Origin of the sequence: Promicromonospora umidemergens (assembly GCF_024171995.1) — a bacterium.
In the GTDB taxonomy this organism is placed as follows: domain Bacteria; phylum Actinomycetota; class Actinomycetes; order Actinomycetales; family Cellulomonadaceae; genus Promicromonospora; species Promicromonospora umidemergens.
Genome location: NZ_JAMTCT010000003.1, coordinates 1 through 53,791, shown reverse-complemented (window position 1 = coordinate 53,791; position 53,791 = coordinate 1). Strand labels below are relative to the sequence as shown.

The 53,791-nt window shown below is 72.2% G+C and carries 59 protein-coding genes and 1 pseudogene (1 of these 60 cut by a window edge); 36 read left to right on the top strand and 24 right to left on the bottom strand.

Translation table 11 applies throughout. The features are described 5' to 3' along the window. Positions 1-217: the start of an Lrp/AsnC family transcriptional regulator gene (locus APR04_RS06325; RefSeq protein ID WP_253868592.1), read on the bottom strand. The gene continues 221 nt to the left of window position 1, outside the view; only the first 217 of its 438 coding nucleotides appear in the window; it begins with the start codon at positions 215-217; its stop codon lies off the left edge, out of view. A 102-nt stretch (positions 218-319) separates the two neighbouring features. On the opposite strand from APR04_RS06325, the gene ddaH reads away from it, so the two are divergent. Both ddaH and ocd read left to right on the top strand, forming a co-directional pair. Next, positions 320-1,240: a dimethylargininase gene (ddaH, locus tag APR04_RS06320; RefSeq protein WP_253868590.1), complete on the top strand. Its 921-nt coding sequence runs from the start codon at positions 320-322 to the stop codon at positions 1,238-1,240. Further along, positions 1,237-2,265 (top strand): ornithine cyclodeaminase, encoded by a 1,029-nt coding sequence (gene ocd, locus APR04_RS06315; RefSeq protein WP_253868588.1) that lies wholly within the window; start codon positions 1,237-1,239, stop codon positions 2,263-2,265. Before ddaH ends, ocd begins: the two co-directional genes overlap by 4 nt. A 137-nt stretch (positions 2,266-2,402) precedes the next feature. Here the strand turns inward: ocd and APR04_RS06310 are convergent, their stop codons facing one another. The 4 genes from APR04_RS06310 to APR04_RS06295 form a co-directional block, all read right to left on the bottom strand. Beyond that, positions 2,403-3,689 (bottom strand): family 16 glycosylhydrolase, encoded by a 1,287-nt coding sequence (locus tag APR04_RS06310; protein ID WP_253868586.1) that lies wholly within the window; start codon positions 3,687-3,689, stop codon positions 2,403-2,405. A gap of 285 nt (positions 3,690-3,974) precedes the next feature. Next, positions 3,975-4,394, bottom strand: a complete 420-nt coding sequence (locus APR04_RS06305) for an Hsp20/alpha crystallin family protein (protein WP_253868584.1) — start codon at positions 4,392-4,394, stop codon at positions 3,975-3,977. Between the two features lie 53 nt (positions 4,395-4,447). Continuing rightward, a complete protein-coding gene (locus tag APR04_RS06300; RefSeq protein WP_253868582.1) occupies positions 4,448-5,695 on the bottom strand; it encodes a Fic family protein in 1,248 nt (415 codons plus the stop codon). 159 nt (positions 5,696-5,854) lie between these two features. Beyond that, positions 5,855-6,856 (bottom strand): S66 family peptidase, encoded by a 1,002-nt coding sequence (locus APR04_RS06295; RefSeq protein WP_253868580.1) that lies wholly within the window; start codon positions 6,854-6,856, stop codon positions 5,855-5,857. A gap of 114 nt (positions 6,857-6,970) precedes the next feature. Between APR04_RS06295 and APR04_RS06290 the strand changes: the two genes are divergently transcribed. After that, on the top strand, positions 6,971-7,432 hold the full coding sequence (locus tag APR04_RS06290; RefSeq protein ID WP_253868578.1) for a nucleotidyltransferase family protein: 462 nt from the start codon (positions 6,971-6,973) through the stop codon (positions 7,430-7,432). 61 nt (positions 7,433-7,493) lie between these two features. On the opposite strand, the gene APR04_RS06285 is transcribed toward APR04_RS06290, so the two are convergent. Next, on the bottom strand, positions 7,494-7,868 hold the full coding sequence (locus tag APR04_RS06285; RefSeq protein WP_253868576.1) for a hypothetical protein: 375 nt from the start codon (positions 7,866-7,868) through the stop codon (positions 7,494-7,496). Between the two features lie 146 nt (positions 7,869-8,014). Here APR04_RS06285 and APR04_RS06280 point away from each other — a divergent pair, with 146 nt between their 5' ends. Continuing rightward, positions 8,015-8,530, top strand: a complete 516-nt coding sequence (locus tag APR04_RS06280) for a dsRBD fold-containing protein (RefSeq protein WP_253868574.1) — start codon at positions 8,015-8,017, stop codon at positions 8,528-8,530. 8 nt (positions 8,531-8,538) lie between these two features. On the opposite strand, the gene APR04_RS06275 is transcribed toward APR04_RS06280, so the two are convergent. Next, the gene (locus APR04_RS06275; protein WP_253868572.1) at positions 8,539-9,177 is read right to left on the bottom strand and encodes a hypothetical protein; all 639 of its coding nucleotides are present in this window, start codon (positions 9,175-9,177) and stop codon (positions 8,539-8,541) included. 97 nt (positions 9,178-9,274) lie between these two features. Between APR04_RS06275 and APR04_RS06270 the strand changes: the two genes are divergently transcribed. Continuing rightward, positions 9,275-10,504: a molybdopterin molybdotransferase MoeA gene (locus APR04_RS06270; RefSeq protein ID WP_253868570.1), complete on the top strand. Its 1,230-nt coding sequence runs from the start codon at positions 9,275-9,277 to the stop codon at positions 10,502-10,504. Positions 10,505-10,553: 49 nt separating this feature from the next. Then, positions 10,554-10,973 (top strand): molybdenum cofactor biosynthesis protein MoaE, encoded by a 420-nt coding sequence (locus APR04_RS06265; protein ID WP_253868568.1) that lies wholly within the window; start codon positions 10,554-10,556, stop codon positions 10,971-10,973. Positions 10,974-11,012: 39 nt separating this feature from the next. On the opposite strand, the gene APR04_RS06260 is transcribed toward APR04_RS06265, so the two are convergent. Beyond that, the gene (locus APR04_RS06260; RefSeq protein ID WP_253868566.1) at positions 11,013-11,630 is read right to left on the bottom strand and encodes a hypothetical protein; all 618 of its coding nucleotides are present in this window, start codon (positions 11,628-11,630) and stop codon (positions 11,013-11,015) included. Positions 11,631-11,720: 90 nt separating this feature from the next. On the opposite strand from APR04_RS06260, the gene APR04_RS06255 reads away from it, so the two are divergent. Further along, positions 11,721-12,374 carry a TetR/AcrR family transcriptional regulator gene (locus APR04_RS06255; protein WP_253868564.1) on the top strand — a complete coding sequence of 218 codons (654 nt, stop codon included), beginning with the start codon at positions 11,721-11,723 and terminating at the stop codon, positions 12,372-12,374. A gap of 11 nt (positions 12,375-12,385) precedes the next feature. Here APR04_RS06255 and moaA read toward each other — a convergent pair whose 3' ends face one another. Then, the gene (gene moaA, locus APR04_RS06250; protein ID WP_253868562.1) at positions 12,386-13,525 is read right to left on the bottom strand and encodes a GTP 3',8-cyclase MoaA; all 1,140 of its coding nucleotides are present in this window, start codon (positions 13,523-13,525) and stop codon (positions 12,386-12,388) included. Positions 13,526-13,934: 409 nt separating this feature from the next. Between moaA and APR04_RS06245 the strand changes: the two genes are divergently transcribed. Then, entirely contained in the window at positions 13,935-14,828 is an 894-nt protein-coding gene (locus APR04_RS06245; RefSeq protein ID WP_253868560.1) for a ketopantoate reductase family protein, read from the top strand. Positions 14,829-14,893: 65 nt separating this feature from the next. Here APR04_RS06245 and APR04_RS06240 read toward each other — a convergent pair whose 3' ends face one another. Next, complete coding sequence (locus tag APR04_RS06240) at positions 14,894-15,277, bottom strand: universal stress protein (protein WP_253868558.1); 384 nt, start codon at positions 15,275-15,277, stop codon at positions 14,894-14,896. Between the two features lie 202 nt (positions 15,278-15,479). On the opposite strand from APR04_RS06240, the gene APR04_RS06235 reads away from it, so the two are divergent. The 11 genes from APR04_RS06235 to APR04_RS06190 all read left to right on the top strand — a co-directional run bounded on the left by APR04_RS06235 (position 15,480) and on the right by APR04_RS06190 (position 27,392). Beyond that, the gene (locus APR04_RS06235) at positions 15,480-16,595 is read left to right on the top strand and encodes an SPFH domain-containing protein (RefSeq protein ID WP_253868555.1); all 1,116 of its coding nucleotides are present in this window, start codon (positions 15,480-15,482) and stop codon (positions 16,593-16,595) included. A gap of 2 nt (positions 16,596-16,597) precedes the next feature. Next, positions 16,598-17,791 carry a TFIIB-type zinc ribbon-containing protein gene (locus APR04_RS06230; protein ID WP_253868552.1) on the top strand — a complete coding sequence of 398 codons (1,194 nt, stop codon included), beginning with the start codon at positions 16,598-16,600 and terminating at the stop codon, positions 17,789-17,791. A 76-nt stretch (positions 17,792-17,867) separates the two neighbouring features. Then, positions 17,868-18,284 carry a TFIIB-type zinc ribbon-containing protein gene (locus APR04_RS06225; RefSeq protein WP_253868551.1) on the top strand — a complete coding sequence of 139 codons (417 nt, stop codon included), beginning with the start codon at positions 17,868-17,870 and terminating at the stop codon, positions 18,282-18,284. Between the two features lie 216 nt (positions 18,285-18,500). Continuing rightward, positions 18,501-19,415: a TIGR03620 family F420-dependent LLM class oxidoreductase gene (locus APR04_RS06220; RefSeq protein WP_253868549.1), complete on the top strand. Its 915-nt coding sequence runs from the start codon at positions 18,501-18,503 to the stop codon at positions 19,413-19,415. Between the two features lie 9 nt (positions 19,416-19,424). After that, positions 19,425-19,556: a hypothetical protein gene (locus APR04_RS30385; protein WP_301312194.1), complete on the top strand. Its 132-nt coding sequence runs from the start codon at positions 19,425-19,427 to the stop codon at positions 19,554-19,556. Continuing rightward, entirely contained in the window at positions 19,553-19,645 is a 93-nt protein-coding gene (gene kdpF / locus APR04_RS06215) for a K(+)-transporting ATPase subunit F (protein WP_253868547.1), read from the top strand. The genes APR04_RS30385 and kdpF overlap by 4 nt, the downstream gene beginning before the upstream one ends. Positions 19,646-19,650: 5 nt before the next feature. After that, entirely contained in the window at positions 19,651-21,324 is a 1,674-nt protein-coding gene (gene kdpA / locus APR04_RS06210; protein WP_253868545.1) for a potassium-transporting ATPase subunit KdpA, read from the top strand. Continuing rightward, a complete protein-coding gene (gene kdpB / locus APR04_RS06205; protein ID WP_253868544.1) occupies positions 21,321-23,483 on the top strand; it encodes a potassium-transporting ATPase subunit KdpB in 2,163 nt (720 codons plus the stop codon). The genes kdpA and kdpB overlap by 4 nt, the downstream gene beginning before the upstream one ends. Before the next feature lie 38 nt (positions 23,484-23,521). Further along, positions 23,522-24,151 (top strand): potassium-transporting ATPase subunit KdpC, encoded by a 630-nt coding sequence (kdpC, locus tag APR04_RS06200; protein WP_301312193.1) that lies wholly within the window; start codon positions 23,522-23,524, stop codon positions 24,149-24,151. Beyond that, the gene (locus APR04_RS06195) at positions 24,148-26,673 is read left to right on the top strand and encodes a DUF4118 domain-containing protein (RefSeq protein ID WP_253868543.1); all 2,526 of its coding nucleotides are present in this window, start codon (positions 24,148-24,150) and stop codon (positions 26,671-26,673) included. Before kdpC ends, APR04_RS06195 begins: the two co-directional genes overlap by 4 nt. Continuing rightward, positions 26,670-27,392 carry a response regulator gene (locus APR04_RS06190; protein ID WP_253868542.1) on the top strand — a complete coding sequence of 241 codons (723 nt, stop codon included), beginning with the start codon at positions 26,670-26,672 and terminating at the stop codon, positions 27,390-27,392. The genes APR04_RS06195 and APR04_RS06190 overlap by 4 nt, the downstream gene beginning before the upstream one ends. A 21-nt stretch (positions 27,393-27,413) precedes the next feature. Here the strand turns inward: APR04_RS06190 and APR04_RS06185 are convergent, their stop codons facing one another. Further along, positions 27,414-27,830: a MarR family winged helix-turn-helix transcriptional regulator gene (locus APR04_RS06185; protein ID WP_253868541.1), complete on the bottom strand. Its 417-nt coding sequence runs from the start codon at positions 27,828-27,830 to the stop codon at positions 27,414-27,416. 51 nt (positions 27,831-27,881) lie between these two features. On the opposite strand from APR04_RS06185, the gene APR04_RS06180 reads away from it, so the two are divergent. Beyond that, positions 27,882-28,469, top strand: coding sequence for a TIGR03086 family metal-binding protein (locus APR04_RS06180; protein ID WP_253868540.1), 588 nt, complete (start codon positions 27,882-27,884; stop codon positions 28,467-28,469). A 65-nt stretch (positions 28,470-28,534) separates the two neighbouring features. Here the strand turns inward: APR04_RS06180 and APR04_RS06175 are convergent. Beyond that, positions 28,535-29,275 (bottom strand): annotated as a pseudogene (locus APR04_RS06175) (DMT family transporter); the annotation flags it as partial. A gap of 203 nt (positions 29,276-29,478) precedes the next feature. On the opposite strand from APR04_RS06175, the gene pdxR reads away from it, so the two are divergent. Further along, on the top strand, positions 29,479-30,900 hold the full coding sequence (gene pdxR, locus APR04_RS06170; RefSeq protein ID WP_253868539.1) for a MocR-like pyridoxine biosynthesis transcription factor PdxR: 1,422 nt from the start codon (positions 29,479-29,481) through the stop codon (positions 30,898-30,900). A gap of 52 nt (positions 30,901-30,952) precedes the next feature. On the opposite strand, the gene APR04_RS06165 is transcribed toward pdxR, so the two are convergent. Continuing rightward, the gene (locus APR04_RS06165; RefSeq protein ID WP_253868538.1) at positions 30,953-32,125 is read right to left on the bottom strand and encodes a methyltransferase; all 1,173 of its coding nucleotides are present in this window, start codon (positions 32,123-32,125) and stop codon (positions 30,953-30,955) included. A 158-nt stretch (positions 32,126-32,283) separates the two neighbouring features. On the opposite strand from APR04_RS06165, the gene APR04_RS06160 reads away from it, so the two are divergent. Further along, entirely contained in the window at positions 32,284-33,252 is a 969-nt protein-coding gene (locus APR04_RS06160; RefSeq protein ID WP_253868537.1) for a phosphotransferase family protein, read from the top strand. Between the two features lie 79 nt (positions 33,253-33,331). Here the strand turns inward: APR04_RS06160 and APR04_RS06155 are convergent, their stop codons facing one another. Then, positions 33,332-33,787, bottom strand: coding sequence for a SufE family protein (locus APR04_RS06155; RefSeq protein ID WP_253868536.1), 456 nt, complete (start codon positions 33,785-33,787; stop codon positions 33,332-33,334). A 65-nt stretch (positions 33,788-33,852) separates the two neighbouring features. On the opposite strand from APR04_RS06155, the gene APR04_RS06150 reads away from it, so the two are divergent. Next, a complete protein-coding gene (locus APR04_RS06150) occupies positions 33,853-34,164 on the top strand; it encodes a DUF3175 domain-containing protein (RefSeq protein WP_253868535.1) in 312 nt (103 codons plus the stop codon). Positions 34,165-34,185: 21 nt separating this feature from the next. Here APR04_RS06150 and APR04_RS06145 read toward each other — a convergent pair whose 3' ends face one another. Together APR04_RS06145 and APR04_RS06140 are read right to left on the bottom strand one after the other, a co-directional pair. Further along, positions 34,186-35,079 carry a sulfurtransferase gene (locus tag APR04_RS06145; RefSeq protein WP_253868534.1) on the bottom strand — a complete coding sequence of 298 codons (894 nt, stop codon included), beginning with the start codon at positions 35,077-35,079 and terminating at the stop codon, positions 34,186-34,188. A gap of 75 nt (positions 35,080-35,154) precedes the next feature. After that, on the bottom strand, positions 35,155-36,453 hold the full coding sequence (locus tag APR04_RS06140) for a sigma-54-dependent transcriptional regulator family protein (protein ID WP_253868533.1): 1,299 nt from the start codon (positions 36,451-36,453) through the stop codon (positions 35,155-35,157). Positions 36,454-36,704: 251 nt separating this feature from the next. Here APR04_RS06140 and APR04_RS06135 point away from each other — a divergent pair, with 251 nt between their 5' ends. Beyond that, entirely contained in the window at positions 36,705-37,355 is a 651-nt protein-coding gene (locus APR04_RS06135; RefSeq protein WP_253868532.1) for a hypothetical protein, read from the top strand. A 170-nt stretch (positions 37,356-37,525) separates the two neighbouring features. Here the strand turns inward: APR04_RS06135 and APR04_RS06130 are convergent, their stop codons facing one another. Next, complete coding sequence (locus tag APR04_RS06130) at positions 37,526-39,175, bottom strand: vWA domain-containing protein (RefSeq protein WP_253868531.1); 1,650 nt, start codon at positions 39,173-39,175, stop codon at positions 37,526-37,528. A gap of 234 nt (positions 39,176-39,409) precedes the next feature. On the opposite strand from APR04_RS06130, the gene exaC reads away from it, so the two are divergent. Beyond that, on the top strand, positions 39,410-40,933 hold the full coding sequence (gene exaC / locus APR04_RS06125) for an acetaldehyde dehydrogenase ExaC (protein WP_253868530.1): 1,524 nt from the start codon (positions 39,410-39,412) through the stop codon (positions 40,931-40,933). Between the two features lie 84 nt (positions 40,934-41,017). Further along, positions 41,018-41,437 carry a DUF779 domain-containing protein gene (locus APR04_RS06120; protein WP_253868529.1) on the top strand — a complete coding sequence of 140 codons (420 nt, stop codon included), beginning with the start codon at positions 41,018-41,020 and terminating at the stop codon, positions 41,435-41,437. A 67-nt stretch (positions 41,438-41,504) separates the two neighbouring features. On the opposite strand, the gene APR04_RS06115 is transcribed toward APR04_RS06120, so the two are convergent. Then, positions 41,505-41,918 (bottom strand): hypothetical protein, encoded by a 414-nt coding sequence (locus tag APR04_RS06115; protein WP_253868528.1) that lies wholly within the window; start codon positions 41,916-41,918, stop codon positions 41,505-41,507. A gap of 124 nt (positions 41,919-42,042) precedes the next feature. On the opposite strand from APR04_RS06115, the gene APR04_RS06110 reads away from it, so the two are divergent. After that, entirely contained in the window at positions 42,043-42,843 is an 801-nt protein-coding gene (locus APR04_RS06110) for a MerR family transcriptional regulator (protein WP_253868527.1), read from the top strand. Here the strand turns inward: APR04_RS06110 and APR04_RS06105 are convergent. Next, positions 42,807-43,424, bottom strand: a complete 618-nt coding sequence (locus tag APR04_RS06105; protein ID WP_253868526.1) for a DinB family protein — start codon at positions 43,422-43,424, stop codon at positions 42,807-42,809. The genes APR04_RS06110 and APR04_RS06105 overlap by 37 nt on opposite strands. Positions 43,425-43,478: 54 nt before the next feature. Here APR04_RS06105 and APR04_RS06100 point away from each other — a divergent pair, with 54 nt between their 5' ends. Next, positions 43,479-44,363 carry a PfkB family carbohydrate kinase gene (locus APR04_RS06100; RefSeq protein ID WP_301312192.1) on the top strand — a complete coding sequence of 295 codons (885 nt, stop codon included), beginning with the start codon at positions 43,479-43,481 and terminating at the stop codon, positions 44,361-44,363. Next, on the top strand, positions 44,354-44,992 hold the full coding sequence (locus APR04_RS06095) for a nucleoside/nucleotide kinase family protein (RefSeq protein ID WP_253868524.1): 639 nt from the start codon (positions 44,354-44,356) through the stop codon (positions 44,990-44,992). The genes APR04_RS06100 and APR04_RS06095 overlap by 10 nt, the downstream gene beginning before the upstream one ends. A gap of 37 nt (positions 44,993-45,029) precedes the next feature. On the opposite strand, the gene APR04_RS06090 is transcribed toward APR04_RS06095, so the two are convergent. Continuing rightward, positions 45,030-45,734 (bottom strand): Rv3235 family protein, encoded by a 705-nt coding sequence (locus tag APR04_RS06090; RefSeq protein WP_253868523.1) that lies wholly within the window; start codon positions 45,732-45,734, stop codon positions 45,030-45,032. Between the two features lie 72 nt (positions 45,735-45,806). After that, positions 45,807-46,574 carry a hypothetical protein gene (locus APR04_RS06085; protein WP_253868522.1) on the bottom strand — a complete coding sequence of 256 codons (768 nt, stop codon included), beginning with the start codon at positions 46,572-46,574 and terminating at the stop codon, positions 45,807-45,809. Positions 46,575-46,866: 292 nt separating this feature from the next. Here APR04_RS06085 and APR04_RS06080 point away from each other — a divergent pair, with 292 nt between their 5' ends. Then, the gene (locus tag APR04_RS06080; protein ID WP_253868521.1) at positions 46,867-47,421 is read left to right on the top strand and encodes a hypothetical protein; all 555 of its coding nucleotides are present in this window, start codon (positions 46,867-46,869) and stop codon (positions 47,419-47,421) included. Between the two features lie 85 nt (positions 47,422-47,506). Here APR04_RS06080 and APR04_RS06075 read toward each other — a convergent pair whose 3' ends face one another. Next, positions 47,507-47,725, bottom strand: coding sequence for a helix-turn-helix transcriptional regulator (locus APR04_RS06075; RefSeq protein ID WP_253868520.1), 219 nt, complete (start codon positions 47,723-47,725; stop codon positions 47,507-47,509). Between the two features lie 194 nt (positions 47,726-47,919). On the opposite strand from APR04_RS06075, the gene APR04_RS06070 reads away from it, so the two are divergent. The 3 genes from APR04_RS06070 to hisN all read left to right on the top strand — a co-directional run bounded on the left by APR04_RS06070 (position 47,920) and on the right by hisN (position 50,784). Further along, positions 47,920-48,618, top strand: a complete 699-nt coding sequence (locus APR04_RS06070; RefSeq protein ID WP_253868519.1) for a CpaB family protein — start codon at positions 47,920-47,922, stop codon at positions 48,616-48,618. Then, positions 48,615-49,898, top strand: coding sequence for a CpaE/TadZ family protein (locus APR04_RS06065; protein ID WP_253868518.1), 1,284 nt, complete (start codon positions 48,615-48,617; stop codon positions 49,896-49,898). Before APR04_RS06070 ends, APR04_RS06065 begins: the two co-directional genes overlap by 4 nt. Positions 49,899-49,998: 100 nt before the next feature. After that, entirely contained in the window at positions 49,999-50,784 is a 786-nt protein-coding gene (gene hisN / locus APR04_RS06060; RefSeq protein ID WP_253869257.1) for a histidinol-phosphatase, read from the top strand. Positions 50,785-50,815: 31 nt separating this feature from the next. On the opposite strand, the gene APR04_RS06055 is transcribed toward hisN, so the two are convergent. After that, positions 50,816-51,379, bottom strand: a complete 564-nt coding sequence (locus APR04_RS06055; RefSeq protein ID WP_253868517.1) for a DUF6912 family protein — start codon at positions 51,377-51,379, stop codon at positions 50,816-50,818. A gap of 151 nt (positions 51,380-51,530) precedes the next feature. On the opposite strand from APR04_RS06055, the gene APR04_RS06050 reads away from it, so the two are divergent. Both APR04_RS06050 and APR04_RS06045 read left to right on the top strand, forming a co-directional pair. After that, complete coding sequence (locus APR04_RS06050; protein ID WP_253868516.1) at positions 51,531-52,166, top strand: DUF6928 family protein; 636 nt, start codon at positions 51,531-51,533, stop codon at positions 52,164-52,166. 64 nt (positions 52,167-52,230) lie between these two features. Then, on the top strand, positions 52,231-52,659 hold the full coding sequence (locus APR04_RS06045) for a VOC family protein (protein ID WP_253868515.1): 429 nt from the start codon (positions 52,231-52,233) through the stop codon (positions 52,657-52,659). A 27-nt stretch (positions 52,660-52,686) separates the two neighbouring features. Here the strand turns inward: APR04_RS06045 and APR04_RS06040 are convergent, their stop codons facing one another. Then, positions 52,687-53,268: an endonuclease V gene (locus tag APR04_RS06040; RefSeq protein ID WP_253868514.1), complete on the bottom strand. Its 582-nt coding sequence runs from the start codon at positions 53,266-53,268 to the stop codon at positions 52,687-52,689. A gap of 327 nt (positions 53,269-53,595) precedes the next feature. Here APR04_RS06040 and APR04_RS06035 point away from each other — a divergent pair. Further along, a partial coding sequence (locus APR04_RS06035) for a hypothetical protein (RefSeq protein WP_253868513.1) occupies positions 53,596-53,791 on the top strand: 196 nt, incomplete at its 3' end.

Here is a 53,791-nt window from a genome sequence, read left to right as displayed (position 1 = left end):
CGGAGCAGAAGATCTCGACGTAACCCTCCAGGGTCCAGCCCATCGCCTGCGGGTCCACGCGTACGGTGAAGCCGGCGATCTCCCCGCGGGCGATCATGAGGTCGACCCGCCGCTTCACGGCGGGGGCGGAGAGCCCGACGACGCTGCCGACCTCCTGGTAGGTGGCGCGCCCGTCGCGCAGCAGCTCTCCGACGATCGCGCGGTTCACGGCATCCATGAACGAATCGTTCAGTACATCCCGCGATTGCGCAAGAAACCGTGGCTGGATGCGCAACGGATGCGTGCCTGTTGTGAATCGGTCCGGCCGTAGCCTCACGATATGACGCAGACCACCGCCATGCCGCACACCACCGCGCAGCGGACCGCCACACCGAGGCACTACCTCATGTGCCCGCCCACGTACTTCGACGTCGTCTATGCCATCAACCCCTGGATGGACCCGTCCTCGCCGGTCGACACCGCCAAGGCCCTCGCGCAGTGGGAGGTGCTCCGCGCCACCTACGAGGCACGCGGACACCGGGTCGACGTCATCGAGCCAGAGCCCGGCCTGCCCGACATGGTGTACGCGGCCAACGGCGGGATCGTCGTCGGCGGACGGGCGCTCGCCGCCCGGTTCACCTACCCTGAGCGTGCCGCCGAGGGCCCCGCGTACGACCGCTGGTTCGACACCGACGCCGCCGCGCCGTATCGCCGGCTCGGCGAAGCCGTCGAGACCATGGAGGGTGAGGGCGACCTGCTCCTCATCGGCAAGGTGCTGCTCGCGGGCACCGGCTTCCGTACCACGCCCGCCGGCCACGCGGAGGTCGCCGAGCGACTGGAGCTCGCCGAGCAGGGCATCGAGCTGGTCCCGCTCGAGCTCGTCGACCCGCGCTACTACCACCTCGACACCGCCCTCTCGGTGCTCGACGACGGCGCCGTGTCCGGCGAGACCGTCGTCGCCTACCACCCCGAGGCGTTCAGCCCGGCCGCCCAGGAGACCCTGCGCGGCCTGTTCCCCGACGCGATCCTGGTCGGCGCCGACGACGCCGCCGTCCTCGGCCTGAACGTCGTCTCCGACGGGCTGCACGTGTTCCTCAGCGAGCGCGCCCGCGACTACGCCGACGCGCTCAAGGAGCGCGGGTTCGTCCCCGTCGGTATCGACCTGTCCGAGATCTTCAAGGGCGGCGGCTCGGTCAAGTGCTGCACGCTCGAGCTGCGCCCCGGCGCCGCTGCCGCAACCACCGAGGAGACCCAGCGATGACCACAGTTCCGTACCTCGACGTCGCCGCCACCGCCCGCTGGGTGGCCCGGCGCGGCCCCGAGGCCGCCATCGCCGCGCTCACCGACGCCCTGGAGCGCGACTTCGCCCGCTGGCCCGAGCTCGACAAGCGGCCGCGCATCGCCTCGCACTCGGCCGACGGCGTCATCGAGCTCATGCCCACCTCCGACGAAGAGACCTACGGGTTCAAGCTCGTCAACGGGCACCCGCTCAACCCGTCCCTGGGGTTCCAGACGGTGACGGCGATCGGCATGCTCGCCTCCGTGCGCAACGGCTACCCGACGTTCCTCGCCGAGATGACGCTGCTCACCGCCCTGCGCACCGCCGCGACGTCGGCGCTGGCAGCCCGGTATCTCGCGCCGGCCGGGTCCCGCACGCTGGCCCTGATCGGGTGCGGCTCGCAGGCCGAGTTCCAGGCGCTCGGCATGCGCGCCGAGCTGGGCATCGAGACGCTGCGGGTCTTCGACGTCGACCGCGACGCGATGGAGAAGCTGGCGCGGCACGCGAAGGCGCTCGGTTTCGACGTCGTCCTGGCCGACGACGCCGCTGACGCGGCCCGCGGCGCCGACGTGATCACCACCTGCACCGCCGACAAGCAGAACGCGACGGTGCTGCACGACGCCGACGTGTCCGGCGGGGTGCTCATCAACGCGATCGGCGGCGACTGCCCGGGCAAGACCGAGCTGGACCCGGCGATCGTCGCCCGCGCGAGCGTGTTCGTGGAGCTCCCGGAGCAGACCCGCATCGAGGGCGAGATCCAGCGCCAGGCGGCCGACTTCCCCGTCACCGAGCTGTGGGCGGTCATCACCGGCGCCGAGCACGGGCGACGGGACCAGGACGAGCTGGTCGTGTGGGACTCCGTCGGGTTCGCCGTGGAGGACTGGACGGCCCTCAAGTTCGTGCTGGAGGACGTGACGACGAACGCGCCGGAGCTGCTCCAGCACCTCGACCTGATCGCAGAGCCGACGGACCCGAAGGACCTGTACTCCCTGGTCGCCGAGGCCTGACCGCCCCGCACCGACGAGGGGTCGGAGGAGTCGGCGCGCGAACGACCCCTACATCGTGCACGCGACCGTCGGCGTGTCGCGTGCACGATGTAGGGGTCGTCTCGTGGGCCGCCGGTGGCGCCCGTCGCCACCGCCCGCTATGGCAGGGTCCAGCGCTGGACGGTGCTCCCGTCGCAGCCGGCGATCTCGGTGCGGGCGCCGTCGGTCTGCGTTCGGCCGACGGGTTGCAGGCAGCGCCCGGACTGCGGGTTGCGCAGTGCCTGGGTGCCGCTCGTGTGGGCCCACTGCTGGGCGCCGGTCCCGTTGCACTCCCAGAGCTGCACGGCGGTGCCCGCCGCGGTACCGCCGCCGGCCACGTCGAGGCACTTGCCGAGTGCACGGACGGTGCCGTCCGAGCCGACCGTCCACTGCTGGGCCTGGCCGCCGTTGCAGTGCGCGAGCTGGATGGGCGTGCCGTTGGCCGTCCCCGCTCCGGCGACGTCGAGACAGATCCCGTTGCTTGCGGTGACCGTCCCGGTGGAGCCGCCGCCACCGCCACCCGTCGAGTCGTAGACGCGGACGTAGTCGACGACCATCTGCTGCGGGAACTGTGTGGATCCGTCGGGGTAGCCGGGCCAGTTGCCGCCGACTGCGACGTTCAGGATGAAGAAGAACGGCTGGTTGAAGACCCACGGGTTGCTGCCGGTGTTCGCAGTGGTGAAGGTCTGGTACGCGTTGCCGTCCACGAGCCAGGTGATGGAGTTGGGGCTCCAGTCGATGGCGAAGGTGTGGAAGTCGTCGGCGAAGGACCAGTTCTGCGGGTGCTGGTACGACCCGGTGATGGGGTTGCCACCCGAGTAGCCCGGGCCGTGCAGCGTGCCGTGCACCCGGTTGGGCTCGCGGCCGATGTTCTCCATGATGTCGATCTCGCCCGAGTTCGGCCACTGCGTGCCAGGGAACTGGCCGCCGAGCATCCAGAACGCGGGCCAGATGCCCTGCCCCCTGGGGATCTTGATGCGGGCCTCGAGGTGGCCGTACTGGGGCTGGAACTTGCCCTTGGTGGTCATCCGCGCCGAGGTGTAGCCGCCGTTGCCGTCCTGGCGGGCCGTGATGACGAGGTTGCCGTTGCCGTCCAGCGCCGAGCTCTGCCGCGAGCTCGTGTAGTTCTGCAGCTCGTTGTTGCCCCAGCCGCCTGCGCCGGTCTCGTGGTTCCAGTTGGCGGCGTTCGGGGCGGCGCCCGCCGGCCCGTCGAACTCGTCCGACCAGGTCAGGGCGGCGGCAGCGGCGGAGGTGCCGGACGAGGCCGAGCCCCCGTCGGATGCCGGCCCGGCGTCGGGCGCCTTCGCCGTCGCCGCCGAGGCGACGAGCGAGACCGACAGGACCAGGGTCAGGGCCGCGGTCGCCGTCAGGACAGTGCGGGTCGTGCGGTGTCTCGTGCTGCGCATCGAACGCTCCTTCGCGAACGTGTTCCCCGCCGCACGGAGCCGCGCGACAGGCATGACTGCGGCAGTCGCGCGTGCACTCCGGTGTGCGACGGCGGTGCGTGAGAGCCGACGAGTACTCACGAGAAAGTATCGGGGCGCCGTAGCGGCTGCACAACGGCCTGATCAGCACATACGGGTTTTCCCCGACGGCGTCCCACAGCGGCGGCGACGGCGTCGTGACCGTCGCACGCGGACGGCGCCCGGCCGCAGGAGCGGTCGGACGCCGTCGTGGTGCCGCTGAGGTGATCAGGCGGCGGTGGTGACCTCGATGCGCTGCGGCGTCGTGCCGGCGAAGACGCCGGGGACGGTGACCGTCAGCACGCCGGCGTCGTACGACGCGGTGACGGCGTCGCCGTCCACGGTCTTCGGCAGCGTGACGGTGCGCCGGAAGGAGCCGAAGCGGACCTCCGAGATGCGGCGGCCCTCGGACTCCTCCGAACGCTGGTCCTTGCGCTCGCCGCGCACGACGAGCTTGCGGCCCTCGACCTCGACCGTGATGTCGGTGGCCGGGTCGACACCCGGCACGTCGAGGCGGGCGACGAGGTCCTCGCCCTCGCGGTAGACGTCGGCAGCGGGCACGGGGCCCTCGGCGACGGCTGACTGCGGGCTCCACGGGTCGCGGAGCCAGGTCTGGGCGAACGGTGAACGGGTCAGAACGGTGGTCATGATGTTCTCCTCCGGATGGGGTTGATGATCAGTTCAACCTGAGTCGACCCGACTCAATTTCCGGGTTCGCCGACGGCGGACGGCGACGGCTGCATCCGGGCTGCGCGGGCGCGGGCTCCTATGCGAAGGCCAAGGTCTCCGAGCTCGTCGAGCAGAGCGACCGTGCCCCAGACCTGGTTTCGCGTGCGATCCGTGAGCGGCCGGATGATCTCGGCGTCGTGCAGCCGGCTGATCGCGGCATACACCGTGGAGATGGCACCACTGGTCATGTCCTCCGCGTCTTCTGTCGAGAAGACAGGATAGGCGGACAGCGCGCTCAGGAGCTCTGCGGCGGCACTTCCCCGCCGAGGCCGGTCTGCTGCCGTAGCCCACTCTTCCGGCAGTGCGGAGATCCGGGCCGCCGTGGTGCGCGACTCCTCCGCGGCGATCGCAGCCGCGACCGTGAAGGCCTCGACCACCGGCCCTGCGTCGCCGTCACGATAGGCATTCAGGGTGTCGAAGTACTCCTCGCGGTGCACGACCAGGGCGGATGCCAGCGGGACGACGACGCGGGAGGTGACGCCGCGACGGCGCAGAACCGTGTTGACGAGCGCACGCCCGATGCGTCCGTTGCCGTCGGTGTAGGGATGGATGGACTCGAACTGTGCGTGGACGACGGCGGCCTGGACCAGTGCGCTGAGGTCGTCGCGGTTGGCGAACCGGACGAGATCGTCCATGTATTCGTCGACGGTCTCAGGCGGCGGGGGTACGAAGAGCGCCCCGCGCGGCGAGTAGTCGGAACCGCCGATCCAGTTCTGCATGTCGCGGAACCGGCCCGCGTAGTCCTTCTCGTACGGGTCGCCCGCCATGAGCGCGGCGTGTGCCCGGTGAATGTTGGCGAGTGTCAGGTCTGCGCCCCCCACGACGGAGGCGATCAGGTGCTCGAGCGCGTGGGTCGAGGCCACCATGGACGTTGCCGACTCGTTCGCCCGGATGCCGTGCATGGCTCGCGCAAAGTCGTCGATCGAGGCCTCGACGTGCTCGATCTTGGACGAGGCGACCGACTCGTTGCGCAGCAGCAGGGCGGAGAGCGCATCGAGATGTACACCGTGTGCGTGGTCGAGGTTCGAGACCTCGCGAAGGGCTGCTTCGAGACGACTGGTGAGATGGGCGCCGGCGACCAGGTCAAGGTCTGCGATGTGTGGTGGCAGTCGCACCGTCACCTCGCCGAGCCGACGGTCGTCGGCGGTGCCGCCACGCACCGACTGCTCCCAAGGCACCACCGCAGAGCGGTGCGGTGCGAGGGCGATCGACTCGGTCATCGGGCTCCACAACTCAGATTTGGGGGGAGTTATTCTGACTTACCTATCGTAACTCAGAATAACTCCCGCGAAGTCTGACATACGACGGCCTCGGCGCCGTACCCCCACAGCGCAGACGCTCAGATCATCTCCGGTGGTCCGAGCGCCTGGCGCGTGGTGTCAGTGCCGGGTGATGGTCAGGCTTGTCGCGTCCTCGGCGACGACGGCCTCCGCCGTCCCGCCGACCGGGAGCGTGAGCAGCGGGCTCGTGTGCCCGAAGTCCACGCCGGCCAGCACGGGCTTGCCCCGTAGCGCCGGCTGCCGCTCGACGATCTCGTCGAGGGCCGCGCGGGTCACCGCGGAGCTGCTCTGGAACCGGCCGATCACGAGGCCGGTGATGCCGTCGGCGCCGGGCTGCTGGAGCAGCGCGGTGAGGTTGCGCGCGACGTGCGCGGCGTCCGACTCGAAGTCGTCCTCGAGGAAGAGGAGGGCGCCGTCGAGAGACGGCATGTACGCGGTGCCCTGCAGCAGGCCGAGCGTGGAGAGGTTGCCGCCGACGACCCGGCCCGATGCCTGCCCCGGGCGCAGCGGCCACCAGCCCTCGTTCGGGACGGGCGTGCGGGTGTCCTGGTCCATGAACCAGGGGTCGTCCGTCCACGCCTGCGCGGGTTCGACGGCGATCGGGGCGTCCTCCATGACCGCAGCCCTGAACCAGTCCCCGGTCGGCTCGAAGTGGTCGCGCATGCCCCAGCTCGACCAGTGCGGGCCCGAGTAGGTGACCAGGCCGGTGCGGGCGAGGATCGCGTTCTGCAGCGCCGTGATGTCCGAGTACCCGCAGAAGACCTTCGGGTTGGCCGCGATGAGGTCGAAGTCCAGGTGGGGGAGCAGCTCGTTGCTGTTGAACCCGCCGATCACAGTGAGGATCCCGGCGACCGAGGGGTCGGCGAACGCGGCGTGCAGGTCCGCCACGCGGTGCTCGATCGAGGCGCTGCGGAACTGGTCGTCCTCGTCGACGTGCGCGCCGAACGTGAGGGTGAGTCCCATGGCGGCGAACCGTTCGTCGATCCACCGCGTGTTGTCGTGCTCCATGATCATCGCCCGCGACCTGGCGGGTGCGACCACCCGGACGGTGTCGCCGGCTCGGAGCCTGGGCGGGAGGACGGTCTCTGCGTGCTCTGACATGCCCTGAGCCTAGGGTCGCGGCGCCGCCGGAGGCGCCCGATTTCTTGGCTCCGTGTCGGCCGGACGGCCCAGTGCGCCGGTTCCTCGTGCGGGCGGTGGCGGCAATGGATCAGCATGGTGAACCGCCCAGGGCGGACTCGGGAGCTGGTCATCGCGGCGAACCAAGCCCGCGAGCTGGGGTGGAGTCAGCGCAGGATCGGATCGGCGCTGAGCCGCAGCCAGCCAGAGGTTGCTCGTCTCCTGAAGCTTGAGGTGGAGGGCACTGGCGATGAACACGGGCAAGACGTCGTTCCGTTGCTGTCTCTGCTCCTTGGGGACCTACGGGACGAGATCGTCAAGATCGCCGCACGCCATGGTGTGCGGAACGTTCGCGTCTTCGGGTCGGTGGCACGTGGCGAGGACACACCAGAGTCGGACGTCGACCTACTGGTAGACCTCGATCCAGGCGTCGGCATGTTCGCGATCGGTGCGTTAGAGGTCGAGCTTGAGGAGATGCTGGGGCGTGAGGTCGACGTGGTGATCGCGCGTGCTCTGCGCGAGAGCGTCGCGGCGACGGTCGAGGCGATTCCACTGTGATCGACAAGGATCAGCGCAACGTGGAATCGGCGTTGCACGCAGCCTGGGCGATCTCCACTTCTTACGCCGGGTCGCCTTCGGGACCGGGCTGGTGCAGCCGCACCGATACCGAGGCGTTCAGCCCGTCCTGCCGCGCGATCGCATGACCCGTGCGGTCGATCCCGTCCAGCTCGACGGAGATCGGACCGCCCTCGCCGGTGAAGTTGCGCCACCAGTTCTTCTGGTCGGCGAGACGGACGCCGATCTCGACCGTGTCACCCGTCCGCCGGTAGCCCACGGGGATGCTGAACGTCCGGCCCGAACGTCGTCCCGTATAGGTCACGACGGTCAGGTGCCGCCGCACCAAGCGGCCCCACCGTGGGGACGATCGCATGGCCAGGACGCGAGCGTTGAAGCCGTCGACCGCCCTGCCGATCCGCTGCTTGTTCGTCCTCATCGCATCTCCTCTTTCGTGGCCCCCGGTGTGCCCACCGTAGTGGCGAACGAGGCGAGGACCGTGCCGGCCGCCGTTCTGGTGCGGGTGCCGCGGACCGGCATCCGGGGCGATGATGGAAGGGTCCGCAACGACGCGAGGAGGACCCCATGAAGGCAGCAGTGGGCGACCGGATAGTCACGGCCTCTGGTGTGGTCGGCGGCGCCGTCCGTGACGGCGTGATCACCGAGTGCCCCCACGACGACGGCTCGCCGCCCTACCGGGTGCGGTGGTCCGACACCGGCGAGGAGACGCTCGTCTACCCCGGTGCCGACACGGTGGTCGACCCGGCGGCCCGGGCGGCGCTCGGTGTGCCTGGCACGTCGGGGGAGCAGGCGGGGCCGAAGGAGCCGCGGCAGGGGCGCGCGCTCACCTGGGACGTCCGGATCACGGTGGTCGAGTCAGGGGGCAGCACGACGGCGGAGGCCACGGTGATGAACGGTCCGTCGGACGCGCTGCGCGGCGTCGGGCACGCCAGGAAGGCGCCGGAGGACCCCGAGGTACCACTGATCGGCGACGAGCTCGCCGCCGGCCGGGCGCTGCGACGGCTGGCCGACCGCCTGCTCGCCGTGGCCGAGCAGGACGTCTCGGCGGCGGTCGGGCACAAGGCGCACGTGCACCGGTAGCGCCGCGGCTATGCCAGGATGCCGGAGGCGTCCAGCGCGTGCCGCACCGTGGCATCGAGCCACGGCTCGATGCCCTCCCAGGTGGTGCGCCACGAGATGCCGCTGATCTGGCTGCCGTCGGGGAACGTCTCGATGTAGTCCGCCTGGAGCACGCCGAAGCTGTCGCACCAGAAGGCGTTCGCGGGGCTGCCGTCGAGCAGCTGGTCGATGCGCATCGCCGACGTCGAGACGCCGTCCGGCAACCTGAGCGGCTGGGTGTCGGTGCGCACCAGCAGGGCATGCTGCGTGCGCGCCGGGTCGGCGTCGTCGAGCTGGGTGTACTCGACCCACGCGCCCACCGTCGCGAGCTCCAGCACCAGGAGGTATCGCGCGAACGACGGCACGCCGTCCCCGACCCCTGGCGGCAGCTCGGCACGCTCGAACGCGACGTCCACGCCGCCGGGCTCGCGCTGCAGGGAGTAGCGCACCCAGCGGCGCACGTCGCCATCGAACTCGACCCGCTGCCGGGCCCGCAGGACGATGCCGGGCGTGGGGCGCATGGCGAGCACGGAGTCGAGCACCCGCAGCCCGTCGCGGGTCTGGGACTCCCGGCGCACGAGAGCGCCGTCGGGCGTGGTCCCGTTGTTGCTCAGCGCGTGGATGTGCATGCTCGATTCTTGCGCCCGGCCCGGCCCGGGCGCCATAGCGCCGGGCGCGCTCGACCCCGGTGTGCTTTGCCCCCGGTGGGCCGGGTAGGTTGCGGACATGAGCGAGCGCGTTGACGTGGAACAGCATCGGGCCGACGTCGCGGAGCTCCTCGCGGAGCTCGCAGACCGGCCAACGGAAGAGGTATCCATCCACCGGGAGGTGCTCGGGCGGGTCCTGGCGCGTGACGTCGTCGCGCCGGTGCCGCTGCCCCGCTTCCGCAACTCGCAGATGGACGGGTTCGCGGTGCGTGCGGCCGACGTCGCCTCGGCCGGCCCCGACACTCCCGTCACCCTGCCCGTCGCGGGCGACGTGGCCGCGGCGCCGGGCGAGCCGGCCCCGCTGGAGCCCGGCACCGCGGTCCGCATCATGACCGGCGCGCCGGTACCCGAGGGCGCCGACGCGGTGGTTCCCGTCGAGGACACCGACCACGTGACCTTCAACGGGGTGGACGACTCCCTGACGAAGGTCGAGGTGGTGCGCAGCCGCGACGCCGGGGAGTTCGTCCGGGAGCCCGGATCCGACGTCGCCGAGGGCGCCGTCGTGCTGCGTGCGGGGACCGTGCTGGCGCCGCACCACGTGGCGGCCGCCGCCGCGTGCGGTATCGCCCGGCTGACGGTCCGCGTGCCGGTGTCCGTGGCCATCGTGTCCACGGGGAGCGAGCTCGTCGCGCCGGACGGCGAGCCCGGACCCGGCCAGATCTGGGACGCGAACGGCCCGGCCCTCGCGGCCGCGGTCCGTGCGGCGGGCGGGCGGGTCGGTCTGCGCCTGACGGTCCCCGACGAGCCGAAGATTCTGCGCATGGGCCTGGAACGGGCTGCGGCGCTGTGCGACGTCGTCCTGACGACCGGCGGAGTCAGCCAGGGGGCGTACGAGGTGGTCAAGGAGGCGCTGCCGGAGGTCACCTTCCGCTCGGTGGCCATGCAGCCCGGCGGGCCGCAGGGTCTCGGAAGGGTCGGGGGCAAGCCCGTGCTGACCTTCCCGGGCAACCCGGTCAGCGCACAGGTCTCGTTCATCGTGTTCCTCCGCGACATCCTGCGGCAGGCGGGCAGCCTGCCGCCCGTCGAGCCGGTCGCGGCGGTGCTCGACGCCGCCGTCGGCTCGCCGGACGGGAAGCGGCAGCTGCTGCGTGGGCGGTGGGTCGCCGGTGCCGGTGCGCGGGTCGCTGTGGTCGGCGGGCCGGGGTCGCACCTCGTGGCGTCGATGGCCGCGGCGGACGTGCTGATCGACGTCCCGGCCGCCGCGACCACACTCAATGAGGGCACCGAGGTGACCACGTGGCCGCTGTGACGCCGGCTCGGCCGACGCAGGCTCGGCCCACGTGCGCGAGGGAGTGCTGATGAACGAGGCCGTCCGGGTGACGCAGGACGTGCTCGACGACGCCGTCGGGCGCGCCGTCGAGGCCGCGGTGGCCGCGCCCGAGTGCGGCGCGGTGGTCACGTTCCGCGGCGTGGTGCGCGACGACGACGGCGGCCGCGCCGTCACGAGCCTCGACTACGAGGCGCACCCTGATGCGACAGGTGTTCTACAAAAAGTGTGCCAGGCGGTGGCTGCGGAGACGGGCCTGCGCGTGGCCGCCACCCATCGGTACGGGCACCTCGAGGTCGGGGACGTCGCGCTCGTGGCGTCGGCGTCGGCCGGGCACCGCAAGGAGGCGTTCGAGGCGTGCTCCCTGCTGGTGGAGCGCATCAAGGCCGAGGTGCCGATCTGGAAGAAGCAGCAGTTCACCGACGGCGAGTCGGAGTGGGTCGGCCTGTAGCGATCCGACGCAGGCGCGTGGCTGTACTCACGGTGTGGTTCAACCGCGTCCGCGAGGCGAAACCGATCGGGCCGGAGCGAACGCCCCCAGAGCGAAGGCGAGCAGCGCCAGACCGCTGAGCACGCCGCTGACGATCGTGATCGGTTCGACGTGTCCGAGCGCCCGGAGCACGAACCCCGCGATCCCGAACGTCGTGACGATCGCGCCGAGGACGTGGAACCGTGCGAGGCGGAAGATGCGTGCCAGGGCGAAGAAGTGCGTGCCCACCACGAACGCGACCCAGGCGACACCGAGCTCCGGAAAGCCGAGGCCGGTGATGATCCGGATGCCGCCGAACAGTGCGACTGCCTCTATGCCGACGACCAGCCAGTACGCCCGGCCGAACGGTGAGCCACCGGGCTGCCCGCCCGGCTGAGCGGTGTGCGTGGGCAGGGCGCTCGCCGCCTGCGCCTGCCGGCGGTAGCTGCGCATGCTGAGCAGCACTATGGCGAGCAGGGCGGTGCCGGCGACGACCAGCAGAGGTACTCGCACGGGCGGGGCGAGCGTCGTCGAGTTGATCGACACGAACACCATGCCGAACGCTCCGGCGATCTGGGCGCCGATCTCGCGGCCGGGAGCAGGCGTGGTCCGGGGCGTCGGGGTGATCGGCGTAGCCATGTGTATGCCTTCCATCGTGGTCTCCAGCAATTGACTGTAGTCAACTCTATCCAATAGAGTTCCGTCAACACCGAACCTGGGAGGCGCGTCTTGTCCGATCGGCCGTCCTCGACCCGCCGCTACCGATCGTCCCTGCGAGAGGCCCAGGCGGCCCGGACCCGCGCCGACATCACGGCGGCGGCACGCGAGCTCTTCGAGTCGGTGGGGTTCGCCGACACCACCATCGCCGCGATCGCGGCTCGGGCAGGTTTCTCACCCCAGACGGTCTACGCAGCCTTCGGTTCGAAGGCGAAGGTGGCGCGCGCCGTCGTCGAGCAGATGGAGGAGACCGCCGATGCCGCGCGGTGGAGGGAGAGGATCGCCGTCGAGCGCGACCCGCGGAGGATCCTCCAGGCGTTCGCGGAGTGGACCAGCGCGTTCTTCACCGCGAGCGGGCCGCAGCTGTCCCTCGCCCGTGACCTGACCGCCGAGATGGAAGAGATGGTCGCGGAGGGCAATGCACGCCGTCGTGCGGCACTGACCGCACTGATCGATCGGTTCGCCGGCGACGGGGCCGTCCGCCGAGACCTGACGCCGGGCATGGCAGTCGACCGGGCATGGCTCCTCACCGGCCTGGAGACCTACCTCAACGCGACCGCTGGATGCGGATGGTCTCCGGCCGAGTACGCCGCGTGGCTGGGCGAGACGCTGGCGCAGCAGGTCCTCGAACCTGTCGGCTCCGCCGGCTCACCGAGCGAGCCGTGAGTCCTGGCGGCTCAGCCGCCGATGGCGCCCATGCTGCGCTCGGTGTCGGCGAAGGCGTCGGCCGCCAGCTCGACGGCGTCGCTGCCGTGCGCGCGGGGCTTCGCCCACATGGCGGCCCGCCAGGCGTCGCCGACCTCGTCGTCCGTGGCGCCGTTGCGCAGCAGCGCCTTCAGGTCCGTCTCCTCGTTGCCGAACAGGCACGACCGGACGGTGCCTTCTGCCGTCAGCCGGGTGCGGTCGCAGGCGCCGCAGAAGGAGCGGGTCACCGACGCGATGATGCCGACTGTGGCAGGCCCGTCGTCCACCAGCCATTCCTCGGCCGGGGCTGACGGATCCTCACGGCCTGCCGGGGTCAGCGCGAACCGTTCCCCGAGCCGGCTCAGCAGGTCGGCAGCGCTCACGACGTCGTCGCGCGTCCACTGCCCGTCCGCGTCGAGCGGCATCTCCTCGATGAAGCGCAGGTTGCAGCCGTGCTCGACGGCCCACGCGAGCAGGTCGGCGGCGCCCGTCAGGGTCTCGGGCAGGAGGACCGCGTTGATCTTGACCGGCGCCAGGCCCGCGGCGATGGCCGCCCGGATCCCGGTGAGCACGTCGTCCAGGCGGTCGCGCCGGGTCAAGGTCGCGAATGCCTCCCGGTCCACCGTGTCGAGCGAGACGTTGACCCGGTCCAGCCCTGCCGCGACCAGCGCGCCGGCGCGCTTGTCGAGTCCGAGGGCGTTCGAGGTCATGGCGATACGGACGTGCTCGGGTGCTCCCTGGCTGCCCGTTGTGGCCTCGACGGACGACATGGCGTCGTCGGCCGCCGTCCGTGCGGCACCGATGATCTGCTCCAGGTCGCGCCGCATGAGCGGCTCACCACCGGTGAAGCGGATGTCGCGGATGCCGAGGTCCCGCACGCCGATGCCGACGAGCCGACCGATCTCCTCCGGCGTCATCAGCTCGTCACGCGGCACCAGGGGCAGCCCCTCCGCCGGCATGCAGTAGGTGCAGCGCAGGGAGCACGCCGTCGTGATGGAGACGCGCAGGTCGCGCGCGACCCGCCCGTACCGGTCGACGAGGAGCGGGGTCTCGGGACGCGGTTTGCCGGCCGGCGTGGCGGCGCGCCGCGGCAGGCCTCGGACCGACGGGATCCCGAGCGTGACAGCTGGCATGTTCCGAGACTAGACCAGCATCGCCCGCGACCGGGATGAGCGTGAGACCCGCGCGGGTGCCGAACCGCAGGTTGCGGGTGGACGGAGGCTGTCGGACGGCGTCGAACCGCAACTTACGGGTGCACCCGCTCGTCGGACGGCGTCGAGCCGCAACCTGAACGTGGTGCCGGGTGCCCAACCGCAACGTTCGCGCCGCTCAGTGCGGTGATGGACCAACGTCTTGCGGCTCGGCGTCCAGGGTCCTGGTCAGCTTGCGGTTCGGCGCCGGTGGCCGGCGATGTGGACGACCAACCTGCGGTTCGGCGCAGCCCAGCGCCATCGCGCCAGCCCACATCCCGGACGTCGGCCGGCTCCGAGCAGCACCGTCGGCCGCCGCTCTGGACCGGGGCGCCTGCCTACGATGAGCCCCATGACTGACAACCTCATCGCGATCATCGGCCCTGGCGCGATCGGCGGCCTCACCGCCGCCCTGCTCCAGCGCGCGGGGCACGACGTCGTCGTGGTCGCCCGGGAGAAGACCGCCCGGCAGATCACGGAGCACGGCCTGGACGTGGCGACCGACGAGTTCGGGACGTGGCACGCCCCGCTGGTCGCGACGACGGAGGTCCCGCACGGTGCGCGCGTGATCGTGGCGGTCAAGGCCGAGGGCGTCGCGGACGCCGCCGCGCTGCTCACCGGCACCGCGCCAACGGAGGTGCTGTCCCTGCTCAACGGCCTGGACCACCTGGAAGTGCTGCGCTCGGCGCTGCCCGGCGTGCGTGTCGTGGGCGCCACCGTCGCGGGCGAGACCCTGCGTACGGGCGCCGGCGGCTTCGGGCCCGCGCTGGTCCGGCACCGCGGAGCGCTGCTGCGTGCGGTCGTGCCCGACGACGCCGTCGCGCTCGGCGTCGTCGCTGCCCTGCGGGACACACCCATCGAGGTGGTCACCGGCGGGACCGACACAGAGGTGCTGTGGAAGAAGCTGCGCTTCCTCGCACCGCTCGCGCTGCTGACGTCGGCCTGGGCAACCGGCATCGGGGACGCGCTGACCCGTGACCCGCGCCAGACCTCCGGGCTGCTGGCCGAGATCGCCGCGACCGCCACCGCGGAGGGCGTGCCGACCACCGGCGAGGACCTCCAGGGCATCCTGGGCGGTTTCCCTGCGCCCATGCGGTCGTCGCTGCAGGCGGACATCGAGGCAGGACGGGCCGGTGAGCTCGACGCCATCGGCGGTGCGGTGCGCCGCCGGGCGGCGTCCCACGGGATCGCCACACCGCTCCTGGACGATGTGATCGCCCAGGTCCGTGCACGGATCGACCGATGACCGACCGGCCTCACACGACCGACGGTGCGTGACCCGGGGGCCAGGCGTAGCTGACCCCGGCGAGGTCAGGCGTAGCCGGCCTTGACCACCAGGACCGGTGCGGGGGAGTCGAGCAGCACCCGCTGCGTCGTCGACCCGACGAGGAACTTGCCGACCGTCGAGTGCTTGCGCGAGCCGATGACCACGAGGTCCGCCGCGACGGCCTCGGCCTGGTCGACGATCGCGTCGGCGACGTCGACCTGCTCGGAGCGGAAGGTGATCGGCGCGACCGTGACGGTGGCGGGGACGCTGTCGAGGAGGTGCGCCAGCGCGGCGGGGACGTTGGCGCCCACCTGCGGCGTGAGGACGAGTACCGCCAGCTCCTGCCGACGTCGCACCGCTTCGGTGACGGCGGCACGCATCGCGGCCTCACCCTGGGGCGACTCGTTGTACGCCACGAGGACGGTCATCGGTCCTTGCACCTCCGGACGGGTTCGCCGGGTGTGACCCCTGCTGGTGAAACTCTCTCACATGTCAGAGGCTCAGGCAGTCGTCCGCTGCCACGTGATGCGCAGCCTCTTTCGTTCCGCAGGGGTGCGCAGGATTGTAGGGTCCCAGTGCTTGCAGCGTCCGGGCGAGCAGCCGGGTAGGTAGAGAACGAAGGAGCACGTCATGGGCCTGCTGGACAAGATAAAGGGCGAGCTGGTCGACATCGTCGAATGGCTCGACGACACACGGGACACCATCGTGTGGCGGTTCCCTCGCTACGAGAACGAGATCAAGATGGGCGCACAGCTCGTCGTGCGCGAGTCGCAGACCGCCGTCTTCGTCAACGAGGGTCTGATCGCCGACGTGTTCGAGCCGGGCACCTACACGCTCGAGACCCAGAACCTGCCGGTCCTGTCGACGCTGAAGGGCTGGAAGTACGGCTTCCACTCGCCCTTCAAGGCCGAGGTGTACTTCGTCAGCACCCGGCAGTTCACCGACCTGAAGTGGGGCACCAAGAACCCCGTCATGATGCGGGACCCGGAGCTGGGCATGGTGCGCCTGCGCGCCTTCGGCGCGTTCGCCGCCCGCGTCACCGACCCGCAGAAGCTGTTGCGTGAGCTCGTCGGCACCGACCCGCAGTTCCGTACCGACGAGGTGCACGAGTACCTGCGCCAGAACGTCGTGAGTCACCTCGCGAGCGCGCTCGCGTCCGCGGGGATCCCCGTGATCGACCTCGCCGCCCACCACGCCGCGCTGGGCACCCAGCTCGCGACCAAGCTCACCGACGAGCTCGCAGAGCTGGGCATCTCGGTGCCGAACTTCGTCATCGAGAACATCTCCCTGCCGCCAGAGGTCGAGGAGGCGCTCGACAAGCGCACGTCCATGGGCATCGTCTCCTCAGGGACCGTCGGCAGCATGGCCGCCTTCCAGCAGTTCCAGGCGGGCGCCGCGATGGAGGCGGCGGCCGACGGCGGCGGGAGCGCCGGTGCCGTGATCGGCATGGGCCTCGGGCAGTCGGTCGGCAACGCGATCGTGCCGCCCACCCAGACGGCGCCCGCCCCGACCCAGACCGCTCCGGCGTCGGGTCCGCCGCCGCTGCCCGGCTGGTACCTCGGCAACGGTGGCGCGCAGACCGGCCCGTTCGACGACGCCGCGCTGGCCGCCCAGGCCGCCGCCGGCACGCTGACGGCCGGGACGCTGATCTGGCGCGCCGGGATGTCGGCCTGGGAGCCTGCGTCGTCGGTGCCCGACGTCGCGAGGCATCTCGGCGCCACCCCGCCCCCGCTCCCGCAGGCCTGAGGATGGCGGAGCTCACAGAGGGCGGTACGACCGCCCACCACGCCTACCCGTGCGAGCAGTGCGGGGCCAGTGTCGAGTTCGCGGCCGGCACCGGGACGCTGACCTGCCCGTACTGCGGGCACGCGCAGCAGGTCACCGCCGTCGGCGAGGTGCGCGAGCACGACTTCGCGAGCCTCGCCGCCACGCCACGGCCGGCCGCCCCGACCACGCACGAGTACCGGTGCGGCACGTGCGGCGCGATGACCACGAGCGACCACCTGTCGCAGAAGTGCGGGTTCTGCGGATCGCCGATGGTCGCAGAGGTCGAGGCGCTCGGCCTGGTCGAACCGGAGGCGGTCCTCCCGTTCGGGGTCGACAGGCCGTCGATGCAGAGCGCCCTGCAGAAGTGGGTGCGCTCGCGGTGGTTCGCGCCGTCGGCCCTGAAGAAGGTGGTGTCCGCGGAGCAGGCGCACGGCGTCTACCTGCCGCACTGGACGTTCGACGCGCAGACCCGGTCCGCCTACACGGGGCAGCGCGGCGAGCACTACTGGGTGACCGAGACGTACACCACCACCGACTCCGAGGGCCGCAGCCAGACGCAGACCCGGCAGGTGCAGAAGACCCGCTGGTACCCCGCGTCCGGCACGGTGGCTCGGGCCTTCGACGACGTGCTCGTCGCCGGGACCGGTCGGGTCATGCCGGAGCACCTGGCGAAGCTCAGCCCCTGGCCGCTGGAGCAGGCGGCGCAGTACCAGCCCGACTACCTGGCGGGCTACGAGACGCTGCGGTACGACGTCGAGCCGGAGGCGGGCCTGGACGTGGCCAAGCAGAAGATGGCGCCCGTCATCGAGAACGACTGCGAGCGGGACATCGGCGGCGACGTCCAGCGGGTGCACCACGTGGACACCGGCTACTCGGAGATCACCTACAAGCTGCTGCTGCTGCCGGTGTGGATCGCGACGTACCTGTACGGCGGCAAGCCGTTCCAGGTGCTGGTCAACGCCCGGACGGCCGAGGTGGTGGGCGAGCGCCCGTGGTCGGCCTGGAAGATCGCGATGGCGGTCCTCGCGGGTCTGGTCCTGATCGCCGCGGTCGCGTGGTTGGTGGTGTCGTCCCAGGACGGCGGTGCGACCGCCACCGTCTACTCGGGGCTCGCGCTGTTGGGTGATCCAGCCGCCCGTGAGAGCGTGGGGCCCTACATGGAACCCGGCGTCTGATCCTGACGTCGCGGAACCGCACGCTCGGCCCGTCCGTTGATGATCTGCAGACGACGACCGCAAGGAGACCCTTACGATGCTGTGCCCCATCGACCAGACCACGCTCGTCATGTCCGAGCGCAAGGGGATCGAGATCGACTACTGCCCCACGTGTCGTGGCGTGTGGCTCGACCGCGGTGAGCTCGACAAGGTCATCGACCGCTCGGTGGAGAACGAGATCGCCGCCGAGAACCGGCCGAGCGCGCCCGTCGCGCCCGCCACCCCCGCACCTCAGGCGCCGCCCGTGCCGAACCCCGTGCAGGCGGGCCCGTACGGCTCGCCGCAGCCGGCCTACGACCCGCGGTACGACGACCGTCGGCGTGACGACGACCGCCGCTACGACAGGGACCGCCGGTACGACGGTGACCGCCGCTATGACGGCGACCGCCAGTACGACCCGCGCTACAAGAAGAAGCGCAAGGACTCCTTCCTGGAGAACCTCTTCGACTTCTGAGCCATCCGGGCCGGATCGGGTCGGGTCGGACGACCCCAGCACCATGCACGCGACACGCCGAAGGTGGCGTGCACGGTGTTGGGGTCGTCTGCTGTCCGGACCCGGCCAGCTGCCCCGTCCCGTCCTGGAAGGTTGACCTCAAGTTTGGTTGAGGTTCTAGCGTTCAGCGCGACACGACGTGCGGACCAGGTCCGCGATCTGCGACGGGAGCTGCTGATGGGTGAGTTCGAGCTGGGGCCGATGGGGATGGTTCTCGACGTGGCGGACGACCGTGCGCACCTCGAGCGGGCCGCCGAGGCCGAACGGCTCGGCTTCTCCGCGCTGTGGGTGCCCGGTGGACAGCTCGAGACGCTCGAGCCGCTGGTCGAGCTGCTGCGGGCGACCCAGAAGGCAACGGTCGCCCCAGGGATCATGTCGCTCGACGTGCACGGTGCCGCGGACGTCGTACGCCTCTTCGACCTGCTGGCCGACCGCGAGGCCGAACGGCTGGTCGCGGGTTTCGGCGGGCCGCAGCAGGCGGCGCGGCCGCTCGCCGCGATGCGGCAGTTCCTGGACGAGCTCGACGCCGCGCCCGCCGCGCCCGTCCCCGCCGCACGCCGGCTGATCGCGGCGCTCGGCCCCCGCAAGCTGGAGCTCGCCCGGGAGCGCGCGGCGGGTGCGATCACCATGCTGGTCACGCCCGGCTACACCGAGTGGGCGCGGTCGGTCCTCGGTCCGGACGCGACGCTCGTGGTGCAGCAGCTGGTGGTGCTGGACAGCGACGTCGACAGTGCCCGGCGGACCGTGCGGGGCCCGCTCAGCTTCCTGCTGGGCCCCGGCGTCGGCGGGTACGCGGCGAACATGCGCCGGATGGGATTCGGCGACGACGACATCACCGGTCTGAGCGATGACCTCGTGGACGCCGTGGCAACCATCGGGGACGCCGAGGCGATAGTCGCCGCGGCGCAGGCGCACCTGGCCGCGGGCGCCGACCACGTGGCGCTGTCCGTGCTGTCCGACGGCCGGCAGCCGGGGCAGATCGAGGTGGCCCGAGCCGTAGCAACCGCCATGCGTCAGCGGCCTGTCAGGGTCCCGGCGCCCGGCGTCAACGTTCCGTCAAGGGAAGGGTTCGCCGGGCGTCGTCGGGCATAGACCAGTGGCATGACCGATCTGGCCTACATCCTCCTGACCGTGGTGTTCTTCACCGCGGTGGCCCTGGTGGCGCGTCGCGCCGCCACGCACGAGCCCGCCCCGCGCGACTCGTCCGCCGACCCCCTGGGGAGGCGGAAGTGAACCCGTTCGACGTCGTGGGCCTGGTGCTCACGCTGGCCGGCCTCGGGTACCTCTTCGTGGCGCTGCTGCGCGCCGACCGGACGCGGTGATCGCCATGAGCACCGCAGCCCCCGTGCTCGTGGCACTGGCGCAGATCCTTGTGCTGGTCGCCGCGCTCGCCGCCGTGCACGTGCCGCTGGGCGCGTACCTGGCGCGCACCTACAGCAGCCCGAACCACCTGCGGGCCGAGCGCCTCTGGTACCGCGCCGTGCGCGTGGACCCGGACGCCGAGCAGCGCTGGACCACCTACCTGATGTCGCTGCTGGGCTTCTCGCTCGTCTCCGTGCTCTTCCTCTACGGGCTGGGGCGGCTCCAGGCCTACCTGCCGTGGGACCTCGGCTTCACCGGGCTCGACCCGGGCGGCGCCTGGAACACCGCCGTCAGCTTCACCACGAACACGAACTGGCAGTGGTACTCGGGAGAGGCCGCAGCGGGACACCTCCTGCAGATGACCGGTCTCACGGTGCAGAACTTCGTCTCGGCGGCCGTCGGCATGGCCGTCGCCATCGCGCTGGTGCGTGGCTTCGCCCGCTCGGGTACCGACGCCCGCGTCGGCAACTTCTGGTCCGACCTGACCCGCGGCGTGGTCCGCGTCCTCCTGCCGCTCTCCGTCGTCGCCGCGATCGTCCTGATGGCGGGCGGCGTCATCCAGAACCTTGACCCGCACACGGCGATCCGCACGGTGGAGGGCGCCACCCAGCACGTGCTGGGCGGCCCGGTCGCCTCCCAGGAGGCCATCAAGAACCTCGGCACCAACGGCGGCGGGTTCTTCAACGCGAACTCGGCGCACCCCTTCGAGAACCCGACGCCGTTCACGAACCTCGTCGAGATCTTCCTGCTGCTCGTCATCCCGTTCACCCTGCCGCGGGCGTTCGGCATCATGGTCGGTGACCGCCGCCAAGGTTGGGCGATCCTCGGCGTCATGGGCGGCCTCTGGGCGGCGTCGCTGGCGCTGACCACCTGGGCCGAGCTCGCGGGCCCCGGCGCAGCGCCCCAGGCGGCAGGTGCCGCCATGGAGGGCAAGGAGTCCCGGTTCGGGCTCGCCGCGAGCGCCCTGTTCGCGGTGTCGACGACGGCGACGTCGACGGGGTCGGTGAACTCGATGCACGACTCGTTCACGGCGCCGGGCGGCGGCATGCTGCTGTTCAACATGCTGCTGGGCGAGGTGGCGCCGGGCGGGGTGGGCGCGGGTCTGTACGGGATGCTCCTGCTGGCGGTGGTCGCGGTGTTCGTCGCGGGCCTGATGGTGGGCCGTACCCCGGAGTACCTGGGCAAGAAGATCGGCCGTCGGGAGATGACGATCGTCGCGCTGTACGTGCTGACGGTGCCCGCGCTGGTGCTGGTCGGTACGGCGGTGGCGGTCGTCGTCGAGCCGGGGCTGGCGGGGATCCAGGAGACCGGTCCCCACGGCCTGTCCGAGGTGCTGTACGCGTTCGCGTCTGCGGCGAACAACAACGGGTCGGCGTTCGCGGGCCTGGCCACGGGCACCCCGTTCTACGAGGTGGCGCAGGGTCTGGCGATGCTGGCCGGGCGCTTCGTCCCGATAGCCCTGGTGCTGGCCCTGGCCGGCCGGCTCGCGAGCCAGACGGCGGTCCCGGCGACGTCGGGCACGCTGCCGACGCACCGTCCGCTGTTCGCGGGCCTGCTGGCCGCGGTGGCGCTAGTCGTCGTGGGGCTCACCTTCATTCCTGTCCTGTCCCTCGGTCCCGTTGTGGAGTCCCTGTCATGACCATCGACACCCGGAGCGTTCCTGAGGCTCCCGCTGAAGTGCCCGCCGAGACCCGGCACCGCTCGAAGCGTTCGGTCCCGCGTGCCCTGACCTGGGCGCAGCTGCGTGCGGCGCTCCCTGGTGCGCTGCGGAAGCTCGACCCGCGCGTGCTGTACACGTCGCCGGTGATGTTCGTGGTCGAGGTGGGCGCGTTCGTCACGACGGTCCTCGCGGTCGTCGAGCCTGGCGTGTTCGCCGGGTGGATCGCCGTGTGGCTGTGGGCGACGGTGTTCTTCGCGACGCTCGCGGAGTCGGTGGCGGAGTCGCGCGGCAAGGCGCAGGCCTCCACCCTGCGGGCCACCCAGCGGCAGACGACGGCGCGCAAGGTCGCCGCGCCCCAGGACACGCTGGTCTCGGGCTCGCGCCTGGACCTGCTGCCGACGGTCGAGGTGCCGTCCTCGACGCTCCAGGTGGGCGACGTCGTGGTGGTCGCTGCGGGGGAGACCCTGCCGGGCGACGGCGACGTCGTCGAGGGCGTCGCGTCGGTGGACGAGTCGGCGGTGACCGGCGAGTCGGCCCCCGTCATCAGGGAGTCCGGCGGCGACCGGTCGGCGGTCACGGGCGGCACCGTCGTGCTGTCCGACCAGATCGTCGTGCGCATCACGGCGCCGGCGGGCTCGACGTTCGTGGACCGGATGATCGCGCTGGTGGAGGGCAGCGAGCGGCAGAAGACGCCGAACGAGGTGGCGCTGAACATCCTGCTCACGTCGCTCACCATCGTGTTCCTCCTTGCGGTCGCGACGCTGCAGCCGTTCGCGGTGTACTCGGGCTCGCGGCAGTCGCTGCTGGTGCTGGTGGCGCTGCTGGTCTGCCTGATCCCGACGACGATCGGCGCGCTGCTCAGCGCGATCGGCATCGCGGGTATGGACCGGCTGGTGCAGCGCAACGTGCTGGCGATGTCGGGCCGGGCGGTCGAGGCGGCCGGCGACGTCGACGTGCTGCTGCTCGACAAGACCGGCACCATCACGTACGGCAACCGGCGCGCCACGGAGGTGCTGCCGGTGGGCGGGGTGACGTCCCGCGAGCTGGCCGAGGCGGCACGGCTGGCCTCGCTGGCGGACGAGACGCCGGAGGGTCGCAGCATCGTCGACCTGGTCGACTCCCTGTACTCGACGACGGGTGCGGGCGGGACGGGGCACGACCTGCCGCCGGACGCCGAGCTGGTGCCGTTCACGGCCCAGACCCGGATGTCGGGCGTCGACCTGCCGGGTGCCGTCCGCATCCGGAAGGGGGCAGGCAGCGCCGTGCAGCTCTGGGTGCACAGCACCGGCGCTCGGCCCACCCCCGCGGAGGCCGAGGAGCTGGCGGCCCACGTCGACGCCGTGTCCCGGACGGGCGGCACGCCCCTCGTCGTCGCCGAGCAGGCCGGCGAGGCGCCGGCGCGCGTGCTCGGCGTCGTCCGGCTCAAGGACGTCGTCAAGGAGGGGATGCGCGAGCGGTTCGACCAGCTGCGCGCCATGGGCATCCGGTCCGTCATGGTCACCGGCGACAACGCCGTGACCGCGCGGGCCATCGCCGCGGAGGCCGGGGTGGACGACGTCCTGGCCGAGGCCACGCCCGAGGACAAGCTCGACCTGATCCGGCGCGAGCAGGAGGGCGGCAAGCTGGTCGCCATGGCCGGGGACGGCACGAACGACGCCCCTGCGCTCGCGCAGTCCGACGTCGGCGTCGCGATGAACACCGGCACGTCCGCCGCCAAGGAGGCGGGCAACATGGTGGACCTCGACTCCGACCCCACCAAGCTCATCGAGATCGTGGAGATCGGCAAGCAGCTGCTCATCACGCGCGGCGCCCTGACGACGTTCTCCGTGGCGAACGACGTCGCGAAGTACTTCGCGATCCTGCCCGCCATGTTCCTTACGGTGTTCCCGCAGCTCGAGGTGCTGAACATCATGCGGCTGTCGAGCCCCGGCTCGGCGATCCTGTCGGCCGTCATCTTCAACGCGCTGATCATCCTCGTGCTGATCCCGCTGTCGCTGCGCGGTGTGCGGTACCGGCCGGCGTCGGCGTCGGCCCTGCTGCGGCGCAACCTGCTGATCTACGGCCTCGGCGGCCTCGTCGCCCCGTTCGTGGGCATCAAGCTCATCGACCTCGTCGTCTCGCTGCTCCCGGGCCTGTAGCCCGGCCCTGCGGCCCCGGAACACACAAAGGAACTGACATGGCAACGACCACAGCGGCGAGCGACCTCGCCACGCTGACCCGCCACTCGCTGGCCGGGCTGCGCATGCTGCTCGCCTTCACCCTGCTGACCGGGCTGGCCTACCCGCTCGCGATGACCGCCGTCGGGCAGGTGGCCTTCGGCTGGCAGGCCGACGGCTCGCTCGTGACGTCCGACGGCGTCCGCACCACCTCGCGCGACGACGCGGCCGGCTCCGCGCTGCTCGCCCAGGGCTTCGCGGGCGAGCAGTACTTCCACCCCCGGCCGTCGGCCGGCGAGTACGACACCCTCGCGTCCGGCGGGTCCAACCTCGGCCCGCTCAACCCCGACCTGGTCGCCGACATCGAGGAGCGCAAGGCGGCGGTCGCCGACCTGGAGGGCGTGGACCCGGCCGACGTCCCCGCCGACGCCGTCACGGCGTCGGCCTCGGGCCTCGACCCGCACGTCAGCCCTGGGTACGCGGCGATCCAGGTCGCGCGGGTCGCTGCCGCCCGGGGCCTGCCCGACGCCGACGTGGCCGACCTGGTGGCGCAGCACACCGCCGGGCGTGACCTGGGCGTGCTCGGCGAGCCGCGGGTGAACGTCCTGGAGCTCAACCTCGCACTCGATGTCGCACACTTAAGGCCATGACCACCGGACGCCGGGGCCGCCTCACCGTCTACCTCGGGGCGGCCCCTGGCGTGGGCAAGACCTACGCCATGCTCGACGAGGCGTGCCGTCGCCGCGCACGCGGCACCGACGTCGTGATCGGCCTCGTGGAGACCCACGGCCGGGCCGCGACCGTCGACCGGATCAGGGACCTGGAGCTGGTCCCGCGGCGGCTCGTCGAGCACCGCGGGACCACGCTCACGGAGCTCGACGTCGCGGCAGTGCTGGAACGGGCGCCCAAGGTCGCGCTCGTGGACGAGCTCGCGCACACCAACGCCCCCGGGTCCCAGCACGCCAAGCGGTGGCAGGACGTGCACGAGCTGCTCGACGCGGGCATCGACGTGGTCACCACGGTCAACGTGCAGCACCTCGCGTCCCTGACCGACGACGTCGAGGCGATCACCGGCGTCCGGCAGCGGGAGACGGTGCCCGACCAGGTGGTGCGCGACGCCGACCAGATCCAGCTCGTCGACCTCTCGCCCCAGCAGCTCCGGCGCCGGCTCGCCCACGGCAACGTGTACCGGGCCGAGCAGATCGACGCGTCCATGTCGTCGTTCTTCCGCGTCGGCAACCTGACGGCGCTGCGCGAGCTCGCGCTGCTCTGGCTCGCCGACCGCGTCGACGACGCCCTGACCAGGTACCGCGCCGACCACGCGATCGACGGCACGTGGCCCGCCCGCGAGCGCATCGTCGTCGCCGTCACCGGCGGCCCGGAGACGGAGACGCTGCTGCGCCGGGGCGCGCGCATCGCGCAGCGCGCGGCAGGCACCGAGCTGCTGGCCGTGCACGTGCTGCCGACGGACGGGCTGCCGTCGACGCCGTCGGCCACCATCAGCGCGCACCGGGCCCTGGTGGAGTCGCTCGGCGGCTCGTTCCACACGGTCGTCGGGGAGGACGTGCCGTCAGCGGTCGTGGACTTCGCGCGCGGGGTCAACGCGACGATGATCGTGGTGGGCGTGTCTCGGCACAGCGTGTGGCGGCAGGCGCTGCTCGGTTCCTCCGGAGCGGAGATCGCGCGCCTGTCCGGCGCCATCGACGTGCACCTCGTGACGCACGAGCGGGCCCGCGTGGGGGTGAGCGTGGGGTCCCGGTACTCGTCGCTGTCACCGGGGCGCAGGGCCGCGGGCTGGGGGTCGGCGCTCGCGATGCCGACGGCCCTGACCGCCATCCTCCTGCTGATCGGCCGGGACGACGTGGCCCTCGCGACCGACGCCATGCTGCTCCTGGCCGGCGTGGTCGGGGTCGCCCTGATCGGGGGCCTCTGGCCGGCCATCGTGGCCGCCATCGTGTCGAACCTGTGCCTCAACTGGTTCTTCACGCCCCCGGTGACCCGATGGACGATCGCGGAGGCGGAGAACGTGTTCGCGCTCGCCGTGTTCGTGGTGGTGGCGGTCGCTGCCGCGTCGGTGGTCGACCTCGCGGCGCGGCGCACCACCCAGGCCTACCGGGCCCGTGCCGAGGCGTCCACGCTGGCCGCCCTGTCGCGCTCGGTGCTGTCCGGGCAGGACACGGCCCAGGCGATCGTGCAGCGGCTGGCGCAGACCTTCGGGATGTCCGACGTGCGGCTGGAGGAGCGTGCCGACGACCGTGCGCCGTGGGTGGCCGTGGCGCACGAGTCGCGGGGCGCCGAGCCGGTCCCGGACGGGCCCGTGACCGAGGTGGCGATCGACGACCGGCACCGGCTGCTCCTGGCCGGGCGGGTGCTTCCGGCGACGGACCGGCAGGTGGTCGAGGCGTTCGGGGCGCAGGCGGGGATCGTCCTGGAGCACCGGCGGCTGCGCGAGCAGGCGGCGCAGGCGGAGGTGCTGGAGCAGACCGAGCGCACGCGCACGGCGCTGCTCGCAGCGGTCTCCCACGACCTGCGCACCCCGCTCGCCGTGATCCGCACGGCCGTTGACGGGCTCGCCTCGCCCGACGTCGAGCTCGACCGGGAGGACCGCGACACCCTGACGGCGACGATCGCGGAGTCGACCCACCGCCTCGAGCGGCTCATCGGCAACCTCCTCGACCTGTCGCGCCTGCAGACCGGGGCCGTCCGTCCGGCCCTGCGCGCCGCGTCGCTGGAGGAGGTGGTGCCGATCGCCGTCGAGCCGTGGCTGTCCGTGCTGGCGCTCGACGTGCCCGAGGACCTCCCGCTGGTGCACACGGACCCGGGCCTGTTCGAGCGGGTGGTGGCGAACGTCGTCTCCAACGCGGTGCGGCACTCCCCGGCCGGGGCGAAGGTCCTGGTCACGGCCTCCGCGACGCGTGAGACCGTCGAGCTGCGCGTGGCGGACACCGGACCTGGCGTTCCCGACGACCGCAAGGCCACCATGTTCGAGCCGTTCCAGCGCCTCGACGACACGAGCACGGGCGGCCTGGGCCTCGGCCTGGCCGTCGCGTCGGGGCTCGCGGCCGCCGTCGGCGCGTGGATCGCCGCGGAGGACACTCCGGGCGGCGGCCTGACGATGGTGCTCACGGTGCCACGCGCCCGGGACGCCGAGCGTGATGGGATGGCCCTGTGATCGGTGAGCCGGGTGGCGGGGGCGAGCGGGCGTCGGCGTCGGGCAACCGGGTGCTCGTGGTGGACGACGACGCCGCGCTGGCCCGTGCGCTGGCCATCAACCTGCGGGCGCACGGCTGGGACGTCACCGCAGCGCCGACGGGCGCCGCCGCCCTGGATGCCGTGGCGTCGGCCCGGCCGGACGTGGTGCTGCTCGACCTCGGCCTGCCCGACATGCCGGGTCTCGACGTCATCGAGGGGATCCGGGGCTGGACGCGGGTGCCGATCGTGGTGCTGTCCGCGCGCCAGCTCGGCGACGACAAGGTCGACGCCCTGGACGCCGGCGCCGACGACTACGTGACCAAGCCGTTCGCGATGAACGAGCTGCTCGCACGGCTGCGCGCCGCCGTCCGGCGGGCGGAGCCGGCCCGGTCGGAGGAACCCGTGGTCACGGCGGGCGAGCTGCGGATCGACCTGGCGCGCCGGCAGGTGTCCCGCGCCGGCGCCGAGGTGCGGCTCAGCCCTACGGAGTGGGCGCTGCTGGAGGTGCTCGTGCGCAACCGCGGCCGGCTCGTGGACCGCAAGCTGCTGCTGCACGAGGTCTGGGGCCCCGCGTACTCCACGGAGACCAACTACCTGCGCGTCTACACGGCGCAGCTGCGGCGCAAGCTGGAGCAGGACCCGTCCCACCCGCGCCACATCCTCACCCACCCGGGAGCTGGCTACCGGTTCGAGGCGTGACCCTCGCGCCGGTGGAGGGCGTCAGTCCAGCGGATCGACCAGCCTGGTGAGCACCCGTTCGAAGGCCTCCCGGTCGCCCGGCGGGACATCACGCAGCAGGTCGTCCTCCATCTCGCGGATGTCGGCCCGGCACCGTTCGAGGATCCGCCGTCCCTCGGCAGTGAGGGAGACGACGCGGTTACGGCGGTCCGCGGGATCCGGTTCACGCGTGACGAGCCCGAGCCGCTCCAGCTGGTCGAGGTTGCCGATCAGCCGTGTCTTGTCGCGCCCGGTGGCGGCCGCCAGCTGGGCCTGGGTCGGTGCGGCGTTCTCCGTGAGGGCGCTGAGGACCGCGTAGTCCCACATCCGTAGTCCGGCGTTCGCCAGGATCGGTTCCTCCCGAGCCATCGCCGTCCGCAGCAGCCGGGTCAGCAGGTAGCCAAGCTCAGGTCGCTCCACCTGGCGATCCTAACCACCCCCATATGATCTACCGTGGTGTATCGTCTACGCATGCTTACTTATTCTAAGATGCTCGCTCTGCACGACGGCGCACTCGCCGACACCGGACCGCTGGTCGACGGGGCGGCCCGCGGTGACCTCGGGGTCGCGACGCCGTGCGAGGGCTGGAACCTCGCAGACCTCCTGTCGCACATGATCGGCCAGAACCGCGGCTTCGCGGCCGCCGTCACCGCCGGCGACGCGGAGGCGGCGAGCTACGCAGGGCCGGAGGTCACCCCGGCGAACGCCGTCGGCGAGTGGGGCGCGTCCGCCGAGGCCCTGCGCGCCGCGTTCGGGGCGGCCGACGAGAACGCCACCGCCCACCTCGCCGAGCTCGACATCGACGTGACCGCGGCAGGCGCGCTCAGCATGCAGCTCCTCGACACCGCCGTCCATGCCTGGGACGTCGCCACGGCGCTCGGCGACACCTACCGCCCCGACGACTCCGTCACCGAGCTCGTCCTCGACCTCGCCCGGAAGATCGCGAGCCGGCCCGGCAGGTCGCCCGGCGTCTTCGGGGGAGCGCTGGCCGAACGCGGCGACGACGGGTGGTTCGACGCCCTGCGCCTCCTGGGCCGGGACCCGCGACCGGTCGGCTGAGCCCCGAGCACGACGCCGACGACCACCACGCCAACCCCCACCCACACCACCGGTCCAGGCACGGGACCGCCGAGCAGCACGCTGCCCACCGCCGACGCAACGGGCACCACGCCGGTGAACAGCCCCGCACGCCCCGGTCCGATCCGCCCGACCGCCGTGTACCAGAGCAGGAACGCCACCACCGTGACGGAGAGGGCGAGGTGCAGCGTGGCGGGTACGTGCTCGGCGCGCAGGGTCAGAGCCGCGCCCGGCCCCTCCGTCGTGAGGCTCAGCGCCCAGAGCGCCACCGCCGCGATCCAGACCGCATGGAGCGACACCCCGTGCGGCCCGAGCCTGCGCAGCACGGGTACGGCCAGCAGTGTGAACCCGGCCTCGCAGAGCAGCGTCAGCAGCGCGTAGCCCAGCCCCACGGCGTCGGAGCGGCCGCCCCCGGTCACCAGGACGGCGCCCAGCGTCACCACCGCTGCCGCGACCACCACCATCGGCGTCGGCCGGGTGCGTCCCAGCAGCGGCCCCACGAGCGCCAGCAGGATCGGTACCGCCGCGACGGCGACGCCGATCACCGCGGGCTCGGCGTGCGCGACGCCGCGCACCACTCCGACGTTGAACAGCACCAGCCCGGTCAGCGCCACTCCCGCGAGCCACGCCCACTCCCGGCCGCGGGGTACCGGGACCGCGCGCCCGGTGCACCGCAGGACCACCAGCAGCACCAGGGCGGCCAGCGTGTACCGGATCGCCTGCACAGCGAAGAGGGGAGCGTCGGCGAGCACACCCGACACCGCCACCTGGCTGCCCACCAGCGCCATGCCGATGCCCGCGTACAGCGGCCCGGACCACGGCCTGGCCTGCGGGCGCGGGCGGGTGTCGTCCTCGGCGCTGCTCGTGGTGCCCGGTTCGGTGCTCGGCTCGGTGCCCGGCTCGGTGGGCGTCCTGGTCGTCATGTCCGCGAGCCTGCTCGGACTTTGGTATATCTGATAGAGCCAAACGATCGACTGTCGAGAGGACCAAGATGGGCGGGGCCGACTTTCTCCAGCTCGACCCAGCACAGGCCGGCCGCGGGAACCTCACCGCGTGGCTGGCCGAGGCGGTGCGGGGCGCGGTGTCCGACGGCCGGCTCGCCCCGGACGACCGGCTGCCCTCGACCCGCGTCCTCGCAGGCCAGCTCGGCTGCTCGCGCGGTGTGGTGGTCGAGGCCTACCGGCGCCTCACCGACGAGGGCCTGCTGTCCGGCCGGCACGGAGGCGGCACGACGGTCCGCGCCGCATGGGCCCCGGTGTCCGTCCTGCCCGACCCGGCCACCTCGGCGACGCCGGACTACCGTGCAGACCCGCCCGACCTGATCGACCTGTCGCCCGGCCTGCCCGACCTGTCCGCGTTTCCCCGCGCCGCCTGGGCCCGCGCTGAACGGTCGGCGCTGACCGGGCTGGCATCGAGCGAGCTCGGCTACGGGGACCCGCGCGGCCTGCCCGCGCTCCGCGAGGCGCTCGCCGGCTGGCTCGCGCGCACCCGGGGAATCCGCGCCCGCCCTGACGACATCCTCGTGGTCAACGGCGTCTCGCAGGGCCTCATGCTCCTCGCCCGGGCGCTCGGCGCGCGAGGGCTGCACCGGATCGGGTTCGAGGACCCGGGATCCTTCGGGGCGCGCGAGCACCTCCGGTGGTGGGACCTGGAACCCGTCCCCGTCCCCGTGGACCACGACGGCCTGGACGTGGCCGCGCTCGGCAGGAGCGGGGTCGACGCCGTGGTGGTCACCCCGGCGCACCAGTTCCCCACGGGCGTCGTGCTCGCCCCGGACCGGCGCCGGGAGCTGGTCGCCTGGGCGCGCGGCGCGCCGCCGTCGGGCCGCGGACGCCTGCCCGGACGGCTCGTCATCGAGGACGACTACGACGCCGAGCACCGCTACGACCGTCCGCCGGTCCCGGCGCTGCGCGCGCTCGCGCCCGACCACGTGGTCCACCTCGGCAGCGTGTCCAAGTCGCTCGCGCCGGCCATCCGCATCGGCTGGCTGCTCGCACCCGCCGCGCTCCAGGCCGAGCTGGTCGAGGCGCGCTACTGGACCGACCTGGCCGGCCCGGCGCTGCCGCAGCTAGCACTGGCGCACTTCATCACCACCGGTGGGTTCGAACGGCACCTTCGCCAGGTCCGGCGGCGACACCGCGCCCGCCGCGACGCCCTGCTCGCGGCACTCGCCGCCGAGCTGCCCGACAGCACCGCTCACGGGGTGGCCGCCGGCCTGCACCTCCTGGTGACCGTGCCCGGCACGGACGACGTCGCCGTGGCCCGACGCGCGGGCGAGGCAGGGGTGCGCGTGCAGCCCCTCTCGGCGCACCGGCTGGGCGCCGGACCGTCGGGCCTGGTGATCGGCTATGCGGCGAACACCCCGGACCGGCTGCGTGAAGCGGTACGGCGGATCGCGCAGAGCCTGAGGTGAACCGTGCGGTCGTCTGTCGGGCGCCGAGTGGTGAGCAGGGCGACCGTCCAGGTCAGGAGTCCCGCGCGAGCCGCCACAGCGAGGTGACCTCGCGCCGCCGGGCGTCGTGCAGGGCGTCCGCGGCGTCTGTGGCTCGGGGGTGCCGCGGAGCGGTGTCGTGGCGGCCGGTGACCCGGAGACCCGCGGCGTCGATGCGGCCGAGGAGCTCGTCGCGGGTGCGCAGCCCGAGGTGCTCGGCGAGGTCGGAGAGGACGAGCCAGCCCTCGCCGGCCGGAGCGAGGTGGTCGGCGAGCCCGTCGACGAACCGGTGGAGCACGTCGGAGCCGGCATCGTAGATCCCGAGCTCCAGGGCGGAGGTCGGACGCGCGGGCAGCCACGGCGGGTTGCACACGATCAGGTCGGCGCGCCCGCTCGGCCACAGGTCGACCTCGGCGGCCTGTACCCGGTCCGTCAGCCCGAGCCGCTGCATGTTCTCGCGGGCGCAGGCCACCGCTCGGGGATTGATGTCGGTGGCGACGACCCGGCCGGCTCCGCGGCGGGCCAGGACAGCGGCGAGCACCCCCGTACCCGTGCCGAGGTCGAAGACGACCGCCGGTGCATCGTCGCCAGGGAACGGAGTCTGTGCGACGAGGTCGACGTACTCGCCGCGCACGGGAGAGAAGACGCCGTACGCGGGATGGACACGCGCGCCCAGGGCGTCGATCTCGACGCCCTGCTGGTGCCACTGGTACGCGCTGAGCACGCCGACGAGCTCGGTGAGCGCTATGCACGTCCCGCCGGTATCGGCGTCGCCGTCGGCAGCGTCGGTGTCGGCCGTGCCGTAAGCGTGGTCGCAGGCCGCGCGGACGTCGGGCGCCCGGCCCAGCCGCAGGGTGTGGTCGGGCTCGAGCACGACCAGCAGGCTCCCGAGCAGCCGGGCTCGTTCCGCGCGCCCAGCACGATGGCTGTGGAAGAGGGTGGCGGTGCCGTCGCCTGCCGCGCCCTTGCTGAGCGCGGCGGAGCGGGAGCGGCCGTGCAACCGGTCCATGGCACGCAGGAGCTGCCTGGCGTTGTGGAAGTCGCCGCGCCACAGGAGACCCGCGCCGCTCCGAGCCATGCGGTAGGCGGCCTTGGCGGTGGTGCGGTCGTCGACGACCACGACGCGGGCTGGTGCGGGGGCGGCGTTCTCGGAGTGCCAGCGGGCGGAGTGGGGTGTCCCGTCCTCGGACCAGCGGACCACAGACATGACGTACTCCTGAACAGGATCGAAGGTGCCGGACCAGGCCCGTGGTCACGGCGGATTCTTCCCGTCATGCGTGCCCATATCTTCTCACGGCACCGTAGCCACCGACGAGGCCCGAATTCCTCTCGTCACGCCCTGCGGACGGTTGGCATGATCGCGGCATGACTCGCGTGCGACCCACCTGGCCGGACCTCCCCGCGCACGTGCGCGATGCCGTCGTCGGCAGGCTGGGCGGCCCGGTCACGGGATGGACGTCGCACGACGGCGGCTACTCGCCCGGGTGGGCGCTGACCCTGGAGTCCGCCACGGGCAGGATCTTCGTGAAGGTCGCCTCGACCGAGCACGCGGTCGCCGCGCGCCTGCATCGTCAGGAGGCGGTGCGCACGGCGGCGCTGCCCGACGGCGTCCCCGCGCCCGCCTTCCGCTGGATCCTTGAGCTGCCTGACGCCGAGGGAGGGGATCCGGCATGGGTGGTCATCGCGTCCGACGTCGTCAGCGGGCGGGAGCCCCGGACCGAGCCGTGGGACCTGGCCGACCTCGACCGGCTGCAGCGCCTCGCTCGCAGCATCGCCCAGCACGAGGTGCCGGACTGCGGGGCGTTCCCCGCGTTCGCCGACCACACCTGGCCAGAGGCCGCCCTGCTGGCCGACGAGCGCCCGACGGGTCTGGCGACCTACGACCCCTGGCTGGCGGAGAACCTCGACCTGATCGCAGGGACTGCCGCGCCGGAGCGTCAGGCCGAGGCGTTCGCCGGCCCGCACCTGGTGCACGGAGACCTGCGCGCCGACAACGCGCTCGTCGTCCGGCGGGCCGACGGCGGGGAGGAAGCGGTCGCCGTCGACTGGCCCCACGCCATGCGGGGTGCGCAGTTCCTGGACCAGACCGGCATGCTCCCGGCGGTGCACGCGGGCGGTGGGCCGGCCCCGGGGGAGGTCCTGCAGCGGACGCCCCTCCCGGCGGACGTCGACCCGGAGGCGGTCACCGTCTGGGTGGCGGTCCTGACCGCCTACCTCGCCCGCGGCTCGCTGCTGGACCCGCCGCCCGGCATCCCGCACCTGCGCGCGTTCCAGCGGATCCAGGCGGAGGCCTGCATCCCGTGGCTGCGGGAGCGGCTGCGCGCGGGGTGGTGATGCCCAGATGCGCGCTTCTACCTAGTGATTGGGCCCAAAGAGTCGCACCGTTTCGGGCCCAATCACTGGGTAGCCGGTTCTAGACCTGTGCGGCCGCCAGCTGCTCGCGGACCTGGCGCTTGGCGCGGGTCAGCATGCCCGCCATGCCGTTGAGCCGCAGCAGGCTGACCACCTTGGTGAGGCCGAGCTGGAGCGGGTAGTCCTCTGGCACGTCCAGCACCTGCTGCGCGGTGAGCCCGGTCAGGCCCTGCGCGAGGATCGACGCGAAGCCGCGCGTGGTGGGCGCCTCTTCCGGTGCGCTCGCGTGGAAGGCGACCACCCCGGCGTCGTCCACCTCGGCGAAGGCGTAGACGGGGGACTGGCACTCCTGCACGCGCTCCAGCCGTTCCGGCGCGTCCGCGTACCTGGCGGGCAGCGGCGGAAGCTCGCGGGAGACCTCCAGCAGCAGGAGGAGCCGGTCCTTCTCGGGCGTCTCCAGGAAGGCGTCCCGCAGCTCGGCGAGGGCCTCGGGCAGGTCGACGTCGTTGGTGCTCATCTGTTCATCCTCCCACCGCGCGCAGGGCTCGAGCGAGCGACCGGGCGGCGTCGTAGGGTTGATGCATGGCCGAGAAGAAGCGGTCGGGCGAGCGGCCTGGCGAGGACGGCGAGCGCTGGTCCCAGGACGTCACCGAAGGCAGCGACGCCCTTGACCTGGAAGACGGCGTCTTCACGTGGGACGACCCCGCGCGGATCGCCAGGTCGCTCAAGCGATCCGCTGAGTCGAGCGACCGGCGCAAGAGCTCCCCGTACCGCTCGGCGATGTCGATGCTCACGTTCTACGTGAACCGCGCGGGCAAGGAGCTCGACGCGGACCAGCGCGAGGTGCTCGAGCGTGCCAAGGACGAGCTCCGTAAGGAGTTCGGCCGCGCCTGAGCCGTGACCGGGCCTGACCTGTCAGACCGTGCCCGGTTCGCTGCCCGTCGCCACGGGGACGCGGACGGCGTTGCCCCACTCGGTCCAGGAACCGTCGTAGTTGCGCACGTCGGTGTAGCCGAGCAGATAGGTGAGCGCGAACCAGGTGTGGCTGGAGCGCTCGCCGATGCGGCAGTAGGTGATCACGGCGTCGTCCACGCTCATGCCCAGGTCGGCCGTGTAGATCGCCTCAAGATCCTCGCGCGTCTTGTACGTGCCGTCCTCCGCGACCGCCGTCGCCCACGGGACGTTGCGTGCCGTGGGGATGTGGCCGCCGCGCAGCACGCCCTCCTCGGGGTAGTCCGGGATGGCGATGCGCTCGCCCGTGTACTCCTGCGGGGAGCGGATGTCGACGAGCGGGCCTGTGCCGAGGTGCTGCAGCACGTCCTCGCGGAAGGCGCGGATCGTGGTGTCGTCGCGAGCGATCGTGGGGTACTCGACCGGGGCGGGTGCAGGGACGTCGGTGGTGAGCTCGCGGCCCTCAGCGCTCCACAGCCCGCGACCGCCGTCGAGCAGGCGCACGTCCGTGTGCCCGAACAGGGTGAACACCCAGGCCGTGTACGCGGCCCACCAGTTGTTCTTGTCCCCGTAGACGATGATCGTCGTGTCGCGCGTGATGCCCTTGCTGCCCATGAGCTCGGCGAACGCCGCGCCGTCCAGGTAGTCGCGCATCTGCGGGTGCTGCAGCTCGGTGTGCCAGTCGACCTTTATGGCGCCCGGGATGTGCCCCGTCTCGTAGAGCAGGACGTCCTCGTCGGACTCGACCACGACGACCCCCGGGTCCTTCAGGTGGTCGGCGAGCCAGGCGGTGCTCACGAGTCGTTCCGGGTGGGCGTACTGCGCGATCTTGTCCGACGGGTCGATGGGCGCGGGCATGGGGCCTCCTCGTAGAGCACGTGCTGACGAGAGTAGAACACGCGGCCGTACCGAAAAGATCCCGCTCACGGCCGTTCAGGCCAACCGCCGCTCCAGCACGCCCAGGTGCGCCGACGCTCGCGCCGCCTGCGGCCCGCCTGCCGGTGCCAGCCGGGCCAGGCGCGCCCAGGCCGCGTGGTCGTCAGCGCCCTCGCTCCGTGCGGTCCACTGCTCGACGGCGGCCGCGTCGCCGCAGGCGTGCACCGCCTCGCGGACCTCGGCCTCGAGCTCCTCGCGCAGCCGTTCGACCCCCGGCGCGACCGACCGGCGCAGCAGTGGCTCCGGGTAGGCCGCGAGCGCGCCGCGTACGTCGCCGCGGCGGAGCCGGGACCGCACCGTGTCGGTGTCGGACCGCAGTGCGCGGGCGAGGCGGTACGGGCGGGCGCCGGCGAGCAGCGGGCCGTCCAGGACGCCGTCGGTCACCCGGCGCAGGCGGGAGATCTCGGCGCGTACCGCGACGAGCGACAGGTCGCCGGGGTGCAGCAGCACGGCGAGCTCCTCCGCGCTGAGCCCGCGGGGATGCTCGGCGAGCAGCAGCAGGATCTCGGCGTGCCGCAGCGAGAGCCGCCGCCCGCGGAGGGCCGGCGCGCCGAGCAGCCGGAGGTCGGGAACGGGTTCGGCCGCAGCACCCGCCGCACCGAGGTCGGGGGCTAGCTCGCGCGCCCAGGCAGGGTCTCCGCCGTCGGGCCCCCGTAGCCGGGCGGCCCGGGCGGCGAGCTCGCGCTCGACCATCGCGACAGTGGCCCGGACCAGGGCGAGGGCGACGTGGGAACCGGCGGCACTGCCGCCGGTGAGGTCGAGGACGCCGACGATCCCGCCGGCCGGGTCGTGCACCGGCGCCGCCGTACAGCTGAGCTGCTGGACCGGCCGCACGAAGTGTTCGGCCCCGAGCACCTGGACCGGGCGCCGGGTGGCCAGGGCGGTGCCGGGTGCGTTGGTGCCGACGGACTCCTCGCGCCACACCGCGCCCTCGACGAAACCCACGTGGTCCACCGCGGAGCGGACCGGGCCGCGGCCCTCGATCCAGAGGAGGCGTCCGACGTCGTCCGACACCGCGACCACCAGGCCGTCACCCGTCGCGCCGCCCACCAGGTCGCGCACGAGGGGCATCGCGACGGCCAGGGGATGGTCGCGGCGGTAGTCGTCCAGGTCGTCCGACGCCGCGACGGCCACAGCGCCCGGGTGGTCCGGGTCCACGCCGTTGCGCAGGCTCCGCCGCCAGGAGGCCGCGACGACCGGGTCGATCCCGGCGGGCTCCTGCGAGCCGGCGGAACCGACGAAGCTCTCGTATGCCGCGCGTACCCACTGCGCGTCCCGGTGTGGCACCTGCGTCATGCTGCCCCTGACCTGGTTCCGACGTCGTCGTCGAACCAGGCAAGTGTAGGCACCGGATCAAGGTCATCAACAGGTTGTCCACCGCGATCCCCAAGTTATCCACCGCATCGAGCCGGTTTCCCACAGATCACGGATGTATTACGGCCTCGGCGCGCGAGACGCTAGAACTAGTCCTAGCGTCATTACATCGGTTGGTATTGGGCCACGAGCCCGACACTTTGTTTTCATGGGATCTCTCTTTGGGGGAAGAGTTGAACACCATCGCTTTGACCAAGCCGGAACCTGGCCTCTCCGGATCGGACGAACCGCCGGGCGACAGACCGGTCCGGCTGCCCGGGCTCGGCGCGGTCGACCTGCCGCCGCTCGACTCCGATGAGCCGCCGCTCGCTGATCTTGCCGGCGCCCGCGGGCGCCGGCGCTGGACCTTCGGTGCCGCGATCGTCACCGGCGTCGTCGTCGCCGTCGCACTCTGGTCGGCCTCGGTCCGGGCCGACGAGACGAGCCACCTCGTGACCCTCAACTCCCAGATCGACACCCAGGTCAGCACCACCTCGGCCCGTTCGCACGACCTCGTCGCCGTCCTGGACACGGCCGAGCGCGTCTACGAGCACTCGAACGGCCAGGTCGCGGACCCGGCAACGCGCGACGTCCTCGCCGAGGCGCTCGCCGATGCCCGGACGGCCGCCGCGCAGCGCGTCACGGATGCACCGCCGTCGTCCGTGACGCAGGCTCGCACCCTCCTTGCCCAGGCGGCGCACATCGAGAACTCACTGGACTGGGCCACCGAGGACCTGCGCGTCGCCGTCGACATGGTCCAGCAGTCGCAGGGCGCGCAGCGCGTCCTGGACACCCGGGACCCGGTCGGCGACCGGACCGTGCTCACGTCCAACGCAGGTTCTTGACGCATTGCGCCGGCATTTGACGGCGGCGTGAAAGTCCGTCACTTTCCAGGCGCCGAAACCCTTTTCCAGGAATTGCCGGGGTTCGCACGGCTCGCGTTCTTCTGACTTTTCGATCAGATCAATGCTTTGAGCGTTCCTTGCGGCGCTGCGCCTCCGCCGCGAAGTAAAGATCACGCCAGACCGCGGTAGACCTCGACGAGGTCGACGAACTCCGCCCGCAGCCCGTACGGGTCAGCACCCAGGGCGCTCGTCGCTCGCTCCCGCACCGCGTCGAGGCTCGCGCCGGCCCGGTACTCCGAGCCCGTGGCGATCAGCCCGAGCTCGGCGACGGCGGACGCGAAGGCGAAGTCGGCCGTCGGGGCAGCCGTGAACGCGTCAGCGCCCACGGGAAACGCGACCTCGGTGCTCGAAGCAGGGTCGGGGCCCTCCGGTGTCTTGTAGCGCAGGTGCACCGTCATGAAGTCGTCGCTGGTGCCCACCTCTCGGTCGATGTACTTCAGGTCGCCACCGTCCTGGACGCCGGTGCCGTCGGGGTCCGAGCCGGCCGGAACCAGCTCGTAGAACGCCGTCACGGAGTGCCCGGCACCGACGTCGCCCGCGTCCTTGGCGTCGTCGTCGAAGTCCTCGTCCGCCAGGCGCCGGTTGTCGTACCCGATCAGCCGGTAGGAGCCGACGGTGGCGGGGTTGAGCTCCACCTGCAGCTTCAGGTCCTTGGCGACCACGAACATGGTGGAGCCGAACTCGTCCACGAGGACCTTGCGTGCCTCGGCCAGGGTGTCGATGTAGGCGTAGTTGCCGTTCCCGTGGTCGGCGATGGCCTCCATCGTGTCGTCCTTCAGGTTGTACATGCCGAAGCCCAGCACCGAGACGTAGACCCCCGACTCGCGCTCGGCCTCGATCAGCTCGGTGAGCTCCTCCGGGCTGGACGGGCCGACGTTGAAGTCGCCGTCGGTCGCCAGGACCACCCGGTTGTTGCCGCCCTCGACGAAGTTCTTCTCGGCCAGCTCGTACGCCGTCCGCAGGCCGTCCGCGCCGCCCGTGGACCCGCCGGCCCGCAGCGACCGCAGGTGGTCCACCAGCACCCCGTGCTCCGAGCCGGGCACGGAGTCCGCGACCACCTGGTTGTCACCCGCGTACGTCACGATCGACACCCGGTCGTCCTCGGAGAGCTGCTCCACGAGCAGCGCGAACGACTCGGCGAGCAGCGGCAGCTTGTTCGGCTCGTCCATCGACCCGGACACGTCGAGCAGGAAGACGATGTTGTTGCCCTCCGACGTCGGCAGAGCCTCCGTCGCCTGCACACCGACCATCGCGAGCTGGTGGTCCGGGTTCCACGGCGCCGCCGCCACCTGGGCCGACACCGAGAACGGGTGCCCGGCGGCCGGGTCGGGCGCCGGGTAGTCGTAGTCGAAGTAGTTGACGAGCTCCTCGATCCGCACGCCCTCCGGCACGACGCCCTGATGCACCTGGCGGCGCAGGTTCGAGTACGACGCCGTGTCGACGTCGGCCGAGAACGTGGACAGCGGGCTGGTGGCGACGTCCTGGAACGGCGTCTCGGGGGAGTCGTCGTACTCCTCGTTCGAGCCGGTCGGTTCAGGGCCAGGCGGTACCGGTCCGGGCAGCACAGGGACCGGCAGGTCGCCCAGCGCCTCGGGTGCCGGGATCGCGAGGTTCGCCCCGTCGGCGGCGGTCTCCGTCACGCCGCCGTCGGCGGTGCAGCCTGCGAGCGCCAGCGTCGCCGCCAGCAGGGCCGCGAGCGGTACTGCCCGCCGCCGCGCAGGGCGTGCGCAGGGGGTGGTCCGGTGGGCTGCGGATGTCATGGGGTGGCCTCTCGTCGTGGTCGGCGTGCTTCCTCGGACCGGCGTTCTGCCCTCTGCTTCCATCTGTTCCGTCGCCGGTCCCCCTTGCCGCGTCGAGGTCACGGTCGGGTTGCAACCCCGATGCAACGCCCGGCTGCCTAACCTCGCCCCACCCGGGTGCGCCGCTGCACCCGGGGCGTGGCTCCGCCGTCGGGCAGCCGACGGCGGGCACGAGAACCTGCGAGGAGGCAGACCATGACCGTGTACGCAGCCCCAGGTACCGAAGGTGCCATCGCCAGCTTTCGGCCCCGGTACGACCACTGGATCGGGGGCGAGTACGTTCCGCCCGCGAACGGCCAGTACTTCGAGAACCCCAGCCCCGTGAACGGGCGGACCTTCACGGAGGTCGCGCGCGGCGACGCCGACGACATCGACCGGGCCCTCGACGCCGCGCACGGCGCCGCGCACGCGTGGGGGCGGACGTCGGTCACGGAGCGCGCGCGGGTCCTGAACAAGATCGCCGACCGCATGGAGGAGCACCTCGAGGAGCTGGCCGTCGCAGAGACCTGGGAGAACGGCAAGCCGGTGCGCGAGACGCTCGCCGCCGACCTGCCGCTGGCGATCGACCACTTTCGCTACTTCGCGGGTGCGATCCGAGCGCAGGAGGGCTCGATCAGCGAGATCGACGGCGACACGATCGCCTACCACTTCCATGAGCCGCTGGGCGTGGTCGGGCAGATCATCCCGTGGAACTTCCCGATCCTCATGGCCGTGTGGAAGCTGGCGCCGGCGCTCGCTGCCGGCAACGCGGTGGTGCTCAAGCCGGCCGAGCAGACGCCGACGTCGATCCTGTACCTCATGGAGCTCATCGCGGACCTGATCCCGCCGGGCGTCCTGAACGTGGTCAACGGGTTCGGCGCGGAGGCGGGCAAGCCGCTGGCGAGCTCGCCCCGGATCCGCAAGATCGCGTTCACCGGCGAGACCACGACCGGCCGCCTGATCATGCAGTACGCGTCGCAGAACATCATCCCGGTCACCCTGGAGCTGGGCGGCAAGTCGCCGAACATCTTCTTCAGCGACGTCGCGGCGGCGAACGACGAGTTCTACGACAAGGCGCTGGAGGGCTTCACGATGTTCGCCCTCAACCAGGGGGAGGTGTGCACGTGCCCGTCGCGTGCGCTCATCCAGGCGGACATCTACCAGTCCTTCCTGGCCGACGCCGTCGCGCGCACCGAGGCCGTTCTGCAGGGCAACCCGCTGGACACCGACACGATGATCGGGGCGCAGGCGAGCAACGACCAGCTGGAGAAGATCCTCAGCTACTTCGACATCGGCAAGGCGGAGGGCGCCAAGGTGCTCACCGGCGGGTACCGGGCCGAGATGGAGGGCGACCTCGCGGGCGGGTACTACGTGACGCCCACGATCTTCGAGGGCAAGAACTCCATGCGGATCTTCCAGGAGGAGATCTTCGGGCCCGTGGTCGCGGTCACCGAGTTCGCCGACTTCGACGATGCCATCAAGGTCGCCAACGACACCCTCTACGGGCTCGGCGCGGGCGTCTGGACCCGCTCCGGCGCGGACGCCTACCGCGCAGGGCGCGCGATCGAGGCCGGCCGCGTGTGGACCAACTGCTACCACGCCTACCCGGCGGCCGCGGCGTTCGGCGGCTACAAGGGGTCGGGCGTAGGGCGCGAGAACCACAAGATGATGCTCGACCACTACCAGCAGACCAAGAACCTGCTGGTGAGCTACGCGCAGGGCAAGCAGGGCTTCTTCTAGGCTCCGCAGCCCCGGGGGGTCAGACGTACAGGTCACCCGGGTGACCCGTACGTCTGACAACAGCGACTGATACGAGGAGGTCCGATGTCCGACGACGTCTTGTCGGCCCCAGCGGCCGGCGCACCACCCGCACGGGTCGCCGTGACCGATTCCGCCGCCGCGTTGCTCGCACGGCTGCGGGCCAAGCACGGCGAGCTGATGTTCCACCAGTCCGGCGGGTGCTGCGACGGCTCCTCGCCCATGTGCTACCCCGACGGCGACTTCATCACCGGGGACGCCGACATCCACCTCGGGGACCTCGCCGTCGCGGCCGACGACGCCTCGTTCACCGTCCCGGTCTGGATGAGCCGCAACCAGTTCGAGTACTGGAAGCACACGCACCTCACCATCGACGTGGTCCCCGGCCGTGGCGCCGGCTTCAGCGTGGAGGCGCCCGAGGGCGTGCGGTTCCTCATCCGCTCGCGGCTGTTCACCGACGAGGAGTGGAAGCTGCTGCGCGACTGACCGGGGCAGAGGCGGGCGCGCGGCGCCGGGTCTCGCGTCCGCCCGGCGCGAGGCACCGGGCCTCGCGTCAGTCTGGCGTGAGGGGGCGGACGCCGTCCGCCGTCGCGAGGAAGAACGCGGCGAGCGTGAGCCCGTGCCCGGCGGTGGCCGTGTGGAGTGCCGCACGCCACGCGAGGTCGTCGAAGGATCCGGCCGCCGGGCCGGGCCGCTCGAGCATCAGGAGGACCGACGCGCCCGGCTCGTCCTGCAAGATCTCGTGCCAGGCCTGGCCCAGGTTGCCCACCAGGAGCGGATCGGGCTCGTCCGGCACGTGGTCGACCGGCACGATCACCGGCAGCGGACGGCGCTCGCGGTCCAGCATCACGAACCACAGCGTGCGGCGGCGTGGTGTGACGCCGTCGTGCAGGAACCTCGCGAAGGCGAGCAGCGCAGCCTCGTCGGTCAGCGCTTGATCCGGAATGATATCGCTTGATGAGGTCATGTAGCCAGTATCGGCTCCTGGCCCGGGGCGGCGGACTTATCCACAGGCTGTCTCCGACGGGCACGAAACTTCGTCTCGGGAAGGGGTTGAAGTTGACGCGGCGTCAATCTCTACCGTGATGGTCATGCAATGGTCCATCCAGGAGATCGCACGGCTGACCGGTGTCACGAGCCGGACCCTGCGCCACTACGACGCCGTCGGGCTGCTGCCCGCCGGCCGTACGACGGCGAGCGGCCCGCGCCGCTACGACCGCACCGCACTGGTGCGGCTGCAGCGGATCCTGCTGCTCCGTGACCTCGGGCTCGGCCTCGCCGACATCGCCGAGGTGCTCGACAGCGGCCAGGACGAGGCGACGGCCCTGCGGAGCCACCTCACCTCGTTACGGGCCGAGGAGAGCCGGCTGGCGCGGCAGGTCGCGTCGGTCGAACGGACCATCGCAGCCCTGGAGAACGATCCCGAGGAGAAGGAGGACATCATGGCGAAGGACATGCTCGACGGATTCGATCACACGCAGTACGAGGAGGAGGTCACCGAGCGCTGGGGCCGCGACGCGTACCAGACGGGCGACGCGTGGTGGCGAGGCCTCGGCGAGGACGGCCAGCGAGAATGGAAGGCGAGGCTCGAGGCGCTGATCAAGGCCTGGACCGACGCGGCGGAGGCCGGGCTGGACCCGGCCTCGGACGAGGCGCAGGCGGTTGCCGCCCGGCACGCGGCGTGGCTCGTCTCCGTCCCGGGCACGCCCGGCCACGAGGAGGGGCGACCCGACCGCGGCTACCTGCTGGGCCTGGCCGACCTGTACGTGGCCGACGAGCGGTTCGCCGCGAACTACGGCGGCACCGAGGGGGCTACGTTCGTGCGTGACGTGCTCCGTGTCTACGCGGAGCGGGCCTACGCGGAGCCGGCCAACCCGGACGGAAAGGCCTGAGCGCGGTACAGATCGCGCAGCAGGCAGATCTCGCCGCCGTGCGCCATGGCCTCGCGGCTGAGGTGCGTCACGAGCGCGGCCATCGGGAACTCGGCGTACGCCAGGCCCTTGGAGCCGATCGGGCGCAGCAAGGACTCGTCGTCCAGGGCGGCGATACCGGCCCGCCAGGACCGGTAGCCCTCCTGGAGCATCGCAAGGCCGCCCTCTGCGGTGACCGGTGCCTGGCGCCAGTGCCGCGCGTCGAACATGTCGGCATCGGCCGGCGCGTCCGTTGGCCCGAACAGGGCCCTGGCGCGTCGGCCGAACACGTCCCGGCCGACATGGACCATGCGCCATGCGATGGTGGTGACCGGCGGTATCTCCGGCTCGGGCACTTCGTGCTCGAGCCGTGGCTCGCCGTCAGGCCCTGGGCGCACGCTCCAGGCCGGTGAGGCAGGCTCCCAGAGATACTCCGCGTCCGTGAGGCCCTCCAGGCGTGGCCAGAGATGGAAGTCCCAGTAGAAGCCGAGCTGGTCGAGGAGAAGGTCACGCCATGTCGTCGACGACTCTGTCGGGGGCGTCGTCGGCCCGGAAGTGGTCATACAAGAACGGTACGCAGGGTCACTGACACGCGGTTTCACAGGTAACCTCTGCACATGCCGGAAGCTCCTCCCGAATCTCACCAAAAACCGCCAGTGACCTGCTGGTTTGCTGGTCTTACGACGCTCGATGTGATCCACCGCAGCGCCGTTCGACCGGGGCCGAACCAGAAGATCACCGCCGTCCGCCAGGACGTCTCAGCGGGCGGCCCCGCCGCCAACGCGGCGGTCACCGCCGCGACGCTCGGAGCACGAGCTCTGCTGATCAGCGCCATGGGGTCGGGTCCCGTCGGGGCGGCCGCACGCGGCGACCTGGAGCGGCACGGGGTCGAGATCCACGACACCGCTGCGGGCCGCGAGATCCCGCTGGCGGTCTCGGCGGTGCTGGTCGACGACGAGACCGGCGACCGGTCGGTGGTCTCGCCCGACGCCACGCTCGCCGACGGGCTCGACGTCACGCCGGCCGAGCTCGACACCCTGCCCCGACCCGACGTGGTCCTGCTCGACGGGCACCACCCCGACCTGGCACGGAGCGTCCTCGCCTACGCGAGCGCACTGGAGCCCCGCCCGCTGATCGTCCTCGATGCGGGCCGGTGGCGCCCCGTCTTCGCCGACCTCATGGGGGAGGCCGACGTCACCGCGCGGTCCGCGGACTTCCGGGCCCCTGCCGGCGTCCCCCGATCCCGTGCCACCGTCGCCACCCACGGCGCCGAACAGGTGACCTGGTGCGACGGGGACGGCCGGCGCGGGACCAGCGACGTGCCGGCCGTCGACGTTCGCGACACGCTCGGCGCCGGCGACGCGTTCCACGGCGCACTGGTCGTGGCGCTCGCGCAGGGCGCCGGGCTGGAGGCCGCCGTCGACGAGGCGGTGCGGGTCGCGTCGCTCCGCGTGCAGTACATCGGTCCGCGCACCTGGCTGGAGAACCTGTCGTGCGCCTGACCACCGCCGAGCTCGTCGAGCGGGCGACGGAGCTCGTCGCCGAAGCCTTTCTGGCGAGCGAGACCCGCGTCCTGGGGATCACAGGCCCGCCCGGGGCGGGCAAGTCGACGCTGGCAGCCGCTCTTGTCGACGGCCTGGGCCACGGCACCGCCGTGGTCGTCGGCATGGACGGCTTCCACCTGTCCAACGCCGTCCTGGAGGCGCGCGGCAGCCGCGACCGCAAGGGAGCCATCGACACGTTCGACGACGCCGGGTACGCCGCTCTGATCGATCGGCTCGCGGACCAGGTCCCCGGCGGCCCGCCCGTCTACGCGCCGGAGTTCCGGCGGGAGATCGAGGAGCCGATCGCCGCGGGCATCGCCGTGGCCGACGTGCCCCTGGTGATCACGGAGGGCAACTACCTCCTCTCGCCCGGCGGCGCCTGGCCGGCCGCCCGCTCCCGAATGGCCGAGGTCTGGTACGTCGACCTGCCCGATCGTGAGCGCCTGCGGCGCCTCGTGGCCAGGCACCGGTCGTTCGGCAGGTCGCTGCCCGACGCCGAGGGTTGGGCCGGCGGCACCGACCAGCGCAACGCCGACCGCATAGCGGCGACTCGGGCCGAGGCGGACCTGCTCGTCGAGTGGGTCTGACCGCGCTCCGCAGAGGCTCGTCGCCGGCCGGGCGGGCTCAGCCGATCTCGAGGACCGCCACGCGCCAGACGCCTCGCCGAGCCTCCAGCCGCACGGCAGCAGCCCGCACCCGGCCCTCGTCGTGGAGGATCACCGTCGCCTCGGCGGACGACGCGCCCAGCCGGACCATCCGCACGCGGCGCACCGTCGCCGCGTGCGCCTTGGGTCGCGGCGTCCGGCTCTGTCGCACCTCCCGCATGAGCCGGCCCCGCTCCAGGAGCTGGTCGTAGACCTGCGGGGTGACCCAGCGCGCGAGCTGGGCCGCCGGCCGCTCGCCGCGGAGCACCTCCACCGCGGCGCGGACCACCCGGCACACCTGCGCGGTGGGGTCGGGCAGGGTGGGGTCGGGTTCGGGAGCGGGGCGTCCGCCCACGGCCTCGAGGGCGGCGGCCGCGTTCTGCAGCTCGAGGTACGGCGTGCCGCCGATCCGCATGCGGCGTAGCCGTCGGCCGATCCCGGGCCCGGTGACCGGCCCGATCCGTGGCGTGGCGGGGCGGCGGGCCGGCACTGGCTGGACCGGCGCGGTGGCTCGCACCGATGGGGCCGTTGCAGCCGGCGCTGCCGCCGCCCGCGCTGCTGCTGCCGGGGCCACCGTCGCAGGGCTTTCCGGTACGGGGCTCGGCACTTCCCGGGCCGGTGTGGTGGGGCGGCGGAGGGGTGCGGCGTCGGGCGGGGCGTCGGGCGAGACGTCGAGGGTGGTCATGCGGGCTCTCCTGGGAGTCGTGCGTGCGAGGGCTGGAGGGGGCGGGCTTCGGGGTCGGGCAGGGCGGGTCCGTCACGGCTGGCGCAGCACCGTGCCAGGGCTGATCAGGTCGGGGTCCGTGCCCAGCACCTGACGGTTGGCGTCGTGCCACCGAGTGACGGCCTCGGCGATCGCGGCGTCGGACGGGTTCGTACCGGTTCGCTCGGCGCCGGTGCGCTCGTCGGCGAGACGCTCGGCGGCGATCGCCCAGAGCGTGTCGCCCGGCTCGACCACGACCAGCGGCTCGCGCACGGTCCCGGTGCGCAGGCCGCGGTTGACCAGTGCCGACCGTTCGGGTGCCGGGCGAGGCCTCGGCGTGGCAGACCGGTCCGGCTCTCTGCCGGCGGCGGTGTCCTGGTCTGCCACCAGGTCCGTGGGCTGCCAGCCCAGGTCGAGCACGACGACCGAGCCGTCTCCCGCGGAGGTGATCGCACCAGCGCCACGGTCCGGCAGGGCCATCGCAGTCGGCGTGGCGAGGGCGAGTCCCAGCCCCGCGCCCGCAGCGGCGCGGGCGAGTCGGCGCACCACTGCCGGTGCGTGCCGTGCGACGGCCCGTTCGCCCGCTGCCCAGCACCGACCGCGCCGGTCCGCTATGACACAGCCGAGTGCCACGAGCGCATGCAGTCCCGACCAGCCCGCGACCACCGTGCCACCGGCCACCGCCGCGAGCTCGACGATGTCCTCGATCGGGAAGAGCGCCGGGCCGAGGCCCGAGCCGACGTGCCAGGTGCGCACGCCGAGCGCGCCCGACGCTGCGACGAGCATGCCGGCGAGGGCCAGCAGACCGGTCAGGGCGCGCACAGTGCTTCCTGCGCCGTCAGTCCCCTCAGCGTCCGCGCGATGCCGCGCCGACCCGGTCGCCGGCGGTGACTCTCCATGGTCCGGCTGACAATTTTCGGCATCGTACGCCGGCGATGCCTGAGTGAGGGCGTGGTTCGACATGGTTCCCCCTGCGATGGTGAGTTCCGGACAAGAAGGAGCGGTCCACCAATTTTGATGACTTTTGATGGCGTCCGGTGCTCGATATTCAACCTCGGTGCGGTCGGGGTGTCTACCGGAAGCGGGATGGTTGTGGATAGCGGAGGGTGGCCCCATGGCATCCATGCACTCGGCCGGTCCCACGCGCTGGGAGGCACTGTTCGGGGATCTCGAGGCGCAGGCTCGTGCCCAGTCAGCAGCCGAGGCGGACGCGCTCGTGTCCGAGATGACGCGCGCCGAGCACGCGACGATGACGCTCGCGGACCGCTTCCGCGCCGTCGTCGGCGCCGTGGTCACGCTGGAGCTGCTGGCCGGTGCTCACCTGCGCGGCACGGTGCGGGAGGTGGCGGACGAGTGGGCGCTGGTGCAGGGGGTCCGGCCCGGACCGGCGAGCCAGCACCTCGTACCGCTGCCTGCGATAGCCGGCGTGCACGGGCTGGGTCGTCAGGCGGCGCAGGCGACGTCGCGGCGGGATGCGCTCGGGCTGGGCCCGGTGCTTCGGGCGCTGCAGCGGGACCGCGCTCGGGTCACCGTGCGCACGCTGAGCGGCACGGTGGGGGGCCGCATCGCGCGGGTCGGCAGGGATCATCTGGACATCGATGTGCTCGATGATCGCGGATCACGGCTGGTTCCGTTCTCTGCCCTGCTGGTGGTGAGCGAGGCACCCTGAAACCGTTGGAAATGTCGTAAAAGGAGAACGGGACCGGCACTCCACATGGAGTGCGCCGGTCCCGTCGGTGTGTAGCTGAGGGCTTTCAGGCGTCCGTGGTCGCCGAGCCCTTGAGTCGCTCGCGGCTCTTTGCGTACATGCGCTCGATGTACGACTCGAGCTCCGCGGCCTCGACGCGCCAGACCTTCTTGGGGCCCACCTGGATGGCGGGAAGGTCGCCGGTCCGAACCAGGGCATAGCCCTGAGCCATCGAGATGTTCAGGGTCTCGACCACATCGGCCAGAGAGAGAAAGCGCTTTTCCATGGGAACAGTGTGGCACGAGACACCGACATGAGGGGGTTATCCACACGAAGTGTTTATCTGATGCCGGATCGGCGGTGTTCGATCACTATGGTTCCGGCGCTCTGCCTGGGCTGCGCACCATTACGTCCAGATCGACGTTCAACTTGTACGCGAAGGTCTACCCAAAGTCCACGAAAGTACACGGAAGGACCGACATGACGTATGCCCCGGCGGCGCCGGCGCCCCCCAGCCTCGGTCAGGGTCTCCCCGAGCCCGCGGTCGCCCGGCTGCGTCGCCCCAGCTGGCGCGACCCGCGGCTCCTGATCGGCGTCGTCATCGTCGCACTCTCCGTGGCGCTCGGGTCCTGGGTGGTGTCGGCGGCGGGCCGCACCGTCCCGGTGCTCGTCGCGGACGGTGCCCTGACGCCGGGTGCGCCCCTCACCGCTGACGCGCTCCGTGCGGTGGATGTGCGGCTCGGTGCCGGCGCGGGCAGCTATCTCCCCGCGGACGAGCCGCTGCCCGAGGACCTGGTGCTGCTCCGCGTGGTGGACGACGGCGAGCTGGTCCCGCTCACGGCGCTCGGCGCCGACGCCGACGTCAGGTCCGTCGCGGTGCCGGTCAGGTCCGGCCTCTCGGACCGGATCCGTGCCGGCGCGGTGGTGGACCTGTGGTTCGTGCCCGACGCGCCGGTGACTCCCGGCGGGGCCGGCGGCAGGTCGGGCAAGCCGGAGCCGAGCACGCTCGCACAGAGCGTGGTCGTCGAGCAGGTCGCCGCGGAGGAGGGCGCGATCGTCGTGGACGGTACCGTCACGCTCCACGTGCTCGTACCGACCGGCTCGCTCCCGACCGTGCTGACCGCCCTCTCGGACGCGGGCACCGTCGCCGTCGTGCCGGTGGCGGGCAAGGTCCGATGAGCGAGGAGCGGATGGTCACCGTGCTGGTTGCGGTGCGCGCGCCGGAGGAGGAGGCGGCGGCCGTCACCGTGCTCGGCGCGCAGCCGCAGGTGACCGTGGCCCGACGGTGCGCGGAGCTGACAGAGCTCCTGGCGGCAGCCGAGGCCGGAGCCGGGACGGCCGCCGTCGTCTCGGGGGACCTGCCCGGCCTGGACCGGGACGCGGTGGCGCGGCTGCGCGGCGCGGGCCTGCGGGTGGTCGCGATCGAGGACCCTGCGACGTCCGCAGAGCGGCTCGCCGGGCTGGGGTGCGACGTGGTGGTGGTCGAGGGGGACGCGGAGAACCTCGTCGCCGCCGTGCGCGGTGACGCACCGGAGGTCGCTCCGCCCGCCGTCCTGGCGCCCGGCCACGAGGGCCGGCCGGGAACGCTCGTCGCCGTGTGGGGTCCTGCCGGGTCGCCCGGCCGGACCACCACCGCCATCGAGCTCGCCGCTGCTCTCGCGGGGGTGGGCGCCGTGGAGCGACGCCGCTCGAGCCTGCTGCGGCGGTCGCACCACGCCGCACCGCCCCACGGGCCGGGCACGGTCGTGCTGGCCGACGCCGACACGTACGCGGCGTCCGTGACCTCCCGCCTCGGCCTGCTCGACGACGCACCGGGGCTCGCCGCCGCCGCGCGTGCTGCCGGACAGGGGGTGCTGGACGTCGTGACGCTCGCCGGGTACGGCCCGGTGGTGCTGCCAGGGGTGCGGGTGCTCACGGGTATCACTCGTGCGTCGCGCTGGCCCGAGCTGCCCGCTACCTCGCTCGACGTGGTGTTCCAGCGGTGCCGCGAGCTCGCGGCGTGGACCGTCGTCGACTGCGGCCCGGTCCTCGAGGCCGACGAGCTGCTGATGTACGACACGCGCGCACCGCAGCGCAACGGCGCGACCCTGAGTGCGCTGCAGGCCGCGGATCTCGTGGTCGTCGTCGGCGGCGCGGACGCGGTGGGCCTGCAGCGCCTGGTGCGGGGCCTGGAGGACCTGCGTGACGCGGCGGTACCCGTGCCGGCGGCGCGCCTGGTGGTGGTCAACCGGGTGCGCGACTCCGCGATCGGGCGGCGTGCCGAGTCCCAGATCCGCGATGCGCTCGCCCGGTACGCGGGGGTCGACGACGTGCACATCGTCCCCGACGATCCGGCAGGCCTCGACGCGGCGCTGCTGGCCGGCCGGGTGCTCGCGGAGTGCGCGCCCACCTCCCCGGCCCGGGCGGGGTTCAGGGGGCTCGCCGACCGGGTCAGGGAGCTCGTGCCCGCCGCCGTGTGAGAGGGCTGCATCGGGAGCCTCCTGGGTAACGATCCGCCCGCCCGGCGCGGGTCGGCGACGGAAAAGTGACATCCGGCGCTAGGTTGTGCCCGTGGCCGCCATGACGAAGGACAACTACGCCGACGACCTCCGTCTGGCGCACGTGATCGCCGACCAGGTCGATTCGATCACCATGTCGCGCTTCAAGGCGCTCGACCTCAAGGTCGAGACCAAGCCCGACCTGACGCCGGTGACCGACGCCGACCGCGCCGCCGAGGACTTCATCCGCGGCCAGCTCGCCCGCGCCCGCACGCGCGACGCGATCGTCGGGGAGGAGTACGGCTCCGCCGGCAGCGGTGCACGGCGCTGGATCGTCGACCCGATCGACGGCACCAAGAACTTCGTCCGTGGCGTCCCCGTGTGGGCCACGCTGATCGCCCTGGCCGACGGCGACGAGGTCGTGGTCGGCCTGGTCAGCGCGCCGGCGCTGGGCCGGCGCTGGTGGGCGGCGAAGGGCTCGGGGGCGTGGACGGGCAAGTCGCTCGCGGCTGCCGCGCGCATGTCCGTGTCCGGGGTGTCCCGGGTCGCCGACGCGTCGTTCAGCTACGCGTCCCTCGGCGGCTGGGAGGAGCGCGGGTCGCTCGACGGCTTCCTCGACCTGACCCGCGCCTGCGCCCGCACCCGGGGGTACGGCGACTTCTGGTCCTACATGCTGGTGGCCGACGGCGCCGTCGACATCGCGGCCGAGCCAGAGCTCGAGGTGTACGACATGGCCGCACTGGTGCCGATCGTCACCGAGGCGGGTGGCACCTTCACCTCGCTCGACGGCGCGCCCGGCCCGTGGGGCGGCAACGCGGTCGCGACGAACGGGAAGCTGCACAAGGAAGCGCTCGACTACCTGACCTGACCGAACCCCGGCGCGGGCCCGCCGAGACGCGTCAGCCCCGCGGGATGTCCTTGATCTCGCTCCAGTCGTACCAGAGCAGGTCCCGGTCGGTGACGCGCTGCAGCGCGGCGTCGAGGGCGGTCTCCGACTCCTCGCCGACGTCCGCCGTCGACTCGGCATCGCTCTCCTCGTCCGCGGCCGCGAGCACGTCCGCGATGTCGGCGGCTGCCTCCGTCTCGTCGACGTGCACGCAGACGATCACCACGTCCTCGACGGTGCTGGTGACCTCGACCTCCGAGCCGACCGGCTCGTCGTCGTCCGCGCCGCCGGGGGTACCGTCCCTCGCCGGGCCCACCGCGGTGTCGGGCACCTCCACCGTGATGACCACGCGCTGGTGCGGGGCGTCGGGGCGGCCGGCGATGAGCGCGAGGGAGTCGTCCGCGGCGTTCAGCGCGGCGACGTACTCGAGGGCCTCGGCGTCATCGTCGGGCAGGGCGGCCTCGAGGTCCTTCGTGACGGCGTGCGCACGGCGCGGTGCGACGGTCCAGCGGGCGGCGCCGGAGGTGTGGGTGACGGCGTCGAGCTCGTCGAGCGTGGCGGGCACGTAGATGCGCATGTGCCCAGTCTGCCGTGTGCGGGCCCGGAGCGAGCGCTGCCACCCGCGCTCTCCAGCGTCCGGTGGCGGTGTCGGTGCGTGCCCGTACTCTCGTGTGCGGTGTCGGGGCGGGTGCCGAGGGCAGGAGCAGCAGCCGAGGGTGGGAGACAAGATGAGTGCCAAGACCGCGATGCTGGTGTACACGGACGGGGACGTGGCGGCAGGGCTGACCGAAGCGGCGGAGTTCGCGGACGAGGCGGGCGCCGCCGAGCTGCTCGGCCTGCTGTGGCCGCCCGCACGGATCCGCCCGGACGGGGAGGAACCGTGGGAGCTCGGTGACGCGGTGTTCCCGCCGGAGGGCCGGGCGTGCGCGCTGTCGACTCCTGAGGTGGACGTCCTGTGCGACCAGGCGCTCATGCTGGACCGGCCGTCGCAGCTCCCCGCACACCTGGTCGGGGCGAGCATGGGCCGCACCCTGTACCTGCACGCGATGCACAGCGCGGTGGACTGGTTCGCCTTCGCGATGTGGCGGGACGGGGCGCTCGTGCGCTCGCTGAGCCTGTCTCCCGACGACGGCGTCCTCGAGGACACCGGGGAGCGGCTCGCCTTCGAGGAGCCGTTCTGGGCGGGCAAGCACCCGGCGCCGGCCGGGGCCGGCTATCCGTTCCCGTTCCACCCGCTGGTCCTGGGGGACCAGGCGCTGCAGGAGCTCTTCGGGTTCAGCGGCGAGGGTGCGGCCGACGGCGGGCCGTCGGCCGGCCGGCTGGACCCGTGGGCCGTGGAGCTGTTCGGTTTCCAGATCGTGTAGGCGGACAGACTCGACAGATCCTCGAACCGCTCGTACAGTTGTTCGAGAACGAGGAGGTCTGGTCATGCCCGAGCCCACAGCTGTTTCCGAACCCGCGGTGATCCCCATGCTGTCCTACCAGGATGGTGTCACCGCCATGGACTGGCTCATCGAAGCCTTCGGCTTCACCGAGGCGGAACGCTGGCTGGACGACGACGGCCACCTCTCCCACGGCGAGCTCGACGCCGGGGGCGGGCGTCTGATGCTGTCCGAGCTGGCGTCCTACGAAGGCCCGGCGGTGCACCGCAAGCACTGCACCGCGGCGGACGCCTGGTTGTCGACGCCCTGGGTGATCGACGGCGTGCTGGTCCACGTGACCGACGTCGACGCCCACTTCGCCCGTGCGCAGGCAGCCGGTGCCGGACTGCTCTCCGAGATCGAGGACGCCCCGTACGGCCGGTTGTACCGGGCGGAGGACGTGGAGGGGCACCGCTGGATGTTCCTCCAGCCGTGAGCCGGTGGACCGTGCGTCCGGTGCCGCTCAGCCGGGCGAGGGGTCGTCCGGCGCGGCGCCACGCGCCAGCCGGTCCACCCGGCGCAGGGCGTCCGGGAACCGTGCGTCGCCGGCCATCTCGCGTACGAGGTTCGCTGCGGCGTCCAGCGTCATGCCCGATGCGGTGACGTACAGCGGCCGGGCGGACTGCCCGCGCAGCACCTCGGCGGCGTGCGTCGCGGCCTGGAACCGGGTCTTGGCGACGCCGAGCACGATCGGCGCGAGCCCGGCGCCTGCGACGTGGGCGCCCAGCCCGGGTCGCCCGGCGGGGTCGAGGTCCACGTATCCGTCGACGATCAGCAGGTCAAGGGGTGCGGCGCCGGACAGGACCCGCTCCAGCGCCGGCAGCTCACGCTCGTAGAACCGGCCGGGTTGATACTCGGCCACCTGGTCCACGAGCATCGTGCGTTCCTCGACGAGCGTGGTGAAGACGGGGTCCGTGGCGACGACCAGTGCGGCCCGCGCCCCGCCGTCGTCCAGGTACTGCACGTCCACCGCGCCGAAGCGGCCGCCGCTGCCCGGTGCGGCTGCTTGTGGCTTGGTCTGCGCCAAGTCGTGCTCGAAGGTCACCCGCACAGTCTGGCGTCGAAAGAGTCCCGGGCGGACCATGGGCGGCAGCGGTGATGGTGCTCGCGCAAGCCCGCCTCGCGCCGAACCGCAACCTGCGGGTCGATGTGGGCGCCCATCAGCGCCGAACCGCAACCCAAACGTCAGGTGGAGCGCCGAACCGCAATCTGCTGGTCGATAAGTCGGGCGGATTCATACGGTCAGTGCAACGTCGACTGATCGGGGATTGTGATGCCGTCTGGGTATCCGTGGCCGTTGTCCAAGCGGCGGGAAGTGCTGGATGCTGTGGCGTCGGGGATGCCGATGTTGCAGGCGTTCAGGGTGTGCGGGGTGTCGTTCGCGACGGTCCGTGAGTGGTGGGTCCAGGCTGCCGGGATGGGACTGTTGAAGTCAGGTCGGGGCGGTAACAGCTTGCGGGTGGTGCCGGATCCGGACCGTCCTGGCGGGCTTGGGCGCCGGTTGAGCTTGGATGAGCGGATCTCGATCCAGCACGGGCGGGATCTGGGCTGGACGCTGGCCCGGATCG

Coding starts and splice junctions, on each gene's coding strand:
- ddaH (WP_253868590.1), top strand. CDS start 320: ATGACGCAGACCACCGCCATGCCGCACACCACCGCGCAGCGGACCGCC.
- ocd (WP_253868588.1), top strand. CDS start 1,237: ATGACCACAGTTCCGTACCTCGACGTCGCCGCCACCGCCCGCTGGGTG.
- APR04_RS06310 (WP_253868586.1), bottom strand. CDS start 3,689: ATGCGCAGCACGAGACACCGCACGACCCGCACTGTCCTGACGGCGACC.
- APR04_RS06305 (WP_253868584.1), bottom strand. CDS start 4,394: ATGACCACCGTTCTGACCCGTTCACCGTTCGCCCAGACCTGGCTCCGC.
- APR04_RS06300 (WP_253868582.1), bottom strand. CDS start 5,695: ATGACCGAGTCGATCGCCCTCGCACCGCACCGCTCTGCGGTGGTGCCT.
- APR04_RS06295 (WP_253868580.1), bottom strand. CDS start 6,856: ATGTCAGAGCACGCAGAGACCGTCCTCCCGCCCAGGCTCCGAGCCGGC.
- APR04_RS06290 (WP_253868578.1), top strand. CDS start 6,971: ATGGTGAACCGCCCAGGGCGGACTCGGGAGCTGGTCATCGCGGCGAAC.
- APR04_RS06285 (WP_253868576.1), bottom strand. CDS start 7,868: ATGAGGACGAACAAGCAGCGGATCGGCAGGGCGGTCGACGGCTTCAAC.
- APR04_RS06280 (WP_253868574.1), top strand. CDS start 8,015: ATGAAGGCAGCAGTGGGCGACCGGATAGTCACGGCCTCTGGTGTGGTC.
- APR04_RS06275 (WP_253868572.1), bottom strand. CDS start 9,177: ATGCACATCCACGCGCTGAGCAACAACGGGACCACGCCCGACGGCGCT.
- APR04_RS06270 (WP_253868570.1), top strand. CDS start 9,275: ATGAGCGAGCGCGTTGACGTGGAACAGCATCGGGCCGACGTCGCGGAG.
- APR04_RS06265 (WP_253868568.1), top strand. CDS start 10,554: ATGAACGAGGCCGTCCGGGTGACGCAGGACGTGCTCGACGACGCCGTC.
- APR04_RS06260 (WP_253868566.1), bottom strand. CDS start 11,630: ATGGCTACGCCGATCACCCCGACGCCCCGGACCACGCCTGCTCCCGGC.
- moaA (WP_253868562.1), bottom strand. CDS start 13,525: ATGCCAGCTGTCACGCTCGGGATCCCGTCGGTCCGAGGCCTGCCGCGG.
- APR04_RS06245 (WP_253868560.1), top strand. CDS start 13,935: ATGACTGACAACCTCATCGCGATCATCGGCCCTGGCGCGATCGGCGGC.
- APR04_RS06240 (WP_253868558.1), bottom strand. CDS start 15,277: ATGACCGTCCTCGTGGCGTACAACGAGTCGCCCCAGGGTGAGGCCGCG.
- APR04_RS06235 (WP_253868555.1), top strand. CDS start 15,480: ATGGGCCTGCTGGACAAGATAAAGGGCGAGCTGGTCGACATCGTCGAA.
- APR04_RS06230 (WP_253868552.1), top strand. CDS start 16,598: ATGGCGGAGCTCACAGAGGGCGGTACGACCGCCCACCACGCCTACCCG.
- APR04_RS06225 (WP_253868551.1), top strand. CDS start 17,868: ATGCTGTGCCCCATCGACCAGACCACGCTCGTCATGTCCGAGCGCAAG.
- APR04_RS06220 (WP_253868549.1), top strand. CDS start 18,501: ATGGGTGAGTTCGAGCTGGGGCCGATGGGGATGGTTCTCGACGTGGCG.
- APR04_RS30385 (WP_301312194.1), top strand. CDS start 19,425: ATGACCGATCTGGCCTACATCCTCCTGACCGTGGTGTTCTTCACCGCG.
- kdpA (WP_253868545.1), top strand. CDS start 19,651: ATGAGCACCGCAGCCCCCGTGCTCGTGGCACTGGCGCAGATCCTTGTG.
- kdpB (WP_253868544.1), top strand. CDS start 21,321: ATGACCATCGACACCCGGAGCGTTCCTGAGGCTCCCGCTGAAGTGCCC.
- kdpC (WP_301312193.1), top strand. CDS start 23,522: ATGGCAACGACCACAGCGGCGAGCGACCTCGCCACGCTGACCCGCCAC.
- APR04_RS06195 (WP_253868543.1), top strand. CDS start 24,148: ATGACCACCGGACGCCGGGGCCGCCTCACCGTCTACCTCGGGGCGGCC.
- APR04_RS06180 (WP_253868540.1), top strand. CDS start 27,882: ATGCTTACTTATTCTAAGATGCTCGCTCTGCACGACGGCGCACTCGCC.
- pdxR (WP_253868539.1), top strand. CDS start 29,479: ATGGGCGGGGCCGACTTTCTCCAGCTCGACCCAGCACAGGCCGGCCGC.
- APR04_RS06165 (WP_253868538.1), bottom strand. CDS start 32,125: ATGTCTGTGGTCCGCTGGTCCGAGGACGGGACACCCCACTCCGCCCGC.
- APR04_RS06160 (WP_253868537.1), top strand. CDS start 32,284: ATGACTCGCGTGCGACCCACCTGGCCGGACCTCCCCGCGCACGTGCGC.
- APR04_RS06155 (WP_253868536.1), bottom strand. CDS start 33,787: ATGAGCACCAACGACGTCGACCTGCCCGAGGCCCTCGCCGAGCTGCGG.
- APR04_RS06150 (WP_253868535.1), top strand. CDS start 33,853: ATGGCCGAGAAGAAGCGGTCGGGCGAGCGGCCTGGCGAGGACGGCGAG.
- APR04_RS06145 (WP_253868534.1), bottom strand. CDS start 35,079: ATGCCCGCGCCCATCGACCCGTCGGACAAGATCGCGCAGTACGCCCAC.
- APR04_RS06140 (WP_253868533.1), bottom strand. CDS start 36,453: ATGACGCAGGTGCCACACCGGGACGCGCAGTGGGTACGCGCGGCATAC.
- APR04_RS06130 (WP_253868531.1), bottom strand. CDS start 39,175: ATGACATCCGCAGCCCACCGGACCACCCCCTGCGCACGCCCTGCGCGG.
- exaC (WP_253868530.1), top strand. CDS start 39,410: ATGACCGTGTACGCAGCCCCAGGTACCGAAGGTGCCATCGCCAGCTTT.
- APR04_RS06120 (WP_253868529.1), top strand. CDS start 41,018: ATGTCCGACGACGTCTTGTCGGCCCCAGCGGCCGGCGCACCACCCGCA.
- APR04_RS06115 (WP_253868528.1), bottom strand. CDS start 41,918: ATGACCTCATCAAGCGATATCATTCCGGATCAAGCGCTGACCGACGAG.
- APR04_RS06110 (WP_253868527.1), top strand. CDS start 42,043: ATGCAATGGTCCATCCAGGAGATCGCACGGCTGACCGGTGTCACGAGC.
- APR04_RS06105 (WP_253868526.1), bottom strand. CDS start 43,424: ATGACCACTTCCGGGCCGACGACGCCCCCGACAGAGTCGTCGACGACA.
- APR04_RS06100 (WP_301312192.1), top strand. CDS start 43,479: ATGCCGGAAGCTCCTCCCGAATCTCACCAAAAACCGCCAGTGACCTGC.
- APR04_RS06090 (WP_253868523.1), bottom strand. CDS start 45,734: ATGACCACCCTCGACGTCTCGCCCGACGCCCCGCCCGACGCCGCACCC.
- APR04_RS06080 (WP_253868521.1), top strand. CDS start 46,867: ATGGCATCCATGCACTCGGCCGGTCCCACGCGCTGGGAGGCACTGTTC.
- APR04_RS06075 (WP_253868520.1), bottom strand. CDS start 47,725: ATGGAAAAGCGCTTTCTCTCTCTGGCCGATGTGGTCGAGACCCTGAAC.
- APR04_RS06070 (WP_253868519.1), top strand. CDS start 47,920: ATGACGTATGCCCCGGCGGCGCCGGCGCCCCCCAGCCTCGGTCAGGGT.
- APR04_RS06065 (WP_253868518.1), top strand. CDS start 48,615: ATGAGCGAGGAGCGGATGGTCACCGTGCTGGTTGCGGTGCGCGCGCCG.
- hisN (WP_253869257.1), top strand. CDS start 49,999: ATGACGAAGGACAACTACGCCGACGACCTCCGTCTGGCGCACGTGATC.
- APR04_RS06055 (WP_253868517.1), bottom strand. CDS start 51,379: ATGCGCATCTACGTGCCCGCCACGCTCGACGAGCTCGACGCCGTCACC.
- APR04_RS06050 (WP_253868516.1), top strand. CDS start 51,531: ATGAGTGCCAAGACCGCGATGCTGGTGTACACGGACGGGGACGTGGCG.
- APR04_RS06045 (WP_253868515.1), top strand. CDS start 52,231: ATGCCCGAGCCCACAGCTGTTTCCGAACCCGCGGTGATCCCCATGCTG.